This is a genomic window from Nesterenkonia sp., from assembly GCF_029265375.1.
Classification (GTDB): Bacteria; Actinomycetota; Actinomycetes; order Actinomycetales; family Micrococcaceae; genus Nesterenkonia.
Genome location: NZ_JAJUJJ010000018.1, coordinates 1 through 55,934, shown reverse-complemented (window position 1 = coordinate 55,934; position 55,934 = coordinate 1). Strand labels below are relative to the sequence as shown.

Sequence of the window (55,934 nt, the reverse complement as noted above, 5' to 3'; positions counted from 1 at the left end):
CCGGCAGCGGCGGGAAGGAGGTGGGCCTGCCGTCATCGTCCAGCGGGGTGCCCGAATAGGTCACCCCACCGACTCCGCGCTCCTGACGCAGCGCCAGGACCTCCTCGGTATGGGCAGTGATATCCCGGTCTCCCCGACGCATCCGCGCATACAGCGGAGCCTGGACGAAGATGGTGGCGATGGTGCCGACAATGATGCCGGTGAACAGCGCCAGCGCGATGTCCCGCAGAGTTCCGGCGCCCAGCAGCCAGGAGCCGATGAACAGAATCGCGCCCACCGGCAGAATGCCCACCACCGAGGTGTTCACCGAACGCACAAGCGTCTGGTTGATAGCCAGGTTCACCCGTTCGGTGAACGTCTGATCCTTCTGCTCCTGCAGGCGCTCGACATTCTCACGAATCTTGTCGAAGACCACCATCGTGTCGTAGAGCGCATAGGAGAGGATGGTCAGGAACCCGATGATCGCACTGGGCGTCACCTCGAAACCTGTGGCCGAGTAGATCCCCACGGTCACCACCACCACAAAGCCCAGTCCGGCGATGGCGGCCAGGGACATCTTCCAGGTGCGGAAGTAGAACGCCATATACAGCGTCACCAGCGCCAGGAAGATCGCCAGGCCCACCATCATCTGCTGCGAGACGTGCTCGCCCCAGACCGGGCCGATGAACTGGGAGGAGACCTGCTCAGCGGAGACCTCGTAGGCCTCCTGCAGCGCCTCGGCGACCTGCAGCGTCTGCTCGTCGTCGAGCTGACTGGTCTGCACCCGCATGGTCCCGGGGGCAATATTGGTGACCGTGGCCTCTTGGCCCGCCGTGTCCTGCACGGCCTCCTCCCCCAGGCTCACCTCAGTGTTCTCGGTCTGGGAGATGGTGAATTCGCTGCCGCCGGTGAACTCGATGCCCAGGTTGAAGCCGCCGCGGAAGAACGGAATGGCCACGGAGGCGATGATCAGCACAGCGGCCAGCGCGAACCACAGATTCGAGCGCTGGATGAAGGGATAGGAACGCTCACCGGTGTAGAGCTGATTGCCTGCCTGAGCGAATCCTGCGGCCATCAGCGATCACCCCCCGGAGTGGTGGAGGAGGGTTCGGCCGAGGCATCCTCGGTCTGCTCGCGGCGCGCGGTTGCGGCCTCGCGGGCTCGACGGCGCTCGGCAATGGTCATCTGGGCCCACTCCTCTTCTGGGATATCGGGGAGCTCCTCAGAGCGGTCGGCGGCCGCCGAGTCACGATCGGGCCGCGCGCCGTCCTCACCCTCGCGCGCCGAAACCATCCGACGGTGGGCGAAGCGTCCGGCACCGCGGTAGAGCACGTCCACGCCGAGCTCCCTGGCGCTGAGCCCGGAGAACGATTTTCCGGCGGCGAAGAATCTGCGGCGGGCCAGCAGCTGCATCAGCGGGTGGGTGAACAGGAAGACCAGAATCACATCGATCAGAGCGGTCAGGCCCAGGGTGAAGGCGAAGCCGCGCACATTGCCCACCGCCACCAGATACAGCACGACGGCGGCCAGCACGTTGACAGCCTTGGAGGCCAGAATGGTGCGCCGGGCGCGCGACCAGCCGGCTTCGACCGCCCCGGCCAGGCTCCGGCCTTCACGCAGCTCGTCCTTGACGCGTTCGAAGTAGACCACGAAGGAGTCTGCGGTCAGTCCGATGGAGAGGATGAGACCGGCGATGCCGGCCAGCGAGAGCCGGTAGCCGTCGCTCCAGCCCAGCAGCGAGATGGCCCACCAGGTGATCACTCCCACCACCACCAGGGAGGGGATGGTGACCGCCAGGGCCAGCGCACGGTATTGGAAGACGGCATAGCCGGCGGTCAGCAGCAGGCCGATGACTCCTGCCAGCAGACCCATGCGCAGCTGGTCGGCGCCGAGGGTGGCGGAGATCTGCTGCTCGGACTCGATGCTGAAGGAGATCGGCAGCGACCCGTAGCGCAGCTGCTCTGCCAGCTGCTCTGCCTCCTGCTCGGTGTAGCCGCCGGTGATGCGGGCATTGCCGTCAGTGATCGGGGAGCGCATATTCGGTGCGACGATCACATGACCGTCCAGAACGATTCCGAAGCGATTCTGGGCCTCGCCCTCCGGGTATCCGTAGAGACGGGTGGAGGACTCCCGGAACAGCTCGGTGCCGGTGGAGTCGAAGTGCACCACCACTTCATAGGCACCGGTGGGAGTACCGCCCGGCGACTGTTCGGAGCCCCAGCTGGCGTCCTCGATATGCTCACCGTCAACATCCACGGGTCCGAGCAGGAACTTCTCGCCGCGGGTCGGGTCACAGGTGATCAGCGGCTCGTCCGGGTCCTGCGCCTGGCGCTGCTCCATGGAGAGCTCGCTGCTGCACTCAAAGTTGGCGAACTCGGCTGCCAGCTCGGGGGTGATCCAGTTCAGGTCAGAGTTGTGCTCAGGCTCGCCCTCGGGCTCGGGGAAGTCCTCCGGCTCAGCCGGCTCCTCATCCTGCTGCTGGTCCTGCTCGCGCTGAGCCTCAAGCTCCTCCTCCAGCTGGGCGAACTCCTCCTCACTGAGCTCCTCCCGCTGGGCGTCGAGCATCATCTCATCCAGGTACTCGGGGTCGGTCTCGGCCCGCAGCACGGGGCGGAACTCCATATCCGCCGGTGCCTGGATCAGCTCACGGGTCTCCTGGTCGGGCACGCCCGGCAGGTTGACCACGATGTTCTCCGAGCCCTGTACGGCGATCTCGGCTTCCGCCACGCCGGTTCCGTCCACGCGCTGGCGAATGATCTCCACCGCCTGGTTGAGCTGTTCGTCGTCGATCTCCTCCCCCGGCTCGGCTTCGGGAGAGAGCACCATCTGGGTGCCGCCTTCGAGGTCCAGCGCCAGCAGTGGAGCCCATTGGGCGCGCCCCTGCTGCACACCGTAGGCCAGCACGCCGCCCATGGTGATCAGCAGCAGGACCAGGACCACCAGCGCGGCGCGGGCCTTGCGGACGGGAGGGGAAGCAGCCATGAATACCGGTCAGTCGTCCTCGTCGCTCTGCTGGCCGGCAGCCGGGGTCAGGACCTGCTGGACCGCGCCGAGCAGGAAGTCCACTCGGTCTCCGTTGGAGAACTCCAGGGTGACGCGCTGGCGCTCCTCATCGCGGGCCACCACAGTGCCCACCACGCCGCCGGCGGTGAGGACCTCGGCTCCGATCACCGCTGAGCTGTGCGCCTCCTGCTGGGCCTGGCGCATCTTGCGGTTGCGCCGGAAGGTCATGAATACCAGCAGGGCCAGCAGGGCAAACATCACCACCAGCAGCAGTCCGCCGCCAGCCGGTTCGCCCGCCGCGCCCCCGGCGAGAATCTGGGTCAGAAAGGTGTCAATCACAACCGGCAAGACTAGCAGGTAAGACCTGATGCTCACCGATCAGAGTGCTCACCGCAGCCGTCATTCGTCCCATAGCGTAGCGGTGCCGGCACTGTCCTCGGCGCGCTGCGGAGGTGTGAGACCCAGGTGCTCCCAGGCGGCTCCGGTGGCGATCCGGCCGCGGGGGGTGCGCGCCAGCAGGCCTTCGCGCACCAGATACGGCTCGGCCACGGTTTCGACGGTCTCAGTCTCCTCGCCCACCAGAACTGCCAGGGTGGACAGCCCCACCGGTCCCCCGCCGAATTTGGTGCACAGCGCCTGCAGCACTGCGCGGTCCAGCCGGTCCAGGCCCAGGGAGTCCACCTCATAGGTGTCCAGCGCCTTGGAGGCCGCCTGCTGGTCCACCTGGTCGACGCCGTGGACCAGGGCCCAGTCGCGCACTCGGCGCAGCAGACGGTTCGCGATCCGCGGTGTGCCGCGTGAGCGAGAGGCGATCTCGGCGAACCCGGCCTCGGTGACATCCATGTCCAGCATGCCCGCGGACCGGCGCAGCACCTGCTGCAGCTCCTCGGCGCTGTAGTACTCCAGATGCCCGGTGAAGCCGAAGCGGTCGCGCAGCGGTCCCGGCAGCAGACCTGCGCGCGTGGTGGCGCCCACCAGGGTGAAGGGCGGAAGCTCCAGCGGGATCGAGGTGGCGCCTGCGCCCTTGCCCACGATGATGTCCACCCGGAAGTCCTCCATGGCCATGTAGAGCATCTCCTCGGCCGGGCGGGACATGCGGTGGATCTCATCGATGAACAGCACCTCTCCCTCGGTGAGGGAGGAGAGGATGGCGGCGAGGTCTCCGGCGTGCTGGATGGCTGGGCCGGAGGTGATGCGCAGGGCTGCGTTCATCTCTGCGGCGATGATCATCGCCAGGGTGGTTTTGCCCAGGCCGGGGGGCCCGGAGAGCAGCACGTGGTCAGCTGCGGCGCCGCGCATCGTCGAGGACTGCAGCACCAGGGAGAGCTGAGCCCGCACTGTGGACTGACCCACAAAATCACCCAGCGCCTTCGGCCGCAGCGCCGCCTCCAGCGCCTTCTCCTCGGCGGCCGGCGCGCTGTTGACCAGCTGACGGTCCTCAGGCTGCTCTGCCGGTGTTGAGCTCATCGGCTGCCGCCTCCGGCGGCCCCAGCCGCCTTGGCCGACCCGAGGGAGCGCAGCGTGGTGCGCAGCACCGTGGCGGTGTCCGCCTCGGCCAGCTCAGGCGCCTGCTGCAGGGTGGCGTCCACTGCGGCGGCCGCGTCCTTCTCCGTCCAGCCCAGCGAGGTCAGCGCGGAGCGAACCTCGGCCACCGTGGAGGAAGCAGGCTCCGGACCGGCCGCTGCCCCGTTCTGGGTCTGCTCCGGCTCGATGACCAGCTTTCCGGCCAGCTCCAGCAGAATCCGCTGGGCGGTCTTCTTGCCGATGCCTGGGACCTTGGTGAAGGCTGCGGTGTCGGAGGTCTGGATGGCGCGCCGGACGTCGTCGGGGGTGTGCACGCTGAGCACTGCCAGGGCAAGCCGCGGCCCCACCCCGGAGATCCCCAGCAGGGTGGTGAAGATCTCCCGTTCGTCGGCGTCGGCGAAGCCGAACAGCAGCGGTGCCTCATCCTGGCGGGGCACAAAGCTGGTCTGCAGAAAAGCAGCTCCCCCGCTGCGCAGGGTGCCCAGCGTGGCTGGAGTGGCGAAGACGGTCAGCCCGAAGCCGGAGACCTCCACCACTGCATGGTCTAACCCCACGTGGAGCACATCGCCGCGAATACTGGAAATCATGGGTGTATCCCCTCACCGTCTGCTCACAGAACTAGAACGTATCTTCGACCACTGTAATCGGTGGCCGTGAGGTCTGCGGCGCATCTAGCGGCGTGCGGCGCGTCTTTCGGCCTCCTGCCACGCACGCTGGGCCGGCGTGAGTCCATCAGGCTGCGCGTCGGCGGCACGCTGCAGCGCAGTCCGCGCGCCCTGGTGGGTCTGCGTGCTGGCGGTCATGCTGAACGCTGCCCCCACCCCGGAGCGCCATCCGTGGCAGATCGCCACGGCGTAGGCATCGGTGGCGTCCACCGGCTTGGGGCGGCCGGGAAGGCCCAGGATGCGCTGGACCATCCGGGCCACTGCGTCCTTGTCGGCCCGGCCGTCGTCGGTCACCGCAGCCTTCACCTCGGAGGGCGTGTGCCAGGCTACGGGAATGCCGCGCGCCGCCGCGGCGGCGATGATCACCCCGGAGGCCTGGGCGGTGGCGATGGCGGTGGGCGCATTGTTCGCGGAGAAGACCCGCTCGACGGCGACCACATCGGGTGCGAAGCTGTCCAGCAGCTCCTCCGCGGCGCGCTGGATCGCCAGGATCCGTTCGGCCAGATCCTGATCGCTGCGGGTGCCTTTGACCTCCACATGCACCGAGCTTCCGGTGCGGTTGGGCAGCATCTCCACCACCGCGAATCCGCACCGGGTCAGTCCGGGGTCCACCCCCAGAATCCGCTGCGGAGCGGTCTGTGCGGCCCGGGAGGCCCCGGCAGAGCCGCCCAGCGCCGCAGCCGGCCGCGGGGTCATGGCGGCCTCAGCCCTCGGCGTTGAGCGCCGCCAGAGTTTCAGCGCTGAGGTCGGCGTTGGTGTGGATGCTCTGCACGTCGTCGAGGTCATCCAGAGCATCATGCAGGCGCAGGAACTTCTTGGCGTCGTCGAGCTCCAGGTCCACGGAGATGTCGGAGATGAACGCGACCTCGTCGGAGTCATAGCTGATCCCGGCCTCCTGGAGTCCGGTGACCACATCGCGGAGATCTCCGGGCTCCGAACGGATCTCGAAGTTCTCCTCGTTCTCGAAGACCTCCTCCACGCCGGCCTCCAGAACCGCTGCGAGCACATCGTCCTCGGTGACGCCGTCGGACTTGGGCACAGTCACCACGCCCTTGCGCTGGAACATATAGGCCACCGAGCCCGGATCCGCCACAGTGCCGCCGGCGCGGGTGACCGCAGTGCGCACCTCAGCGGCCGCGCGGTTGCGATTGTCGGTCAGGCACTCCACCAGCAGCGCCGATCCGGCCGGTCCGCGGACCTCATAGGTGATCTCCTCATAGTCCACGGCCTCGCCGGTGAGCCCCGCGCCGCGCTTGATGGCGCGGTCGATGTTGTCATTGGGCACCGACTCCTTCTTCGCCTTGGAGACCGCCAGGTCCAGCGCCGGATTGCCGGCGGGGTCAGGGCCGCCGTTGCGCGCCGCCACTTCGATCTGCTTGATGTAGCGAGCGTTGATCTTGGCGCGCTTGGCATCCACGGCCGCCTTGCGGTGCTTGGTATTGGCCCATTTGGAGTGGCCGGCCATATCTCTCCTCGTGATCGAAGGCGATACGTCGTTGCATCAGGCAACGACTCTGTAGTCTGTCTCCAGGCTACTAGCAGGAGGGAGCTCACCGTGGCATCAGCCCCGTGGACGCGCACTGTGGACTACGGATATCCGGATATGACCACCGTCGACGACGGCGCCTGGGGGCCGGCCCGGCAGGGCGCCATGGCGACCCAGCGGGAGGAGGTGGCCGCCATTGCTGAGTGCCCCGAGCCTGCCACGGTGGAGAATGTGCTGCACCCCCTGGCCCGCTCGGGGCGGGAGCTGGACAGGCTTATGCGGGCCTTCGGCGCGGTGACGGCCGCTGACGGCACTGCGGCCCGCCAGCAGGTGCGTGCCGAGGCGGCCCCGGAGATCGCCGCCCACACCGACTGGCTCACTCTGCACCCGGGCCTGTACGCACGTCTGGAGGAGCTGCAGGCGCGCATCGATGCCTCGGAGGTCGAAGCCACCGCCGAACAGCGCTGGTACCTGCGGCATCTGCTGCTCACCGCATCGGCCGCCGGAGCCGGGCTGGGCGATTCCGAGCAGTCCGCGCTCAAGCGGCTGAACCAGCAGCTGGCAGAGCTGGAGACCGCCTACTCCCGCCTTCAGGTGCGCGAGGCGGCTGAGGCCGCGGTGCTGGTGGACACTGCGGAGGAGCTGGCGGGCCTGAGTGAGGCACGAATCTCCTCGGCACGCGCCGCCGCGCAGGCCGCCGGCCATGACTGCGGGTATCTGCTGACGCTGACTATGCCGGTCCAGCAGGCGGTCCTGGCCTCCTTGGAGGACCGCGAGACCCGGCGCCGGGTCCATGCCGCCTCCGTGGGGCGCGGCACGCTGAAGGACGAGCAGGGGCGCACCACCCGGCAGATCGGCGCCCAGATCGCCCTGCTGCGGGCGGAGAAGGCCCAGCTGCTGGGATGTGCGAACTATCTGGAGTCTGTGCTGCCGCTGCGCACCGCTGAGAGCCGGGAGTCCGTGGAGTCGCTGCTGCGCCGCATCGCTGCCGGAGCCGCCGACCGCGCGCGGGAGGAATGCCGGCGTGTGGCCGATCACCTCGGCCTGGGCCAGGACATGCAGCCCTGGGACGTCAGCTACGGGCTGGCACGAGTCCGCAGCACACTGGACCGGTCTGAGGCCGGCGAGGACATCAGCGTCGAAGAGGGGCTGCGGCGCCTGGCCGAGGCCGCGCGCCGGGTCTACGGGATCACCATGGTGGAGCGCGATGACCTGCCCAGCTTCGTGCCCGGAGCCCGCAGCTTCGAAGTCTTCGACGGCGAGCCGGGAGCCCCCGGCGAGGGACTGGGCCTGTATCTGCTGGACCTCTACACGCGTGACACCAAGTCCGGCGGCGCCTGGATGAATGCATTCTCCGTGCCGTCGTCGTTGGCGGGTTCCCAGGCGGTGGTCACCAACAACCTCAACGTCGCTCCCCCAGCCGAAGGGCAGCAGCCGGTGCTCACCCCGGCGGAGCAGAAGACTCTGTTCCACGAATTCGGCCACGCACTGCACGCACTGCTGGCTCGCGCCGAGTTTCCGCAGCTCTCAGGCACTGCTCTGCCTCGGGACAATGTGGAGTTCCCCTCCCAGGTCAACGAGGTCTTCCAGGAGCTCTTCTCCTCCCCCGTGCGGCCCGGAGCCGAGCCGGCTGCTGACGAGCTCTGGGGCAAGGGGTGCTCCACCGCTGAGCATGTGGCCGCAGTGGTCATCGACCTCGGGTGGCACACCCTGAGCGTGGTACAGGCGCGGGAGGCCGCCGTCGACCCGGAAGGCTTCGAGCAGCAGGTGCTGGCAGCCTGGGGGCTGGACCTGCCCCTGGTGCCTCCGCGGTATCACGGCGGATTCTTCAAGCACATCTTCGCCAGCGCCGGCTATGCGGCCGGCTACTACTCCTATCTGTGGGCCGAGGTCCTGGCCAAGGATGCCAGCGAATGGTTCCGCGAGGTGATGCACGACGCCGAGGCGCTGGCCGCCCGCGGGGATCACTTCCGGGCCGAGCTGCTCTCCCGGGGCAATACTCGCCCGCCGCTGGAGTCCTTCCGCGCCGCCCTGGGCCGCGAGCCGGACCCAGCTCCGCTGCTGCGCAGCCTCGGACTCCAGGCGTAATCGCCAAGCACCCGGAGTCGGGCTGTCACACCCCGCAACCGGTCGCCCCTGTCCGCCATCAAACTCGAACAAACCTTCGCAAAATGCTTGATGCGCGTCACATTCGAAGATATAATCGAATCATGGATGACAGGTACGACGGCGGCGACTCCCCTTCCGGGGGAACCCCACCGGGCTCCGGCACTGACACCGGCGCAGTGCCCAGCGAACCCCCGGTGACGCTGATGGACGCGCAGACTCAGCCGCTGTGGCGCATCGAACGGGACCTCCGCCGTGCACGAGCCCGCCAAGTGCTCTGGATGCTGCGATTCCACGAGCGGACCCTCACCTCCGTGCGTGAGGGCTGGGCGGCAAAGTTTCAGGAGGCGCAGCGCTGCGGAGCCAGCCGGGAGCGCTTGGACAATATTGCCCGCACGGCGCAGCTGGCGGAGCAGGAGGCCGGTCGGGCCGCCGTGCTGCATATGGGCCAGGCACTGGGGCGCTCGGAATACTCCGTGGAGGCAGAGCTCAGCGCGGCCCGGCGGGCGGCGAAGCGACTTCCCGCAGTATGGGAAGGGTTCCTGGCCGGCCGGATCTGCGTGCTGCGGCTGAAGAAGATCGCCGCGGCCTGGGAGAATCTGCGCACCGACGAGGCTCTGGAGAAGCTGGATGAGCAGGCGCTTGACTTCGCGCAGACCCACCGGATCGGTCAGCTGGAGAGCTGGCTGAGGCGATTCGAGCACCGAGCCGAGCCGCAGGAAGCCGCGGAGCGCTTCGCCCGGGCAGCCCGAACCCGGCGGGTCACCGTGGTCGACCGTGAGGACGGGATGAGCATGCTCTCTGCCCTGCTGCCGACCTTCACCGCGCACGCCATTAAGCGCAGGTTGGACAGCGTGGCCCGGTCCGCGACGGCCGATATCCCGCATAACCCGTTCATCGCAGACCAGATCCGTCAGCTGGAGCGCCTGGAGCCGCAGCGGCGGGCTGAAGCCTGGCGCCAGGCGGCCGAGACCGCAGAAGCGGATCATCCCTGTCTGCCGCCTGAAGCCCTGCCGCCTGAAGCCCTGCCGCCTGAAGCCCTGCCGCCTGAAGCCGGTGAGGCATCCGATGAGAGCATTCCCGCCTCCTCGGACGAGACCTGGGGGCCCGATAGCGTAGGGCAGCAACCTCATGCGCAGCCGGCGGAGGACCAGGATCTGCCGCCCACTTCGCGCAGCGAGGGCGATCCGCGGAATCTGGACCAGCGCAGTGCCGATGCCTTCTGTGCCTGGCTGCTCAGCGCGCAGAGTCCGGAGGAGATCCAGGTGGACGCCCAGATCGGCGTCATCGTCTCCCAGGAGACGCTGCTCGGCGAGTCGGAGGAGCCCGGACGAACCCGCGATGGTCGGATGCCGCTGCCGGCACGGAACCTGCGGGATATGCTCGCCCGGCAGACCGAGCGTCTGGACTGGTACGAGCTCATTATGACCTCGGCGGCGAATGCGCAGCGACCATCGGAGCGTCAGAACCTGCTGGCCATCCGGGCCGCGGGACGGTACCCGCCCGCCCGGCTCCGCACCGCCCTGTGGTTCAGGGACTCCACCTGCGCCGCAGATGGATGCCGTGTGCCGGCTGAGTTCTGCGATATTGACCACATCGCACCCTGGCCAGAGGGTTCGACTGAGGCGGAGAATCTGCAGCCCCTCTGCCGGCGGCATCATCGCTTGAAATCCTGGAGCTTCGCGGTGAGGGCAGACCTCATTCAGGCTGCGTAGCGCATCTCAGCCGGCCTGTGCCTGCCGGATGACTGTGGTGATGCGTTGAATGACGGTCACCAGGGACGCTGCGGCCAGCAGCGTCAGGACCACCAGCAGCACTGCCGGGGGCAACCCCAGTCCGACGAAGCCGGTGAACACCAGAGCCAGGACCATGCGCTCAGGCCGTTCAGCGATGCCGGTGTTGGCGTCGTAGCCCTCGGATTCAGCGCGCGCGCGAATATATGAGACCAGCAGTCCCAGAATCATGCACAGCGCGGCTGCGACGCCGATCCAGTAGCTGTCCCCCTCGCCGAAGAACCACAGCATCAGGCCCAGGAACACTGCGCTGTCCTGGACCCTGTCGGAGACTGAGTCCAAGAAGCCGCCCAGCACACTGCGGCGGTCCCCCAGCCGCGCCATCAGACCGTCAATGAGGTCGCTGAAGACGAACAGGGTGATCACCACCGTGCCCCAGAACAGCTGGCCCAACGGGTAGAGGATCAGCGCCCCGAGGCTCACACCGAGGGTTCCGATGATGGTCACCGCATTCGGTGTCAGCCCAAGCCGCAGAAGCAGACGTGCCAGCGGAGTGAAGACGGCGGAGAAGAAGGCACGCGCGTGTTTGAGCATCAGCCGTGCTCCCGCAGATCGCCGGAGGGGCCCCCCAGCTCGTCCCAGGCCCGCGCGAGCAGCTGTTGGGACTCCCCCAGGGTGGCAGAGAGGTTCTTGGTCTGGGCGATGATTGGCATGAAATTCGTGTCCCCGCTCCAGCGCGGCACCACATGCTGATGCAGGTGCGCGGCGATGCCGGCACCGCCCACTTTGCCCTGGTTGATCCCCAGATTGAATCCAGCCGGACGAGCGACCTCGCGAAGCACCCGCATCGCCTGCTGCGTCATCGCCACGAACTCGGCGGCCTCGTCCTCGCTCAGGTCGGTCAGGTCCGGCACATGCCGATAGGGGCAGACCAGCACGTGCCCTGGATTGTAGGGATACAGGTTCAGCAGAGCGAAGCACAGCCTGCCGCGACGGACGATGAGGGCGTCCTCATCGCTGCGCGCCGGGCCCTGGCAGAAGGGGCAGTCCCCCTCGCCGGTCACCTGGTCCTGGCCCCGGGACTGGTAGGCAGCCCGGTGGGGGTTCCACAGCCGTTGGAAAGCATCAGGAACACCGGCCACCGGCACATCCTCGACACCTTCGCTCATGGTCAGGCCTCGCGGTTCTCGATGGCCGTCAGGATCCGCTGCACCGCCTGGTCCACCGGCACCTGGTTGTCCTGGCTGCCGTCGCGGAAGCGGAAGGACACGGCGCCGGCCTCGGCGTCGTCGCCGCCGGCGATCAGCACGAACGGGATCTTGTCTTTGCTGGCGGTGCGGATCTTCTTGGGGAACCGATCGGTGCCGTCGTCGAGCTCAGCGCGGACACCTGCTGCCTTCAGCCGCTCAATGATCTCTGCCAGATAGTCGTTGAACGGCTCGGCCACAGGGATGCCGCGGACCTGAACCGGTGCCAGCCAGGCCGGGAACGCGCCGGCGTAGTGCTCCAGCAGAATCGCGAAGAAGCGTTCGATGGATCCGAACAGCGCCCGGTGAATCATGATGGGCCGCTGACGGCTGCCGTCCTCGGCGGTGTACTCCAGATCGAAGCGCTCCGGCAGATTCGGGTCCACCTGCACGGTGGACAGCTGCCACTTCCGGCCGATGGCATCGGTGATCTTCAGGTCGATCTTGGGCCCGTAGAAAGCGGCCTCACCGGGAATCTCGGTCAGCTTCAGCCCTGAGTTGATCGCCACATTGCGCAGCGCTTGGGTGGCGGACTCCCAGTACTCATCGGAGCCGACCCACTTGTCCTTCTCCTCATCGCGCATGGACAGTTCCAGCTCGAATGTCTCCAGACCGAAGTCCTGCAGCAGTGAGACCACGAACTCGACCACATTGGAGACCTCGTCCTCCAGCTGGTCCTGCCGGACAAAGAGGTGAGCGTCGTCCTGGGTGAAGCCGCGCACCCGGGTAAGGCCGTGCAGCGCGCCGGAGCGCTCATTGCGGTAGACCGTGCCGTTCTCCGCCAACCGCATCGGCAGCTCCCGGTAGCTGCGCCCACGCTCCTTGTAGATCAGGATGTGCATGGGGCAGTTCATCGGCTTCAGGTAGTAGTCCTGGCCCTGTTTGGTGATGCGGCCGTGCTCGTCGCGCTCCTCATCCATGGAGATCGCAGGCCACATATCGTCCTTGTAGTTGGCCAGATGACCGGAGGTGGAGAACAGGTCCGCCTTGGAGATGTGCGGGGTGTAGACGTAGGTGTAGCCGGCCTCCAGATGACGGGTGCGGGCGTGCTGCTCCATCAGCCCGCGCACCAGCCCGCCCTTGGGGTGCCATACCGAGAGGCCCGATCCGATCTCCTCCGGGAAGCTGAACAGATCCAGTTCGCGTCCCAGCCGGCGGTGGTCGCGCCGCTCGGCCTCGGCCAGACGCTCCTTATACGCCTTCAGGTCCTCCTTGGTGGGCCAGGCCGTGCCGTAGAGGCGCTGCAGCTGCGGATTGGTCTCCTTGCCCCGCCAGTAGGCGCCGGCGGCGCGCATCACAGCGAAGGCGTTGGAGATCAGCTTGGTGCCGGGCAGGTGGGGACCGCGACAGAGATCGGACCAGACGCGCTGACCGGAGCGGTCCACATTGTGGTAGATGGTGATCTCGTCACCGCCGACCTCCACCCCGGCGCCTTCGGCGGCCTCAGCCCCTTCTCCCAGCAGCTCCAGCTTGTACGGCTCCTCGGCCATCTGCCGGCGAGCCTCGTCGAGGTCCACCACCTCGCGCTCGAACGTCTGGTTCTGATTGACGATCTTCTGCATCGCCTTCTCGATCTTCTTCAGATCCTCCGGGGTGAAGGGATTCTCCACATCGAAGTCGAAGTAGAAGCCGTCGGTGATATAGGGGCCGATGCCCAGCTTGGCGCCGGGGAAGAGCTGCTGCACCGCCTGAGCCATCACATGGGCGGTGGAGTGCCGCAGGACATTGAGGCCGTCCGGCTCGCTGATATCAACCCCGGCGACCGCTGCGCCGTCGGGAATCTCCCGGGAGAGATCCCACAGCTCCCCGTTGACGCGCATGACCACAATGGTCCTGGAGTCCTGGAAAACTGTGGTGCCGGTGGTGCCCGCCTCAAGGGTGGTCGGTTCGCCATTGAGGGTGATGCTGATCTGCTCGGACACGGGTCTTCGGCTCTCCTGGATTGGCTCACAATGCTGACCGTGCGATTCTACGCCACGACTCAGCGCTGCCCCTGTCGGTCCGCGCCCGCAACCAGGTCCTGCGCCAGGTCCTTCTTGCGGATCTTTCCGGCAGCTGATTTGGGCAGCTCCCCAGTGATATGGACCTCGCGCGGATACTTGTAGGCGGCCAGGGACCGGCGTGCATGCTCGATGATGTCCTCGGCCGTGGCGGAGGCGCCGTCTCGCAGGCTCACCACGGCCACCACCTCCTGGCCGAGCTGCGGATCCGGTGTGCCGACCACCGCGACTTCGACGACATCGGGATGGGTGGCGATGACCTCCTCGACCTCACGGGGGAAGACGTTGAAGCCGTTGCGGATGATCAGCTCCTTCTTCCGGTCCACCACAAAGAGGAAGCCGTCCTCGTCCATGTATCCCATGTCGCCGGTGTAGAGCCAGCCGTCCCGCAGGGACTCCTGAGTAGCTTCAGGGTTCTTGTGGTAGCCCTTCATGATGGTGGGGCCCTGGAACGTCAGCTCACCGACATTCTCTTTGCCGGGCGGCAGCACCTCTCCCGCTTCGCTGACGACCCGGCACTCCGATCCCCACAGGGGTTTGCCGATGGAGAGCGGCTTGCGCTCTTCCCGGGAGATATTGACCGCGACCGAACTGGTGGACTCTGAGAGGCCGTACCCCTCCAGCACTGTGGCCGAGGGGAAGGCCGCTTCAAAGCGACGCAGCGCCTCACCGGAGAGCGCCGAGCCGCCGGAGATCACCCGTTCCACGCTGGAGAGGTCCCGGCCCGAGGTGCCGGCGTCGACCATCCCGATCAGCATGGAGGGGACGGCCGAGAAGCGAACCACCCGGTGGGCCTCCACCAGATCCAGGGCCGCTGCGGGATCGAAGCGGGGAAGCAGAACCATCGTGACCCCGTTGTGCACGCAGACATTGAGGACACTCGTCAGGCCGTAGACATGGAAGAACGGCAGCATCGCCAGCGTCGTATCATCCGGGTTGAGCTCAATCCGTTCAGTGGACACGGTTGAGTTCATATAGATCCCGAAGTGGCTCAGCTCCGCGCCCTTCGGCGTGCCTGTGGTGCCGCTGGTGAAGACGATGACGGCCGTGTCATCAGCCTGGGTGCTGGCCATATCGGCAACGGGCCGGGGAGCCAGCAGCTCGGTGAAGCTGCGTGTTCCCTCCGGCCGCTCGGCGCTCCCAGTCTCCACCACGTAGACGGGGATATCACCGATCTGCTGGACAGCTTTCACAGCCTCCGCGGCCACTGCATCTGTGGTGATCAGAAGTTCACAGTCGGAGTTGCCGAGCATGAACGTCGTTTCCCGGGCAGTGAGCAGCGGATTGAGCGGGACCATCACATAGCCGGCCCGGGCCAGGCCGAAGTAGGCGGACAGGAACTGGGGAAGATTGGGCAGCTGCAGGCCGATCTTCGTGCCTGGGGCCAGCCCCACGGCCTGCAGGTTGGTGGAGACCAGATCGGCTGCCTGGTCCACCTCCTGGTACGTCCAGCTGCGCTGCCCCAGAACCACGCACTTCTTCTCCGGGTGCTCTGCGGCAGTTTCGCGGAGCATCACTGAGGCGTTGAAGGTCATCACGCATCCTTCCGGCCGTGAAGCAGCGAGACGATCTCAGCTGCGCAGGCGGGCTTGTCAGAACCTTCGATTTCAATGGTCACGCCCACGACGGCGCGAACCCCTTGGGAGGCCGGTTCACAGCTGATCAGCTCGGCTCCGGCCCGCACCCGGCTGCCCACCGGCACCACGGACGGGAACCGGACTTTATTGGACCCGTAGTTGATGCCCATGGCCAGTCCCTCGATCCGGTAGATCTCGCGCATCAGCGCAGGAATCAGCGACAGGGTCAGATAGCCGTGCGCCACGGGGCCCCCGAAGGGACCGGACCGAGCCTTGTCGGTATCGGTGTGGATCCACTGATGGTCGTCTGTGGCCTCGGAGAAGAGGTCCACCTGTTCCTGCGTGATGGTCCGCCAGTCGCTGTAGCCCAGATGCGTACCCGCTGCGGCGGCAAATTCCTCCAGTCCGGAGAATGTCTTCATGATCTGACTCCTCACCTCGTTATGCCTTAGGCCCGCCGGCCACGTAGAGCACCTGTCCGGAGACGAACCCGGCATCTTCGCGGACGAAGAAAGCGGCAGCAGCGGCGATGTCCTCCGGCTTGCCGGTTCGAGCCACCGGAATCTGCTGTGCCGCCTTCTCCACGAACGTTTCGTAGGGAATCCCCATGCGCTCAGCAGTTGCCCGGGTCATAGAGGTCTCGATCAGACCCGGGGCGATGGCGTTGACAGTGGTGCCGTACTTGCCCAACTCGATGGCCAGTGTCTTGGTGAACCCCTGGATCCCGGCCTTTGCTGCCGAGTAGTTCGCCTGGCCGCGATTTCCCAGAGCCGATGTGGAGGAGATGTTCACGATCCTGCCCCAGCCGGCGTCCCGCATATGGCCCTGCACTGCCCGGGACATCAGGAAGTGTCCGCGCAGGTGGACGTTCATCACCGTGTCCCAGTCATCGGTGCTCATCTTGAACAGCAGGTTGTCCCGGAGCACACCTGCGTTGTTGATCAGAACTGTGGGGGCGCCCAGATCCGAGGTCACGGCTTCCACGGCCTCAGCTACCGAGTCCTCATCGGCCACATCGGCCCCATAGGCCTTAGCTGTGCCTCCGGCGTCAGTGATGGAGGCGACGACGTCGTCGCAGGCGTCTGCGCTGAGGTCTATGGCGGCCACTGCCATTCCGTCGGCGGCCAGCCGCTCCGCCAGCGCCGCACCGATGCCGCGAGCTGCTCCGGTGACAATGGCTGTTCGCTTCTGCGTAGTCATACTCTCTTCTCCTTGAAGTCAATCGGGTCTGTGGGGACTGCCGGCAGCGCCTCAGAGATGCTCAAGAACCATGGCCATGCCCTGGCCGCCGCCGACGCACATAGTGGCCAGGCCGATCTGCTGATCTCTCTGCTGCAGGGCATTGAGCAGAGTCGTGGTGATCCGCGCCCCGCTCATTCCCCAGGGGTGGCCCAGGGCGATGGCGCCCCCGTTGACATTGAGCTTGTCCTCCGGGATGCCGAGATCCTCGGCCGATGGGATCACCTGAGCCGCGAAGGCCTCATTGATCTCCACCAGGTCGACGTCGCTGATGCTCATATCTGCCTGGGTCAATGCCCGCCGGCTGGCTTCTACCGGACCGAGCCCCATGATCTCCGGGGACAGCGCGGAGACTCCCGTGGAGACGATCCGCGCCAGCGGGGCCAGGCCCAGCTCCTTGGCGCGGATGTCGCTCATGATGACCAGGGCGGCCGCGCCGTCGTTCATCGGGCAGGAGTTGCCGGCGGTCACCGTTCCGTCGGGGCGGAACACCGGCTGCAGTTCAGCCACCCCCTCGGCAGTGGTGTTGGGGCGGGGGCTGTCGTCGTCGGTGACCACAGTCCCATCGGGCAGGGTCAGCGGAGCGATTTCGCGCTCCCAGAAGCCGGATGCCGCCGCCTCCTTAGTCCTCATCTGGGAACGGACTGCGTAACTGTCCTGGGCCTCACGGCTGACGCCGCGCACCTGCGCGACGTTCTCGGCAGTCTGCCCCATGGCGATATAGACGTCAGGCAGCTCCCCTGCCGTCCGGGGGTCGGTCCACGCCGGCGCCTGGCCGGCGGCCCGGGCCGCAGATCGCGTCCATGCCTGCTCAAAGCGCGGATTTCGGGTGTCCTCCTCCGAACGCCCCCGGGCCAGACGGCTGGTGGCCTCCACCCCGGCGGAGATGAACACATCCCCTTCCCCCGCCCGGATGGCGTGGAACGCCATGCGGGTGGTCTGCAGGCTGGAGGCGCAGAACCGGGTGACGGTAGTTCCCGGCGTGGCATCGAGGTCAGCGAGAACGGCCACAATCCGCGCCAGGTTGCGCCCGGCCTCCCCTTCCGGAACGCCGCAGCCGAGCAGGAGGTCCTCGACCTCGGCGGGGTCCAGCTGGGGCACCTTCTCCAGTGCGGCCCGGACCATCTGCGCGGCCATGTCATTGGCGCGCATCTCACGCAGTGAGCCCTTGCCCGCCCGGCCGATGGGAGAACGCACTGCCGATACGATCACTGCTTCTGGCACAGCAGTCACTTCCTTTCGTGGGGTCCGAATCAGACGAAGGCGGAGGCGCCGGTGATCGCACGGCCGACGATCAGGGACTGCATCGAATCAGTGCCCTCATAGGTGTAGACCACCTCCATATCGGTGAGGTGGCGAGCCACGTTGTTCTCCAGCAGCAGGCCGTTTCCGCCGAGAATGTCCCGGGCTGTGGAGACGACCCAGCGCGCCTTCTTTGCGGCGGCCATCTTGGCCATGGAGGCCATCGGGCTGGTCAGCTCATCCTGCTCGTGAAGGTCGACCAGCCGGAAGCACAGCTGCTTGATCGCGGTCACCTCAGCGAGCATGTTCGCCAGATTGTTCTGAACCAGCTGGTAGCTGCCGATGGGCTTGCCGAACTGCACGCGCTCGCCGGCGTAGCGCACCGCGTCTTCATAGGCGGCGATGGCATGGCCCAGCGACTCATAGGCCACCCCGCCCCGGGTGGCGGTCAGCACCTTGTTCACGTCCTTGAAGGAGTTGCAGTTCTGCAGCCGGTTGGGCTCCGGGATCTCCAGGTCCTCAATCACGATGTCTGACTGCAGGATCGCCCGTTTGCCGATCTTGCCCTGGATCACCCTGGGCTGAAAGCCCTCCGGAAAGTCCTCCTCCGGGGAGCGTTCCAGCACGAAGGCCTTGACCTGGCCGTCTGCGACATCGCGGGCATAGATGATCACATGGTGGGCATGGGAGGCGTTTCCGATCCACCGTTTGGCGCCGTTGAGAACCCAGGTGTCTCCCTCCCGGTGGGCGCTGGTCTCCAGAGCCACGGAGTCCGAGCCGTGCAGCGGCTCGGTCAGGGCGAAAGCCCCCACTCTCTCCAGCCGGGCCATGGCCGGCAACCAGCGCTGCTTCTGCTCCTCTGAGCCCATAATGTTGATCGAGCCCATCGCCAGACCGGAGTGCACCCCGAAGAAGGTGTTGAACGAGCCGTCTCCGCGGGCGAGCTCGGCCGAGACCAGGGCGCCGGCCATCCGGCTCATTCCTGGGCACCCGTACCCCTGGATCACCGTCCCCACCACATTGAGCTCCGCGAGTTTGGGCACCAGCTCGTAGGGGAACTCGGCTCGTTCCCAGTAGCCGTTGATCACTGGGAGCAGATCGGTCTCGACGAAGGCACGAACTTTGTCGCGGATGGCACGTTCCTCGTCGGTGAACCGGTCATCGAGCAGATAGATGTCGTGATCCGGCAGCACACCGGCTCGGGCGGTCTCGGTCATAGGTGGCTCCTGCTGAGACTAGGCGACTGGGTCCGCGGGCAGCTGTCCCGCACCTGATCAGCATGTGCCCCACATCACATCGGGAACAATGGGCGCGGCGCACAAACTCCCTTGTGCACCGAACTCAGCATGCTCGTGGAAGTCCTCGCAGCGGCCATGAGATCTTAGGACTATGAGCCGGCCCACACCACGCGATGAGGCAGTCGAAGCGAGTCCCCTGCTGCGCTCTGCGTGGAAGCAGATGCTGGAGCAGTCGCAGGAGATCGCCGACGAGATCACCGCCTCCATCCTGGACCGGGATGCGGGGACCAGCTGGTCCACGCCGAAGCTGAAGGCTGTGCTGCGGCAGAGCATGCGCGAACATGTGCGTCGAGGTCTGACGAGACTGGCCGGGGAGCCTGCCGAGGAGAAGGGCCAGCTGGTGGAGGTGCTTCGTGCCACCGGTATTGAAAGAGCACGCCAGGGTATCCCCCTGGAGGCTGTGCTGTCGGCCTACACCGCCGGCAATCTGCTGCTGTGGGAGGAACTGGCCGCGCGAGTGCGCACAGGTAGGCTCACCCTTCCGGCTGACGAGCTGGTCAGCGTCGGCCAGACCCTCTGGCACGATCTGGAGATCCAGAGCAAGCTGGTCAGCGAAGCGTACCGGCGCGAGATCGCCCGCCAGGACCTCCAGGACCGCCGCCGTCAGGAGAACTACCTGGCAGGCCTCCTTGAGGGGCGCGGTTCCGTCCCCGAATTCGCCGCCCGCTCCGAAGAGATCCTGGGAATCCATCCCGAAGAACCGGTGGTATGCGTGGTCGCCATCGTCGAAGACACCTACAACGATCCTCTCCACCACCCGGAGGACCGCATTGAACGCCTGGGAGGCACCTCGCGCTGGGGAATGCGCGAGGACGCCCTCTACGGGATCATCAGCTTCCAGGGATTGGACGAGGAGCGGCTGACCGAGGCGCTGCGCCCAGCGGTCAGAGGGCGGGTCGGACTGTCTCTGGCCCGGGATGGGATCGCGGGCACCGCGGCGGCTTTCAGGCTCGCCGGCCGCGTGGCTGCCACGCTGCCTGCGGATGAGCCCCGTCTGGTGTGGGCCGCTTCCCACCTTCCTGAGCTCCTGCTGGAGTCCAGCCCGGACCTGAGCGGCATGATTGTGGATCACGTGCTCGGCCCGGTGCTGAAGCTGCCTGTCCCCCAGCGCAGCACGCTGATGCAGACCCTGCGGGCGCTGCTGCGCCATGACGGCTCCCCCACCTACGCCGCGGAGGAGCTGTTCTGCCACCGGAACACCGTGATCTACCGCAGCAGACAGCTGACTGAGCTGACCGAACGTGATATGCAGCAGCCCCGGGACAGGCTGCTGCTGCAGCTGGCCCTCATCGCCCACGATCTTGCCGTCTCTGCCGGACGCAGCCCGGCATGAAGCACCCATCCGCAGTGCCAGTAGGATGGACCCGGATCCCGCTGTCTGCGACCTCCGAGAGGAACAACCCAAACGCCATGCGTGTCCACATCGCCACCGACCACGCCGGAATGGAACTGTCTGCCCACCTGGTGGATCACCTGCAGGAGCACGGCCACGACGTCGTCGACCACGGCCCGCAGAGCTATGACGCCGAAGACGACTACCCAGGCTTCTGCCTGCGTGCCGCAGAGGCGGTGGCCCTGGAGTGGTCCCGCGTGGACCCCGAGACCACCGAACCGCCCTGCCTGGGGATCGTGCTGGGCGGCTCGGGCAATGGCGAGCAGATCGCGGCCAATAAGGTCACCGGTATCCGGGCTGCCTTGGCCTGGAACGTGGAGACCGCTCGCCTGGCGCGGGAGCACAACAATGCCAATGTGGTCGGCATCGGCGGACGGCAGCACTCGGCGCAGCAGGCGGTGGAGATCGTGGAGGCGTTCCTCTCGGCGCAGTGGACCGCCGAAACACGCCACGCCCGGCGCATCGGCAAGATCGCGCACTACGAGTCCACCGGCGAGATTCTGGACTGAGGGTGCCTGAAGGCCACACACTGCACCGCCTGGCGCGCCAGGTTCAGGACCTATTCGTGGGCCGTCAGTGGCGGGTCAGCTCCCCGCAGGGGCGATTCGCCGCCGGTGCTGCCAGACTGACCGAGCGCGCCCCTGATTCTGCCCAGGCCTGGGGAAAGCAGCTGTTCATCCATCTCGGACCCGATATCTGGCAGGTGCACCTGGGACTCTACGGGGCCTTCAGCTTCCGCGGGGACAGCAGCTTCACCGGAGCCGAAACCCTCGGCGCACCGCGCAGCGCGGCCGCGCAGCTGGACCCCCAGTACGACGACGACGGCTGGATCGTGCCCGAGCCGCCCCGCGGAGAGGTGCGTGCCCGCGTCCATGTGCCCAATGGGTGGGCCGACCTGCGGGGACCGGCACGCTGTCAGGTGCTCAACCCCATGCAGTACGAGGCCGTCATCGCTCGGCTGGGACCGGACCCGCTGCGCCAGGCCTGCCCCCAGACCGATCCCGATATGCTCCAGCAGTTTGCGGTAGGCCTGCGGCGCCGCCGCATCAGCATTGCCGCGGCCCTGCTGGACCAGGCGGTGATCGCCGGGGTGGGGAACATCTACCGCGCCGAATCGCTGTTCCTGGAGCGCATCGACCCGCACACTCCGGCGGGCGAGCTCACCGATGCCCAGATTACTGACCTGTGGGACCGGCTCACCGAACTTCTGCGCCGGGGCGTGCGCGAAGGGATCATCCGCACGGTGGATCCTGAAGACCCTCACCTCGGTCTGCGCGGCGCCGACCTGACAGGTGCAGTGCGCCGGCACTGGGTGTACCAGCACCAAGGCACCCCGTGCCTGCGCTGCGGGGCCACGGTGCAGACCCAGCAGCTGCAGGGCCGCCGGCTGTACTGGTGCCCCGGCTGCCAGGACCGGTCAGCCCGGTCCTAGGTCCGTCAGCCCAGCCGCGGCAGACAGCGCTGAGCGGATGATTCGGCGCGGAGACTAAGAGTATCGTGGAGGACGTGATGCGACCCCATGACGACGACGCCCGCAGCCCGGAGTCTCCCAGCGACGAGGACCCCAGCGGCGGGACCTCCCGCCGGCCGCGCCTGCCGAAGCTCTCCCGCCGGCTCGGCGCGCCGATCGCCACGCTCAAGCCGGTGGGCAAGCCGCCCTCCCAGGTCACCGGTCGCCCCGGATCCGGTGACCGCAGCGCGCCCGAGGAGACGTCACCCACCGGGCGGATGCCGGGCCCGGACGGGCGCCCGCTTCAGGAGGATCCGAACCCGGAGGAGATCGACCCGAACAGCTTCTACGCCCAGGTCGGCGGACGGGAGACCTTCCAGAAGATCGTGGACGTCTTCTACGACCAGGTGGCCGAGGACCCAGAGTTCCGCGCCATGTATCCGGAGGAGGACCTGGAGCCGGCGAAGCAGCGACTGCTGATGTTCCTGGAGCAGTACTGGGGCGGTCCGCGCACCTATCAGCAGCAGCGTGGCCACCCGCGCCTGCGGATGCGGCACATGCCCTTCCGGGTCGACGCCGCGGCCCGGGACACCTGGCTGCGCTATATGCGCCGCGCGGTGGAGGCGGCGGAGCTCTCCCCCATGCACGAAGAAGTGCTGTGGGACTACCTTGAGCGTGCCGCACACTCCATGGTCAACAGCTGAGGCGCTAGACTAGGCTGCTGGACTTCCAGCAGTCCTGCCCGAGTAGCTCAGGGGATAGAGCAGCGGCCTTCTAATCCGCCGGTCGGGGGTTCGAATCCCTCCTCGGGCACACCTCATCGGAAGGAGAACGGCGCTTGCCAGTGCGTCACAAGGTCCAGCTGGGGCTGGTGATGGCGGCGTTCAGCATCCTCTCGCTGGTTCATTCGCTGCTGCGGTTCCGCAATTTCGAGGCCAAGGGCTACGATCTGGGAATCTTCGATCAGGCGGTGCGCCAGTATGCGCTGCTGAAGGCGCCGATCGTCCCGGTCAAGGGCGAGGACTTCCACCTGCTGGGCGACCACTTCCACCCGATCATTGCGCTGTTCGCCCCCCTGTACTGGATCTGGGACGACCCCCGGATGCTCAACATCGGGATGATCGCCCTGCTGGCCTCCTCCGCAGTCCCGGTCTACCTGGTGGTGCGCAGCTGGTTCAGCCACCTGCCCGCACTGCTCACTGCGGCCGGGCTGCTGCTGTGGTGGCCCTTCCAGGCCATCGTCAACTGGGACTTCCACGAGATCGCCTTCGGTGTCCCGCTGATCGCCTGGGTCATCTGGGCCATTGAACGGCGTCGCTTCTGGCTGGCCGCCGGCCTGGCGGCGGTGCTGCTGACGGTCCGCGAGGACATGGGCGCCACAGTGCTGGCCGTGGCCGCGGTGCTGGCCCTGCGCCGCGCCTGGGCGCCGGCCGCCGTCACCGCGATTCTCGGAGCGCTGGGACTCTGGTTCGCCGTCGGCGTCGTCATCCCCCACTTCTCCCCGGCCGGGGAGTTCCAGTACTGGGAGTACACCGCCCTGGGCGCCTCGGCCACCGCCGCGGTCATCACACTGGTGACCAGGCCGTGGGAAGCCGCCGTCGCGCTCTTCGACCATCCGCTGAAGGTGGGTCTGTGGCTGCTGCACCTGGTGCCGCTGTGGCTGGCGCCGCTGCTCTCGCCCCACATCCTGCTGACGCTGCCGATCCTGCTCTCACGGCTGTGGAACGATCGCCTCAATGTATGGTCCCCGGTGTATCAGTACGACTCCATCCTGGCCCCGGTGATGGTTTTGGCGGCGATGGACGTGATCCGCAGGCTGCATCACCGTGGGCGACTGATCCCCGGTATGCCGTCGCGCCCGCAGCCCCCGGGACGGGTGCGCCGGAGGCTTCCGGCGGCTCTTCCGGCCACTCTGCTGGCCGCCGGGATCATCGGCTCGCTGCTGGCACCGCAGGTCTTCCCCTATCAGCGCACCCTCACCGGTGCCAATTGGACGCTGAGCGAACGGGCTGAGGCCCACGCCCGGGCAGTGGAGATGATCCCCGACGGCGCCTGCGTGGAGGCTGCCGACACCGCAGTGCCGCATCTGGTGGACCGCACCTATGTGGGCCTCAACGGCACCACCGCCGAGGAGCACATCGAATGGCTGATCATCGATGACCGGGTCTCCGAGCTGGGAGGCAATGACCCGCTGACGCCGCAGCAGGCCTTCGCGCGGGCCGAACGGCTGGGCTTCAGCACCGTCAGCGCCGACGACCACGGCATCTGGGTGCTGCACCGAGATGTTCCCCAGGCGTCGAAGTGTGCGGAATACCTGCGCTGAGAGCCGCGCTGTAGCATGGGAACCACTGACCACCGGCACTCCGGAGAGACGATGTCCGAGGACTCCGCGGCCCATCGGCCCGAGGACCCGAAGCGGGTCGTCATGATGAGTCTGCACACCTCTCCCCTGGCCCAGGCCGGGCGCGGCGACGCCGGCGGGCTCAACGTCTACGTCAACGCTCTGTCCCGGGCGCTGGCCGCGCGCGGCACAGAGGTGGACATCGTCACCACCGATCTGGATTCGGAGTACGACGACGGCTCCTCTGGGGACAGCTGCCGCAGCCTCTCCGACGGGCGTCGGGTCCATGTGCTGCGGGTCTGTGACACCTGCCGCCGGGACAAGTCCCGGCTCATCGAGTGCCTCAACGATCTGGCCCACCGGGCACTGCAGAGCCTGCAGGCCGCGTCGGCTCGCCGGGTGGACGTGGTGCACTCCCACTACTGGATCTCCGGTCTGGCCGCCCTGACCGTCTCAAGCGCCCTGGATGCCGAACTGGTGCATACGATGCACACCATCGGGGCCGTCAAGCACGAGCGCGACCCCTGCGCCCAGGAGGACCCGCGGCGGCATGCCGCCGAGGAGCGGATCGTCTCCTCCGCCGCGCAGCTGACTGCGAACACCGCCGGCGAGGCGGCCGACCTGCAGCGCATCTTCGGTGTGCCCGAGCACCGGATCACTGTGGTGGCCCCCGGCGTGGATCTGAGCGTCTTCCGCCCCCCGGCCCGTCCCGATGCCCGGTGGGAGCAGCCGTGGGGGCCTCAGCGGCCTGTGCGGCTGACCTTCGCCGGCCGCCTGCAGCCGCATAAGGGGCCCCAGGTGGCGGTGGCCGCCGTCGGACATCTGCGGCAGCTGCTGCCGGAGGTGCCGGTCCAGCTCACCGTGGCCGGCAGGCAGAGCGGTGCAGACGCGGTGGAGATCACCGAGCTGGCGGCCGCGTGGGGGGTCTCCGACGCCGTGATGCTCACCGACCCGCTGCCGCACCCGCAGCTGGCCCAGCTCTTCCGCGGCTCCGATGCAGTCCTGGTGCCCTCCTACAGCGAATCCTTCGGCCTGGTGGCCCTGGAGGCGATGGCCTGCGGCACCCCTGTGCTGGCGCATCAGGTCGGCGGACTGGCCGAACTGGTGCGGCACCGGGAGACCGGGCTGCTCATCGACACCCTCGAACCCGCCGTGTGGGCGCAGCAGATCCGCTGGCTGACGTCCCAGACGCACCGGCCGCGGAGGATCAGCCAGTCGGCCGCGCAGCTGGCGCAGCACTATTCATGGGACTCCACCGCCGCCCGGGCGGTGAAGGCCTACCGCCAGGCGTCAGCCCATATAGCGCGAACGCCAAGCTGAGCTGTAGCGCTGATTGAGCTGCCTGCGGCTGCGCCCGATGCCGACAGCGCGGCGCTGAAAGGTCTCCTGGATCTTGGGACGCAGGCCCTGCGGCGGGCGAATCATCCCCTCCTGCGCCACGGTGGCCACCAAGTCTCCGCTCTGGGTGTAGATCGAACCGGTCCCCAGACCCCGTGCCCCCTGCGCACTGGGAGAGTCCTGAACGTAGAGAAGCCACTGATCCGCCCGGGCATGCCGGTGCCACCAGAAGGCATGGTCCAGCGACGCCACTTTCAGCCCCGGCTTGGCCCAGTAGTAGCCGTGCTGACGGAGCACCGGCTCCAGCAGGGTGTAGTCAGAGGCGTAGAGGATCGCCGCCCGGTGAATATTGGGATCATCCGGCAGCTCAGCCCGGGTCTTGAGCCACACCGCAGTGGTGGGCCGCCGGTCCCGGTCGGCCTCCAGGTAGATCGGACGGTCCACATGCCGGATCTCAAAGGGCCTGCCGCGTCCCCACTCCTGAACCACCGGGTGCTTCACGTGGCCCACCAGCTCATCCGGAGACGCCAACTCCTCCGGGGCAGGAAGGTTCTGCGGCATCGGCATCTGGTGGCTCAGCCCCGGCCCCGGCTTCTGGAAGCTGGAGATCATCGAGAGAATCGGCCGCCCGTCCTGATACGCCTGCGAACGTCGGGCGGAAAAGGAGCCGCCGTCGCGCAGCCGCTCTACGGCCACTTCAATCGGTTTGCTGGAGTCGCCGGCGCGCAGGAAGTAGCCGTGCACCGAATGGACCGTGCGCTCGGCATCGACGGTGCGCATCGCCGCAGTGATCGACTGGGCCAGCACCTGACCGCCGAAGACGCGCCAGAATGCCTGCGGGAAGGCAGGGGCCAGAAACCGAGTGCGTCCTTCGGAGTCCTCCGCCTCCAGCGGCTGCAGGTCCAGCATGGCCACCAGCTGAGCCACCGTCTCCTGCGGATCGGGGACGCGGTACTCGGACTCCGGCATCAGCACTCCTCACAGTCGGTCTCTGACACAATCATCCTATGACTGAACTGCTGCGCTTCGCCGAGGCCGCCGCCCTGCAGGACCTGGGAACCTTCATCGCCCGGGGACGGCGGGTCAACGAGCAGGGGGTGCGCCTGCAGGCAGTCGGCACTGTGGTGGCAGCATGGCTTCCGGTGATGACGCCCTCAACTCTGACCTCGCGCATCCCCGCCGTGCTGGGACTGCGCACTATGGCTCTGGCGGAACCCTCTGACGCCGACATCACCGTGGAGCTGGGAGCCATCAGCGAGCGGCTGGCCCGGCTGAACCCAGCCTCGACGGATCTTCCGCTGCCGCCGGGCCGGCTCAACGCCCCCTGGGCTGCGGTGACTCCCCCACGATCAGGGTGGGAGCCGCGCGGCCGCATCGCCGATGCCACGCTGGCTCAGGCCGCTGAGGCCGGGATCACTGAGGTGGCTGAGGCCATCCCGGAGACGGCCGGGGCCCATGTGGTGGAGCAGGTCCGGGAACGCGTCTGGGGCACTGCGGTGCAGCCGGGGCCGGGTGATGAGGTGCTGGCCGGTATGCCCATTCCCGCCGGCGCCGCTTTCGGCGCCCTCTCCCTGGGCTTCCTTCAGCCGGAGCGCCAGGCGGCCACGGAGGTGCACGCGGTCGGCCGGTGGATGCGGCTGACCTCAGCCGGTGGGTTCATCCTCTGCCGGTCCGCCGGCTGAGTTTTCCTCAGCTGCCCGCGGGCTCTGCTCCACACTCCGGCCGCTCCCCATCGGCGCGGCAGTGCGGTGAGGCGGCAGCTGCTGCGCCGGAGACTCATAGTGTGCGCTGCCGGGACTCACGCTCCGCAGCCGGCCCGCAGCGCAGAACTGGTCTGCGGCGCAGGAGCGAAGGAGCAGCATGAGTGACATCATCACCGTCCGCGGCTTCGCCGGGACGAACCCTGAGCTGAAGAACACCGATCCCGAGCATCGGCTCACCACGTTCCGGCTGGGATCCACACCGCGCTGGAAGGACTCGGTCACCGGGGAATGGTCTTCAGGGCCGACCAACTGGTACACCGTGGCGGCCTTCGGACGGCTCGCTGAGCACGTCGGCGCCTCAGTGCGCAAAGGCGAGCCCGTAGTGGTGGTGGGTCGGCTGAAGGTCCGGCGCTGGGAGAGCGACGACGGCGACCGCGGCACTGAAGTGGAGATCAATGCGCAGGCGGTCGGCCATGACCTCACCTATGGGATGGGGCGGTTCACCAAAGTCAGCAGCAGCAGTGAGGACGCCCCTCAGGCCTCCGCAGCCCAGAGCGCCCACACGCCTGAGGAAGCCGACTCCGGCTCCGCGCCGACGGCCGAGGAGACTGAGTCTGCCTCAGCAGCCGGCGCGGCCGCAGACTGGGACGCGCAGCCGGAGCTCAGCCGCGGGTGAGCTTGCGGTGAGTGACTCGGCTCGGACGGGCAGCCTCCGGGCCGAGGCGCTCCACCTTGTTCTTCTCGTAGGACTCGAAGTTCCCCTCGAACCAGTACCACTGGGCGGGGTTCTCCTCTGTGCCCTCCCACGCGAGGATGTGGGTGGCCACACGGTCTAGGAACCACCGGTCGTGGGAGATCACCACGGCACAGCCGGGGAACTCCAACAGGGCGTTCTCCAGTGAGCCGAGGGTCTCGACGTCGAGGTCGTTGGTGGGCTCGTCCAGCAGCAGCAGATTGCCGCCCTGCTTCAGGGTCAGCGCCAGGTTCAGCCGGTTGCGCTCACCGCCGGAGAGCACGCCGGCCTTCTTCTGCTGATCAGGGCCCTTGAATCCGAAGGCGGAGACATAGGCGCGCGAAGGCATCTCCACATTGCCGACATTGATGAAGTCCAAGCCGTCTGAGACCACCTCCCAGAGGGTCTTCTCCGGGTCGATGCCGGCTCGGGACTGGTCGACGTAGGAGATCTTCACGGATTCGCCGATGGTCAGCTCGCCGCCGTCGAGCTCCTCGAGCCCCACGATGGTCTTGAACAGGGTCGACTTGCCCACACCGTTGGGGCCGATGACGCCGACAATCCCGTTGCGCGGCAGGCTGAAGCTCAGCCCGTCGATGAGTCTGCGGTCCCCGAAGCCTTTGACCAGGTTCTCGGCTTCGATCACCTGGGTGCCCAGGCGCGGACCCGGCGGGATCTGGATCTCCTCGAAGTCGAGCTTCTTGGTGCGCTCGGCCTCGGCGGCCATCTCTTCGTACCGGGCCAGACGCGCCTTGGACTTGGCCTGCCGACCCTTGGTGTTGGAGCGGACCCACTCCAGCTCGTCCGCCAGGCGTTTGGCCAGCTTGGCGTCCTTCTTGCCCTGGATCTCCATACGGGAGCGCTTCTTCTCCAGGTAGGTGGAGTAGTTGCCTTCGTAGGGGTAGAGGCGACCGCGGTCGACCTCACAGATCCACTCGGCCACGTGGTCCAGGAAGTACCGGTCGTGGGTGACGGCCATGACCGCGCCCTCGTAGGAGGCCAGATGCTGCTCCAGCCACAGCACCGACTCGGCGTCGAGGTGGTTGGTGGGCTCGTCCAGCAGCAGCAGATCCGGCTTGGAGAGCAGCAGCTTGCACAGCGCCACGCGGCGGCGCTCACCCCCGGAGAGGTGGGTCACCGGTTCGTCGCCGGCCGGGCAGCGCAGAGCATCCATCGCCTGCTCCAGCTGGGAATCGATGTCCCATGCATTGGCGGCGTCGATCTCCTCCTGGAGCTTGCCCATCTCCTCCATCAGGGCTTCGAAATCGGCGTCCGGGTTGGCCATCTCGTCGCTGATCTCGTTGTAGCGGACCACCTTCTGGTAGATCTCGCCCACACCCTCCTGGACGTTGCCCAGAACCGTCTTCTCCTCGTTCAGCGGAGGCTCCTGCTGCAGGATGCCCACGGAGTATCCCGGGGAGAGCCGGGCTTCGCCGTTGGAGGGCTCGTCCAGGCCGGCCATGATCTTCAGGATGGTGGACTTGCCGGCTCCGTTCGGGCCGACGACGCCGATTTTGGCGCCCGGGAAGAAGGACATCGTGACATCGTCGAGGATGACCTTGTCGCCCACCTTCTTGCGGGCACGGACCATGGTGTAAATGAACTCTGCCATGGTCTTCAGCCTAGTCGCTTCAGGCGGTCTGAGGGTATTTGACCGGCTCCGACTGCGTCATGTGCTCCAGCACCCGCACCACCTGGGCTGAGTAGCCGTACTCGTTGTCGTACCAGACGTAGAGGATGGCCTGTCTGCCGTTGACGATGGTGGCCAGTCCGTCCACCACGCCGGCCGCGGCGGAGCCGACAAAGTCGGTGGAGACCACTTCGGCGGAGTCGATGTAGTCGATCTGGCTGTGCATCTCGCCTTCCAAAGACTCTCGGCGCAGGAAAGCGTTGAGCTCTTCCTTGGTGGTCTCCTTCTGCAGCTCCAGGTTGAGAATCGCCATCGAGACATCCGGGGTCGGAACCCGGATCGCATTGCCGGAGAGCTTGCCGGAGAGTTCGGGCAGCGCCTTGGCCACGGCCTTGGCGGCTCCGGTCTCGGTGAGCACCATGTTCAGCGCCGCCGACCGACCCCGCCGCTCCCCCTTGTGGTAGTTGTCGATCAGGTTCTGGTCATTGGTGTAGGCGTGCACCGTCTCCACGTGTCCGTGGTCGATCCCGTAGGTGTCATTCATCAGCTTGGCCACCGGGGTGATGGCATTGGTGGTGCAGCTGGCTGCCGAGAGGATGCGGTCCTCACCGGTGATGCTGTGGTGATTGACCCCGAAAACGATATTCTTCAGCTCACCCTTGCCGGGGGCGGTCAGCAACACCCGTTCAGCCCCGGGGGCCTGCAGATGCTTGCTCAGTCCCTCCTCATCCCGCCAGATGCCGGTGTTGTCCACGACCACCGCGTTGGTGATGCCGTAGTCGGTGTAGTCGACCTGATCGGGACTGTCCGCATAGATCACCTGGATGTAGGTGCCGTTGGCGATGATTGCCTGGTTCTCCTCATCCACCCGGATGGACCCGGCGAAGGGACCGTGGACAGAGTCGCGGCGCAGCAGCGACGCCCGCTTGGCCAGGTCATTGCCCTTAGCCCTGCGCACCACGATGGCGCGCAGCCGCAGGCCGGTGGCCGATGATGCGTGGCCGACGATGATGCGTGCCAGCAGGCGTCCGATTCGCCCGAAGCCGTAGAGCACCACGTCCTGGGGCTCAGCCCGGCCCTGACCCTTCTTACCGACCACATCGGCGAGTTCAGTGCGCAGGAACTGCTCCAGATCACCACCGCCGGAGGCCTTGAAGCGGCTGTTGAGCCGGGCGATGTCAATGCTGGCAGCCCCCAGGTCCAGGGTGGTCAGCGCCTGCACCAGAGGCAGGGTCTCAGAGATGGGGAGCTCGACCTCGTCGATCTGGCGGGCGAAGCGGTGGGCTTTGAGGATGTCGATGGCGGACTGGTTGACCAGCTGACGGCCGTAGATCCCGGTGACGACGTTGTTCTCCCGGTAGAGACGGCCGATCAGCGGGATCATCGCTTCCGCCTGGGCCTCACGATCGATCCATTCGTTGAGGTGCTCGCTCACGGGTGCAGACACGGGTGGTGTTCCTCCTGGATAGACGCCTTTGTCCTGAAAGGAGCTGTGCGGACAGAATCCTTCCTCGGTGAGTCTACGGGAGGCGGAGCCACCGGATGCCGCACCTGCGGGCGAAACCAGTCAGAGCGTGAGGCATCTCACGATTCAGGCGGGACGGGCCGGCCGGTAAGCCGGGTTCTGTCGTGGACCATCATCCATCTGGGCGCCGTGTTGCCACGGGCCTCAAGCGGTCAACCCGGATGCTCGGGCGGGCAGCCCTGATGACGCATCCTGTTCGACCTTGCTCCGGATGGGGTTTGCCGAGCCGCACCGGTCACCCGGCGCGCTGGTGGTCTCTTACACCACCGTTTCACCCTTACCCCAGCGTGCTGGGGCGGTCTGTTTTCTGTGGCACTGGCCTGCGGATTGCTCCGAGTGGGCGTTACCCACCATCCTGCCCTGCGGAGCCCGGACTTTCCTCGATGCCCACTAAGGGCACCGCGATGGTCTGGCCGACCCGTCCCTGGTACCCGAGTCTACTCCTGGTCGGGCACCGGGGCCCGTTCTGAGATCAGCCCGCGGTCACGCAGCTGCTCCCAGAACTCCGCGGGTATCTGCGCCGACATGCTCTCAGCATCCTCGCGCAGGTGCTCGGGCCGGCTGGATCCAGGGATCACCATGCTGACCGCCGGGTGCGCGGCGGAGAACTGAATGGCCGCATCCTTCAGGCTGACCGCATACTGCTCAGCCGTCTCGCGAAGCTGCTGGACCCGCTGCCGGATGGCCGGCGGCACCTCGGCGTAGTGGAAGTGATCTCCGCCCAGCAGTGCACCGGAGTCGAACGGGGACCCGACGATCAGCCGCAGGCCCTTCTGCTCGGCCAACGGCATCATGCGCTCCAGTGCCCGCTCATGCTGCAGCAGTGTGTACTGGGTGGCGGTCAGGCATACGCTGGGGGGCGTCTCCTCCAGCTCCATGGCCAGCTCGATCGGCTCGGTGGTGTTCACCCCTAAGCCCCAGCCGGAGATGACGCCCTCCTCCTGCATCCGGCTCAGGACGGTGAAAGCGCCCGTGCGGACCTGCTCAAAGGCAAGCGATCCAGTCGTCGCCGTGGAAGTCCCGGGAGACGTCGTGGACGAACACGTAGTCCAGGCGGTCGGTCTGCAGCCGCTGCAGGCTCTGCTCGATCGAGCGCTTGACGGAGTCCGTGCTGTAGTCGGTGATGATCTTCTTCTGCCGCCCATCGGCGAAGGGACCCTCCTTCGGCTCGTGCTCCTCAGAGATCACACGGCCGACTTTGGCGCCCAGGCGGTACTCATCGCGGTCGTATCGGGAGAGCACCTCCCCAGACGCAGCTCTGCCAGAGCCGCTCCGTAGAACGGCGCGGTGTCGAAGTACCGGATGCCGGCGTTCCAGGCGGCTGCGACGGTCGAACGGGCCTCGTCCTCACTGATATCGCGGAACATATTGCCCAGCGGCGCGCTGCCGAATCCTATGCGTGCGGCCATGTGTGCGCAGCCTCCTTTCGCGTATGACATGCAGCGGCAGTCCTCAAGGGACCTGCAGGGGGCCCAACACCTGTGGTGCTCACAGTGTTCCTGGCCGGCGGTGTCGGTGCCTGTTCGGGACGCCGGTGCCGGTTCGGCCCCACGGAATCGGGGCCGGCGTCGGATTGCTAGGGTATTGCGGTGCTTATTCTGCTGCCTCCTTCCGAAGGTAAGACCCCGCCGGCCGAGAAACGGGACGCGCGTCTGGACCTGAACTCGCTGGCCATGCCTGAGCTGGCGCCGCAGCGCAGGCAGGTGCTCACCGCCCTGAGCGAGGTCAGCGCCGGCGACGAGGCCCAAGAGGTTCTGAAGGTGGGCGCCAGAGTGATCCCGGAGGTCCGCCGCAATACCGAGCTGGACCAGGCACCGGCTGCCCCGGCCTGGCAGATCTACACCGGCGTGCTGTTCGAGGCCCTGAAGCCGGAGACGCTCACAGCCGCCCAACACCGCCGCGCCGCAGAGAGCGTGCGGATCTTCTCCGGGCTCTTCGGCGCGGTGGGATTCGCCGACCAGATTCCGGCCTACCGGCTTTCCATGGGTGTCTCGCTGCCGGGGATCGGCCGGCTGAGCACCTGGTGGAAACAGGCCCTCGCTGAGCCGATGGGCCGCCAGGCAGCCGATCAGCTGGTCATCGACTGTCGGTCCGCCACCTATGCGGCCGCCTACTCACCGCCGGCAGAACAGACCCTGGCGGTCAACAGCTTCACGGTGCGCAATGGTCAGCGGAAGGTGGTCACCCACTTCGCCAAGCATGCCCGGGGCGAACTGGCCGGAATGCTGCTGCGCAGCAGAAGACGGCCGACCAACGTGGACGAGGTCGCCGAGATCGCCTCAGCCCGCTGGGAGGTGGAGGTCCGCCCGGCCACCGGGCGCCGCGGGCACCAGCTGGACCTGATCAGTTCGGAATAGGCTGGATCCGGCTTGCAGTCGGATCCCATTCGGTGCCGGCGGCGGAGGCGTCCATGGCCTCATTGCTCAGCCGGTCGGCGTCGAGATTCTCCGCCCGCGGGACCCAGGTGTAGCGGACCTGCATCGGCGGCAGGATGCGGCTGGCCTCGTCGGCGAGCCGCTTCATATCGGCATGTTTGATCTTCCACCGGCCGCTCATCTGCTCCACCACAAGCTTGGAGTCCATGCGGACCTCCACCATCGCCTGGGAATCAATCTCACGGGCCAGTCGCAGCCCGGCAATCAGGCCGCTGTACTCGGCGACATTGTTGCTGGCTTTGCCCAGTGGGACGGCGACGGCGGCCAGGACCTGGCCCTGCTCATTGCGCACCAGCGCTCCAGCACCAGCGATACCAGGGTTGCCGCGGCTGCCGCCGTCGGCCTCTACGATCAGATCAGTCACAGGGGGAAACCCTACCCCGCTCAGCGCCCGGGTGTGAGGACGAAGTCCCACGGGTCTGTATTGATGCCGGAGACCGCGATCTCCACGTCGAAGCCGGCATCGGCAAGACGGCGGTCCAGGGTCTGGGCCGCCGCCGGCAGCCACAGCCATTCGCTGGCGAAGTGAGAGACATCGATCAGATAGGGCCGGTCCCCGCCCACGGCCTCGCGCGCCTCAGAGGCAGGGTGGTGCCGCAGGTCAGCGGTGAGGTACACATCGGCGTCGCTGGCCCGCACCGCGGCCAGCAGAGAGTCCCCAGCCCCGCCGCACAACGCGACCCGTTGAATGATGGCATCACGGTCACCGGCCACTCGCACACCACCGGCCACCGCGGGAAGAATCTCAAACACCGTGGCGGCGAAGTCCCCCAGCGTGGTGCTCTGCGGCAGCGTGCCGATCCGCCCCAGACCCTCTTCGGCCAGGCCGTCGGCTGCCGGCTGCAGCGGCTGAGCATCCTGCAGTCCCAGGATCTCGGCGAGCACATCATTGACTCCCCCGACCGCTGAGTCACCATTGGTGTGCGCGGTCAGCAGCGCGCAGCCGGACTCGATCAGTCGGTGGATCACCTCGCCCTTGAACGTGCCAGCCTCCACTGAGTGGACACCGCGCAGCAGCAGCGGGTGATGGGTGATCAGCAGATCGGCCCGCGCCTGGCAGGCCTCCTCCACCACCGCGGCGACCGGGTCCACGGCGAAATGGATCCTGCGGACCTCCGCCTCACGGCGTCCGGCCACCAGGCCCACTGCGTCCCAGTCCTCGGCCAGGGAGGCAGGCCACAGTTCGTCGACGACGTCGAGCACCTGCTGCAGTGTGGGGGTGACGGTCACTGTGAGCTCGCTTTCGGTCGGGAACATCTCCAGTTGAACCTATCGCCCCGCACGCCGCAGGGCCAGGAATGAACCGCTCACCGGCTCAGTTGGCATCGGTATGAGTGATCGGACAGTGGTACTGGCAGCCGGCTGCTTCTGGTGTCTGGACTCGGTGGCTCGCCGGCTGCGCGGGGTCCAGGCAGTGCGCAGCGTCTACACCGGCGGCTCGGCCGAGACCGCCCACTATGAGGCGGTCTGCAGCGGCGGCACCGATCACGCCGAGGCTGTGGAGATCCGCTTCGACCCCGACCAGCTGCCGGCCCAGGTGCTCTACGAGGTCTTCTTCTCCGTGCACGACCCCACTTCGCTGAACCGCCAGGGCTGCGACGTCGGCCCACAGTACCGCTCGGCCATGTTCTACCGGGACCAGGAGGAGCGTGAGGAGTTCGCTGCGGCGATCGCCGCCGCACAGCAGCACTTCGACCGGCCCATCGTCACCACCCTGGAACCGCTGGGCGAGGTTTACGAGGCCGAGGCGGAGCACCAGAACTTCCACCAGCGCCGGCCCGACGTCGGCTACTGCCATTTCATCATCGAGCCGAAGGTCGCTCTGCTGCGTAAGCATTGGTCACATTGGATGCGGCCGGAGATGCTCTCCTCGGTAGGCTGAGTCCAGGCGAAGCACAACTGAACAAGCACACGCGTCGAAAGGTCACACCACCATGGGCATGCTGAACAACATCACCGAGGCGGTAGGCAACACTCCCCTGGTCCGGCTGAACTCGCTGGACGCCGACCTCCCCGGAAACGTGGCGGTCAAGCTCGAGTTCTACTCCCCGGCCTCCTCCGTGAAGGACCGGATAGGCACTGCGATCATCGATGCCGCCGAGCAGGCCGGAGTTCTCAAGCCCGGAGGCACCATTGTGGAGGGCACATCCGGCAACACCGGCATCGCCCTGGCGATGGTGGGGGCCGCACGCGGCTACCGCGTGGTGCTGACCATGCCGGAGACCATGTCCACAGAGCGCCGGGTGATGCTGCGCGCCTACGGCGCAGAGATTGTGCTCACCCCCGGCGCCGACGGCATGCGCGGCGCGGTGGAGCGGGCCAAGGCGATCGTGGAGGAGACCGAGAACGCGATCTGGGCCCGCCAGTTCGCCAATGAGGCCAACCCCACCATCCACTACAACACCACCGGTGAAGAGATCTGGCGGGACACCGACGGCGCGGTGGACGTGCTGGTCTCCGGCATCGGCACTGGCGGCACCATCACCGGCGCCGGACGCCGGCTGCGCGAGCACAAGCCGGATCTGCACATCGTCGCAGTCGAGCCGGAGGACTCACCGATTCTCTCCGGCGGCCAGGCCGGCCCGCACAAGATCCAGGGCATCGGCCCCAACTTTGTGCCGGAGGTGCTGGACACCGACATCTACAACGAGGTGGTCACCGCCAACCTGGAGCGCTCCATCACCACCGCCCGCGAACTGGGCACCAAGGAAGGCATCCTGGGAGGAATCTCCACCGGCGCCATGGTGGCGGCCGCCCTGGAAGTCGCCTCCCGCGAGGAGATGCGTGACAAGCTGATCGTCACCCTGGCCGCCGACTTCGGTGAGCGCTACATCTCCACCCTGCTCTACGAAGACATCCGCGGCTAGGCCCTCCCGCCGGAGGCGCCGGCTCCCGTTCTACTGCGAAAGGAACACTGCCGTGGGCTTTCTGTCCCGATTGCGCGAGGACATCACCGCAGCGCGCGAGCATGACCCTGCTGCGCGCAGCAATGCCGAGATCGTGCTGGCCTACTCCGGGCTGCACGCCATCTGGGCCCACCGGGTGGCCCATAAGATGTGGCAGATCACGCCCCTGAAGACTCCCGCCCGGGTGCTCTCCCAGGTGGCGCGGAGCCTCACCGGCATCGAGATCCATCCCGGGGCGACCATCGGCCGCCGCTTCTTCATCGATCACGGGATGGGAGTGGTGATCGGAGAGACCACCGAGATCGGCGATGACTGCATGCTCTACCAGGGGGTGACCCTCGGCGGAACCTCCCTGGAGCAGACCAAGCGGCATCCCACGCTGCGCGACGGCGTGGTGGTCGGTGCTGGAGCCAAAGTGCTCGGCCCGGTGGAGATCGGCGAGCACTCAGCGGTCGGCGCCAATGCTGTGGTGGTCAAATCCGCGCCTGCGCACTCGGTGCTGATCGGGGTCCCGGCCAAGGATCGCAAGCGCCGCGAGGAGGAGCATAAGCCGCTGGTGGACCCGGCGGCCTACGCCCTGGACCCGGCGCTGTTCATCTGAACTGCGCTACACCTCGGCTTCGGTCCGGTCCTCTGACCAGCGGATGTGGAAGGTGCCGGGCTTGTCGACCCGCTGGTAGGTGTGGGCGCCGAAGTAGTCGCGCAGTCCCTGGGTCAGCGAGGCTGGCAGCCGCTCGGCGCGCAGCGAGTCGTAGTATGCCAGTGAGGAGGAGAACACCGGGGCCGGCACCCCGTAGGTGGCTGCTGCGGCGACCACTCGGCGCCAGGCCGGCAGGCATTCGTTGATGGCCTCGGTGAACTCCGGGGCCAGCAGCAGGTTCGCCGGCCGCTCATCAGCGTGCTGGTAGGCCTTCATGATGGTGTCGAGCAGATCAGCCCGGATGATGCACCCGGCCCGCCACAGGGAGGCGATAGTGCGCATATCCAGGTCCCAGCCGTACTCGGCGCCGGCGGCGGTGAGCATATCGAAGCCCTGGGCGTAGGAGACCAGCTTCGAGGCGTAGAGCGCTTTGCGGATATCCTCCACAAAGCTCTGCCGGGCCTCTCCGGATCCGTAGAGCTCATCGGCCGGTACCGGGCTTCCCACCCCGGCGGCAAAAGCATCCCGGGTGATCCGGCGCAGCTGCTGCTGCGAAGAGATCGAACGGGCAAAGACAGACTCAGCGATCGTAGTCACCGGGGAGCCGACCTCCAGACCGGAGATCGCCGTCCACCGTCCGGTGCCCTTCTGCCCGGCAGCGTCGACGATCACATCCACCAGCGGCCGGCCGGTGAGCTCATCCTCCTGCTCGAGCACCTCAGAGGTGATCTCAATCAGATACGAGGCCAGGTCGGTGGTGTTCCACTCCCGGAATACCGCCGCCTGCTCAGCCGGCTCCAGCCCGGCCAGCTGCCGCATCAGGTCATAGGCCTCACCGATGACCTGCATATCGGCGTACTCGATGCCGTTGTGCACCATCTTCACGTAGTGGCCGGCACCATCGGTACCCACCCAGGCGCAGCAGGGTTCGCCGTGATAGTCAGCAGCGATCTTCTCCAGCATCGGGCCCAAGGTCTCATAGGACTCACGCGAGCCACCGGGCATGATCGAGGGCCCGTGCAGAGCACCCTCCTCACCGCCGGAGACCCCCACACCCACAAAATGCAGGCCGTGTCCGCGCAGGGTCTCCTCCCGGCGCCGGGTCTCCTCAAAGAACGAGTTGCCGGCATCGATGACAATATCGCCCTCATCCAGCAGCGGCACCAGCTCATCAATCACCGCATCCACCGGGGCACCAGCCTTGACCATGATCAGCACCCGCCGCGGACGCTGCAGGGCGCCCACCAGCTCAGCCAGGCTTTCGGTGCGCACAAACTCCCCCTCAGAGGAGTAGGAGTTGATCAGCGCATCCGTCTTCGCCGCCGTCCGGTTGTGCAGGGCCACCGTATAGCCGTTGCGAGCCAGGTTTCGGGCGAGGTTGGCGCCCATCACAGCCAGTCCGGTCACTCCAATATCAGCGGCCATAGAATGCGTCTCCCTGCAGCGATCAGTCCTTCACGCGGTCAGTGCCTCCCCGATCCTACCCGTTCGCGACGCCGGTCAGTCGCCGACGGCGTTGCGGCCGCGCCGCACCAGCAGGGGGTCGGGCTCCCCGACGATCTCATGATCCTTTCCCTCATACTCGAACTGGGAGAGGAAATAGCGCATCGCATTGAGCCGGGCGCGCTTCTTGTCATTGGACTTGATCGTGATCCAAGGAGCGTGGTCGGTGTCGGTGCGCCGGAACATCTCCTCCTTGGCCTCGGTATAGGCCTCCCAGCGGTCCAGGGACTCAAGGTCCATCGGGGAGAGCTTCCACTGCCGCACCGGGTCGATCTGCCGAATGGCGAAGCGGGTCCGCTGCTCCTTGCGGGTGACGGAGAACCAGAACTTGGTCAGATGGATGCCCGCGTCGATGAGCATCTGCTCGAAGACCGGGGCCTGCTTCATGAACGTCTCATAGTCGTCGTCGGAGCAGAACCCCATGACGCGCTCCACCCCGGCCCGGTTGTACCAGGATCGGTCGAACAGGACCATCTCTCCGGCGGTGGGCATGTGGTAGATGTAGCGCTGGAAGTACCACTGCCCCTGCTCACGGTCGCTGGGCTTCGACAGCGCCACCACCCGGGCGGTGCGCGGATTCAGATGCTCGGTGAACCGCTTGATGGTGCCGCCCTTGCCTGCGGCGTCGCGGCCCTCGAAGACGATCACGTGCTTGAGCCCGTAATCCTCGGCCCAGTACTGGAACTTCAGCAGCTCCACCTGCAGGTGGTACTTCTCAATCTCGTAGAGGTCCCGGTCCAGCCGAGTCTCGTACGGATAGTTCTCTTGCCAGGTCTCCACCGCATTGCCCTGCGGGTCGATCAGATCAGGATCCGGAGTGTGCCCGTCACGGACGGTGTACCCGCCGGCGCGCAGCTGGTCGATGAACTCGCGAAGGTTCTGCCGGGGCTCGGACTCCAGTCCCTCCCACGCCTGCTGCTTCACCATAGGCAGTACACCCCTTTCCTCTGGCCGAATCGCCCGTCCATACCACCACCGCACCGTGAACGGACGGTGAACGGGGGATACTCCAGCCTACAGGGCCTGCTCACCCATCTGCCCGGCACGCGCCAAGGCTGTCAGACGGGACACCGCCCGGTGGTACTTCTTCATGTAGCCACCGCTCATCATCTCCTCGGTGAACAGCTGGTCGAAGGGCACGCCGGAGGCGATGAGGCGGACATCCTGGTCATAGAGCCGGTCCGCGAGCACCACGAACCGCAGAGCCAGCGACTGCGCGGTGATGGTCTCCACGTCTTTGAGCACCAGCACCTCCACCCCGGAGATGAGCTGGCGGTACCGGGAGGGGTGAACCTCGGAAAGATGCTCGCACAGGGCGGAGAAATCGTCGACGACGATCTGCTGATCGGCGAAGTGCTCCTCAGCGAAGCGCTCCAGCTCCCCGGTCTGCAGCGGGGGCGGGGCCTCAGGCAGTCCACGGTGCCGGTAGTCTTCGCCGTCGACCCGGATGACCCGGAACTGATCGGCCAGCACCTGGATCTCGCGCTTGAAGTCGGCGGCGGCGAACCGCCCCTCCCCCAGCGAGCCGGGCAGCGTATTCGACGTGGCGGCCAGCTTCACCCCCGCATCGGCCAGCTCCCGCAGCAGCCGCGACATCAGAGTGGTGTCGCCGGCGTCGTCGAGCTCGAACTCGTCAATGCACACCAGCTCATAGCCGCTCAGGACCTCCACCGTCCTGCGGAAGGACAGCGCACCCACCAGATTCGTGTACTCCACGAAGGTGCCGAAGGCCCGCTTGGTCTCCGGCACCCCCCTGCTGCCGGCGGCGTGGTAGAGCGAGGCCAGCAGGTGGGTCTTGCCCACCCCGAAGCCGCCGTCCAGATAGATGCCCGCAGGTGCAGTGCTGGCAGGACGCCGGCCGAACAGTCTGCCCAGCAGCCCCGAGGAGGTGGAGGCGCCCACGGTCTCGGAGAAGCCGCGGAGCGCCTCGACCGCCTCGGCCTGGGAGGGATGGGCCGGATCCGGAATGTAGGAGTCGAAGGAGACGTCCGCGAAGCGGAAGGAGGGCTGAAGTCCGGCCAGCAGGTCATCGACGGTGACCTGGGGGCGGCGCTCGGCAAGCGGCGCTGCGGGGCTGTGCTCAGCGGTGGAGGTCATGCCTCCACTGTACTGAAGGGCCCGGACCCCGCATCCGTCGGCTCTCATCCGGGGCCGCGTGCTGGCTGTGACGTCGTGTGACTGCCGGTGCCCGGCGGCCGGACTCGGGTACTAGGCTGAAGGTAAGCCGGCATCAGAGGAAAGGTGAGAGGCCATGGCTGAGAAGGACCTGACCCAGTACGCCAACCCGCAGGCGCTGGTGAGCACCGAATGGCTCGCCGAGCACCTGGATGACCCGAATGTGGTCGTGGTGGAGTCCAATGAGGACGTGCTGCTCTACGACACCGGCCATATCCCCGGGGCGGTGAAGATCGACTGGCACACCGACCTCAATGACCCGGTGACCCGGGACTTCCTGGATGAGAAAGCATTCGCCGCCTTCGCCTCCTCCAAGGGCATCTCCCCGGATTCCACGGTGATCTTCTACGGGGACCGCTCCAACTGGTGGGCCGCCTATGCGCTGTGGGTCTTCACCCTCTTCGGGCACCAGGACCTGCGCCTGCTCGACGGCGGCCGGGCCGCTTGGATCGCCGAGGGGCGGGAGCTGACCACCCAGGTCCCCCAGCCGACGCCGAGCGACTATCCGGTGCCCGCGGCCCGCGATGACCGGACCTTCCGCGCCTTCCGGGAGGACGTTCTGGAGCATCTGGGCAAACCCCTGGTGGATGTGCGCTCAGCCCCGGAGTACACCGGGGAGGTCACAGTGGCGGCCGGCTTCGAGGGCGAGGGGGCGCTGCGCGGAGGTCATATCCCCACGGCCGCGAATGTTCCCTGGGCGATGGCGGCCAATGAGGACGGCACCTTCAAGTCCCGCGAGGAGCTGGAGGAGATCTACACCCGCCGGGCCGGCATCGGAGAGGCCGATGAGGTGATCGCCTACTGCCGGATCGGTGAGCGCTCCTCACACACCTGGTTCGTGCTCAAGCACCTGCTGGGCTATCAGAATGTGCGCAACTACGACGGCTCGTGGACCGAATGGGGCAATGCCGTGAGGCTGCCCATCGCCGTGGGCGAGGAGCCCGGCGAAGCATCCTGAGCCGGCCACAGCCTGCGGCCGAGACGCGCCCCCGCCGCGAGGACTACCCTGGAGACTATGACCCCTACCGCTGATTTGCCGCAGCCCCTGGCGGAGATCGTCGAGGAATTCCACGCCGTCGGCGACCGTGAACGTCTGGAGCTGCTGCTGGAGCTCTCCCGGGAGCTGCCCGAGCTGCCCGAAGCCTACGGAGGCGACTACACCGAGCAGATGGAGCAGGTGGTGGAGTGCCAGACGCCGCTGTTTCTGGCCGTGGAGTACGACGACGACGCCTCCACCGCCGAGCTGATCTTCGCCGCGCCGGCCGAAGCGCCGACCACCCGGGGCTTCGCCTCGATCCTGCAGCAGGGGCTCTCCGGGCTGACCTATGAGCAGATCCTGGCCGTGCCCGATGACCTGCACCAGCGGCTCGGGCTGGCCCAGGCCATCACCCCGCTGCGGCTGCGCGGTATGAGTGCGATGCTCGGGCGCATCAAACGCAATGTGCGCGAGCACATCGCTGTCTAATCCCGGTCTGAGGCCAGGTCTGATCCCTCAGGACGCTGGCCCGGCTGAGGGCGGTCGAACAGGTCCTGCACCCAGCGGATCACGCTGCGCTCCCACCGCCGCGGATCATAGTTCCACTCTTTGACGTGCTTGGCGCGGTTGAAGGGCACAAAATGGACCAGTGAGTTCCGCTGGGCCAGCTCCCGGCTGGGACCGTAGGGGACGACGTCGTCGTCGATGCTGTGCAGGATCAGGGTGCGCACGTGCAGCTGATCGGCACGGTCGATCCAGTTCAGCACCTTCAGGTCCACCGGTGAGGCCAGGCCGGTGACCCTGCGACCTGCCCGGTTGGAGATGAACCACCGAGTCAGCCGGCCGATCGGATCGGGGATCTTCAGCGCCCTGGCCTGATAGGCCAGCACGTCGATCCAGTCGATCACCGGGCCGGTGAGCACCTGACCTGCGATATGGATGGCCAGCGGAGACCGATCGGCGACCTGCAGGCAGATGGCGCCACCCATGGACCATCCGAAGAGCACCACCTCCCGGGCTCCGTGCTCCAGGGCGTAGCGGATGGCGGCCTCGACGTCCTCCCATTCGGTCACGCCCAGCCCGTACTTGCCGTCCGGGGCGGCGGGGGCCTCACCGTCATTGCGGTAGGAGATCAGCAGCGAATCGATGCCCAGCTCCGCGGCAGCCGGAAGCGCCTTGATGCCCTCAGTGCGCAGCCCGCCGCGGCCGTGGACCATGATCGCCCAGATGCCGCGGCCGGCCAGTGGAGCCTGCGGGTCGGAGGCCGGCACGTACCAGGCCGGGGCCGGGCCGCCGGGCAGGTCCAGGATGACGTCGTCGTATTCGTATCCGGCCTCCTGCGGCGTCAGATACGGAACCGAGGACCACCAGCCGCGCACTGCGGTGCGCAGGTCTCCGCCGTGGACCGCCTCCACCCTGCGGGCCAGCGTGCCGTCCCGGGGCGTGAAGCTGGTGATGCTCCCGATCCGCGCAAACGACTTGCCGCCGTGGAAGTAGAGTCCGTAGACGCCGTCGACCACAGTCTCATCGGTGGCCGGCAGAATCACCTCGTCGCCGTCGGGCCCATGCACCACCGCCAGGATCTCCAGGTCCTCCACCCGCTCCTTCACCGGGGTGACCACCACCCGGGCGAAGTACCCGGCGATCGCCGAAGCCACCGCGGTCAGCGTCATCCCGGCGGCCAGTCCGGTGCCTGCTCCCAGGGTGACCGCCCGCACCCAGGGCGTGGGCTCCGGCTCCCGGCCGGCAGCCCGCAGCAGCGCCTTAGCCTGCCGCTCACCGCGCAGTCGGGCCCACTCAGCACCGGCGGCGGCCCGTTTCAGTCCGCCTCGCAGATCCCGGTTCATAGACCTCCCAGAATGCTCGCACCGTCACGATCCACCTTACGCCTCGGACGTAGGATGGAGGTATGAGCGACGATCCGTTCCGCAACAGACTCACCGACTTGGAATACCACGTGCTGCGCGAGGGCGGCACCGAACGCCCGTACACCGGGGAGTACTGGGACAATAAGGAGCCGGGCACCTATTTCTGCCGGGCCTGCGGAGCCGAACTGTTCGACTCCGAGACCAAATTCGACTCCCGCTGCGGCTGGCCGAGCTTCTACCAGCCGGCTGAAGGATCGAACGTGACCTATCTGAAGGACACATCCATGGGAATGCAGCGGATCGAGGTTCGCTGCGGCTCCTGCGATTCGCACCTGGGCCACGTCTTCGAGGGCGAGGGGTTCAATACGCCCACCGATCTGCGCTACTGCATCAATTCGGTCTCGATGACCTTCCAGCCCGCCGGCAGCGCGGAGCAGGACGGCTGATGGGCAAGCAGCGCAGCACCGCCGAGACCAGCCTGGATCCCTCCTTCGCCTCAGACAATACGGCCGGAGTCTGCCCGGAGATCCTCCAGGCGCTGACCACCGTCAACCACGGCCCCGCCCTGCCCTACGGTGCCGACGACGCCACAGCGCGGCTGCAGCAGTGGGCCCAGCGCGAGTTCGGACCGCAAGCGGAGATCTACCCGGTCTTCAACGGCACCGGAGCCAATGTGGTGGCCCTGCAGGCGCTGCTGCCCCGCTGGGGCGCGGCGATCTGCGCCCAGGGGGCGCATGTGAACAATGACGAGGGAGCCGCCCCGGAGCGGCTGGGCGCAGTGAAGCTGCTGCCCCGCCCCGGCGCCGAAGGCAAGCTCACCCCGCAGGACATCGGCGCGGAGGTCGGTGCGCTCGGCTTCGTCCACGCAGCCCAGCCGCTGGCCGTCTCGGTGACCCAGTCCACCGAGGTGGGCACGCTCTACAGCCTGGATGAGCTCTCTGCCCTGGCCGAGGCGGCCCATGCCCACGGCATGAGCCTGCACGTGGACGGTGCCCGGCTCTCCAATGCGGCCGCGGCCCTGGGGGTGAGTCTGGGCGAGGCGACCGCCGGCGCAGGCGCGGACATCGTCTCCTTGGGCGGAACCAAGAACGGGGCGCTGGCTGCCGAGGCGGTGGTGGTCATCAATCCCGACCGGGTGCGCGGCACCGACTACATCCGCAAGTTCTCCATGCAGCTGGCCAGCAAGCAGCGCTACATCTCCGCCCAGCTGCTGGAGCTGTTCAGCACTGATCTGTGGCGCCGCAACGCGGAGCACGCCAACCGGTGCGCCGCTGAGCTGGCAGCCCGGCTCAGCGCTCTTCAGGGAGTGCGGCTCTCCGGAGCCACCCCGGTCAACGCCGTCTTCCCGGAGGTGTCAGCTGAGATCGCATCCCGCATCCAGGCGCGCTACCTGGCTCATGTGTGGGGGACCGCACCCAGCGGCAATCCGGTGCTGCGTCTGATGTGCTCCTGGCAGACCCGGCAAGAGGACATTGACGCGCTGCTGGCCGTCGCCGCAGGAGAGTAGGCGAGCAGTCAAGGCCAGCGCGGCGCGCCTGACCGGCCCAGCACAGGCGGCTCCCTAGGCTGGAGGACGTGAGCGTATTCGGCCCGTTGGGCGACCCAGCCGCGCACACATCGCAGGCGGCCGCAGGCCGGGGACCGCAGATCCGCACCCCCGGCATTGAGGATGTGCCCGAATCATTCCGCGCTGCCCTGACCCAGCTGCGGCGGGCGCAGCCCCGGCAGGAGGCGGTAGTGGCTGAAGTGCCCGCTCCCCGGAGACTGGCTCCCTTCGCCGTCGCACTGCGAGCCGAGATCGCCTCGCCCGAGGCGAAGGTCTCCTCCGCCCATCCGGTAGCCCGCCTGCGGCCGACTGCCAATGAGGAGGAGATCCTGGCCACCGGGCGGATGATTCTGCTGCACGACCCCGCCGGCCAGCAGAGCTGGGGCGGGGACTTCCGGGTGGTGATCTATATCCGGGCGGAGCTGGAGCCTGAGATGGGCAATGACCCGCTGCTGGCCTCAGTGGCCTGGACCTGGCTGTGCGAGGCCCTGGAGGCTCACGGGGTGGCATACTCGCATGCCGGCGGCACTGCTACGCGCATCCTCTCGGAGTCCTTCGGATCGCTGCAGAACCGCCAGGCCAGCAATGACGTGGAGCTGCGCGCCTCGTGGACACCGGCGGACACCTCCTTCGGCACCCACCTGGAGGCCTGGGCGGATATGGCCTGCTCCTTCGCCGGGCTGCCCCCGGTGCCTGACGGCGTCGTCGCTCTTCCTCATATTCGGAGAAGCTAGTGACCCTCACTCCCCCGCCCGACCCCGACACGCTGCCGCTGCTCACCGAACCCGACGACGGCGTCCCCGCGGTCATTGAGACTGAGCGGGGGCTGCTGCGCGCCGCAGACGCCCTGGCCGCAGGAAGCGGGCCGGTGGCAGTGGACGCCGAACGTGCCTCGGGGTTCCGGTACGGGCAGCGCGCCTTCCTGGTCCAGCTCAAACGCGAGGGCTCAGGGATCTGGCTGATCGACCCCGAGCCCTTCGACACGCTGCTGCCGGCGCAGGAGGCGCTGGACGACGCCGAGTGGGTGCTGCACGCCGCCGGGCAGGACCTGCCGTGCCTGGCGGAGCTGGGTATGCATCCCCCCAGCCTCTTCGACACGGAGGTGGCCGCGCGGATGGCCGGTCTGCCACGGGTGGGCCTCGGCGCCGTCGTCGAGCACCTGCTGGGCCTGCGGCTGGCCAAGGAGCACTCCGCGGCCGACTGGTCCCGCCGGCCGCTGCCGGCCGAATGGCTGCGCTACGCCGCCCTGGATGTGGAGCTGCTCCTGGGGCTGCGTGAGAAGCTGCAGGAGCTGCTCGTCGCCCAGGGCAAGGCAGATTGGGCCGCCGAGGAGTTCGAGCACCTGCGCACGGCCCGTCCTGCCGCGGTGCCGCGCAGCGAGCGGTGGCGGAAGACCAGCGGCATCAACAAGCTGAAGTCCGTCCGCAGCCTGGCAGTGCTGCGTGAGCTCTGGAACGCCCGGGAGTCCCTGGCGGAGAAGAAGGACGTCGCCCCCGGACGTCTGCTGCCCGACTCAGCCCTGGTGGCCGCCGCCGAGGTCATGCCGCGCACCGTACCGCAGCTGCTCTCCGTGCCGGGGTTCCACGGACGGGCGGCGAAGCGAGAGGCCCCCCGGTGGCTGCGGGCGGTCCAGGCCGGCGTCGCCACTGAAGACCTCCCCGTCAGGCAGCGGCCCAGCGGCAGCCCCCCTCCCCCGCGGACCTGGAAGGACCGCAATCCGCTGGCCTACCGGCAGTACCGCACAGCCAAACTGCGCCTGGGCCGGCGGGCGGAGCAGCTGCGCATTATGCCGGACACCCTGCTGGCCCCCGCCGTGCTGAAGCAGCTCTGCTGGGAAGCGCCTGAGCCGGTGGACCTGAACACGGTCACTGAGGGTCTGCGCCGGTGCGGAGCCAGGGAATGGCAGATCGAGCAGACCGCAGCCATTATTGCGGTGGCGCTGCTGGAGCCGGAGCCGATGGAGAATCTCTGAGCCGAGCCGGTTCGGCAGTCCCGCATGAGAGATGCTGTGGCGGGGCGTATTACTCGTCGGTAGGATGTGATCTGCCACGCACGTACGTCACCACCCCAGGAGTCTGACTATGCCGCACAATCTGTCCCGCTACGCCGATCTGCCTCACCAGTTCGAAGGTGAGACTGTCACCCACAGCCGGCTGGAGGACATCCAGCTCCCCGAGGGTGCAGGAACCTTGGCGGTCATCCGGCTGGACAACGGTGCCGGCAAGCGGCCCAATACCCTGGGACCGGCATCTCTGATGGAGTTCGGAGAGGCTGTGGCCTCCCAGTACTCCCGAGCCGAGGCCGGAGAGATTGTGGGCCTGGCAGTCACCGGCACCCCCGGAAAATTTGCTGCCGGTGCCGACATCGTCTCCGCCCGCCAGCTGGGCAGCCCCGAACGCGCCGCAGGCATGGCCGAACTGGGGCATGAGGTCTACAACCTGCTGGATGACTTCCCCGCCCCGACCTTTGCCTTCATCTCCGGAGCAGCCCTGGGCGGCGGCCTGGAGATCGCGCTGCCGGCCGACTACCGGACCATCTCTGATCAGGTCCGAGCCGTCGGCCTGCCGGAGACCTTCCTGGGCCTGGTGCCCGGTTGGGGAGGCATCTACCGGCTTCCGCGGCTGATCGGTCCCGAGGCCGCGGCTGAGGTGATCTTCACCAATCCGCTGAACAACAACCGCTCGCTGAAGGCCAAGCAGGCCTATGAGCTCGGCATCGCCGACGCCCTGTTCACCGACGAGACCTTTGAAGCCGATTCTCTGGCCTTCGCCGCCGAGGTGCTGCGCGGTGGCGAGACGGCACAGAAGATCGCAGCTCGGCGGGAGGTCGATACCAGCGACGCCGCGTGGCAGCGGGCTGCTCAGCGGGCGAAGAAGACCATTGCCGCAAAGACCGGGGACACCGCGCCGGCCCCGCTGCGGGCCCTTGAGCTCTTCGAGCAGGTCCCCCACCGCAGCCGGGAGGAGGACCGGGCCGAAGAGGTCCGGGCCCTGGGAGACCTGCTGATCTCTGACGAGTTCCGCAACGTCGTCTACGCGTTCATGGAGCTGGTGCAGAAGCGGGCGAAGAAGCCTGCCGGGGTGCCGGCGGCGGCCCCGGCAGAGATCCGCACGGTGGGTGTGGTCGGTGCCGGGCTCATGGCCTCCCAGCTCGCCATGGTCTTCGCCCAGCATCTGCAGGTGCCCGTCGTGCTCACTGATCTGGACTCCGAGCGGGTGGACAAGGCACTGGAGTGGATCCGCCAGCAGGCGACCAAGCAGGCCGAGAAGGGCCGGATCTCTGCGGAGCAGGCCCAGGCTCTTGCCGGGCTGGTCACCGGATCCACCGACAAGTCCGTCTACGCCGATGCCGACTTGGTGATCGAGGCGGTCTTCGAGGAGATCGGGGTGAAGAAGCAGGTCTTCGCCGAGCTGGAGGAGATCGTGGACCCGGGGACCATCCTGGCCACCAATACCTCCTCCCTGTCGGTGACGGAGATGGCCGCTGATCTGAAGCACCCCGAACGTGTGATCGGATTCCACTTCTTCAACCCGGTGCCGGTGATGCCGCTGGTGGAGATCGCCCGGACTCCGAAGACCGCCGACGAGCCGATCGCCACCGCCTTCGACCTGGCCGCGAAGCTGCGCAAGACACCGGTGCTGACCAAGGACTCCACCGCATTCGTGGTCAATCGCATCCTGCTGCGGATGATGGCGGAGGTGCAGAAGGCCTTCGACGAGGGCACGGACCCGGACACCATCGATGAGGCGCTGAAGCCGCTGGCGCTGCCGATGAGTCCCTTCGACCTGTTGGCCATGGTTGGCATCCCGGTGGCTCAGCACGTCACCGAATCGCTGCACTCCAGCTTCGGGGACCGCTTCCACGTCTCGAAGAACCTGCAGGCGCTCATCGACCACGGAGTCACCGAGATCCGCAGCACCGATGAGGACGGACGGACATACATCAAGGACTCCACGCGGGCGCTGATGCAGATCGGCAGCAGTCCGAAGACCGCCGAGGAGGTCTTCGCCACCGTCACCGAAGCACTGGCCGAGGAGATCGATCTGATGCTGCAGGAGCAGGTCGTCGCCTCGGTGAAGGACATCGACCTGTGCCTGATCCTGGGGGCCGGCTGGCCCTTCCACCGCGGAGGCATCACGCCCTATCTGGACCAGCTGGGAGTCAGCACCCGGGTGACCGGACGCAGGTTCCACGGCTGAATGAACCCGGCAGCTGCGCGGCGGTAGCATGGGGGGCATGGCTTCCACCTGCTGCCGCCGCGAGTTTCTCGGCTACGGATGTCTGGGCGCCTCAGCACTGGCGCTGACCGCCTGCGGCGGTGAGGAGGAGCCTTCGGGCTGGACGGATCTGATTCGGCTGGACGAGGTTCCCTCCGGCTCTGCGGTGAAGGTCTCCGCCGGGGACAGGGAGCTGCTGGTCCACCGCTCCGCCGAGGACGAGGTGCAGGTGCTCTCGGCAGTGTGTCCGCATCAGGGATGCGCTGTGGAGGTGGACTCCCAGCGGTACGTCTGCCCGTGCCACGACTCCCAGTTCGAGCTCGACGGCGAACTGATCGCCGGCCCGGCCCAGCAGGGCCTGGAGACGGTGACCTCACGCGTGGAGGGCGGTATGGTGCGCGCGGAGCTCTGAGCGCTGCTCAGCCGCGGCCGCTGCGGAAAGCCGGAATCTCGCCGGTGGGCACATCCTCTCCCGGCAGCCGCCGGGCGAAGGGCACTTTGGTGCCCAGCACCTGGGCGACGGTGTCCTGGGCGATCTGCGCGGCGGTGAGCCCGACGCGCTGCAGCACGTCGTTGCGCGATCCGTGGCCCAGAAACTCCACCGGCAGTCCCACTTCGTTCAGCGCCGTGTCCACGCCTGCCTCGCGCATGGTCTGCCGGATGCGGGAGCCCACCCCGCCGGCGCGCACACCGTCCTCGATGCAGACCACAATCCGGTGACGCGCCGCCAGCGAGACCACTGAGTCGGGCACCGGCAGCACCCACCGCGGATCCACCACTGTGGAGGTGATGCCCTGGTCCTCCAGCCGGCGGGCCAGCTCCAGGGAGAGTTCCCCCATCGTGCCGACCGAGACGATCAGCACGTCATTGGACCAGGAGCCGTCGTCGTCGGCTTCGGTGCTGGTCGCCAGCAGGTCAGTGCCATCGGCCAGCCGCTGCAGAGCATCTATCTCATCATTGACCGACCCCTTGGAGAACCGCACCACCGTGGGCGCGTCCTCGACGGCGACGGCCTCACGCAGCTCCTCGCGCAGCCGCGTGGAGTCCCGGGGTGCGGCGATCTGCATTCCCGGCACCATCTGCAGCAGCGAAAGGTCCCACATACCGTGGTGGCTGGGCCCATCGGGTCCGGTCACCCCGGCCCTGTCCAGCACAAAGGTCACCCCGGCGCGGTGCAGCGCCACATCCATGAGCACCTGGTCGAAGGCGCGGTTGAGGAAAGTGGCGTAGACCGCCACCACTGGGTGCATGCCCGCGTAGGCCAGTCCCGCCGCGGAGGCGACCGCATGCTGCTCGGCTATCCCGACGTCGACCACCCGCTGCGGGTGCCGGGCCGCCATCGTGCGCAGCCCCACGGGGATGAGCATGGCGCCGGTGAGGGCCACGATGTCGTCGCGCTCATCGGCGATGGCGGCGATCTCCTCTTCGAACACTGAGGTCCAGGAGCGCGCGGAGCCGCGGCTGACGGCTTCACCGGTCTCCGGGTCGATGACGCCGACTGCGTGGAACTGGTCAGCCTCATCGGCGCGGGCAGGGGCGTAGCCGCGGCCCTTTTCGGTGATCGCATGAACGATCACCGGACCGCCGTAGCTGCGGGCATCGGCCAGCGCCTCCTCCAGGGCCTGCTGGTCGTGTCCGTCGACGGGGCCGATGTACTTCATGCCCAGGTCCTCGAAGAGCCCCTGGGGCGCCCAGAAGTCCTTGGCGCCCTTCTTGGCAGCATGCAGACTGCGGTAGACCATCTGGCTGACCGCTCCCCCACGCTGCAGCCGCTGCTTGGTGCCGTCCATCACGGTCTCGTAGACCGGGTGGGTGCGGACCTTGTCCAGCACGCCGCGGCGCAGTTTGGAGAGCTGATCGGCGATGCCTCCCACCGTGGGCGCGTAGCTGCGGCCATTGTCATTGACCACAATGACCACTCGCCGGTCCTTATCGGCGGCGATGTTGTTCAGCGCCTCCCAGGCCATCCCGCCGGTCAGGGCTCCGTCGCCGATGATGGGAACTACGTACCGGTCGCCTTCGCCGTTGAGCTTCCGGGCTCGGGAGATGCCGTCGGCCCAGGCCAATGAGCTGGAGGCGTGGGAGGACTCGACAATGTCGTGGACCGACTCGGAGCGGTCCGGGTAGCCGGAGAGCCCGCCGGCCTGCCGCAGCGTGGAGAAGTCTTGGCGTCCGGTCAGCAGCTTGTGGACATAGGACTGGTGGCCGGTGTCGAAGATGATGGAGTCCCGCGGGGAGTCGAAGATCCGGTGGACCGCCATGGTCAGCTCCACGACTCCCAGATTCGGGCCCAGGTGGCCGCCGGTGGCTGAGACGTTGCTGATCAGGAACTCGCGGATCTCCCCGGCGAGCCGCTCCAACTGCTCTCCGGTGAGCTTGGAGAGGTCCTGCGGTGTGCGGACCGTCTGCAGAATGCTCATCTGACCAGTCTACCCAGCCGCCGGCGGCACGTCAGAGGGACTGCGAGGCGAGGTCCTGAATATTCTGGGTGCCTTCCACCAGGGTTCGGTAGATCCGCTCGTAGCGTTCGGCCATCACCGGCAGGTCGAACTGCTGCTCGGCCCAGGAGCGGACCCGCCGGGGGTCGAGGGCCTCCGCCTTCTCCACCGCAGCCGGGAGATCCTCCAACCGGTCGACGATGATGCCGCTGATGCCGTCGGCGACCACCTCCGGCACGCTGCCGCGGCAGGTGGCCACCACCGGGGTGCCGCAGGCCATGGCTTCGGCCATCACCATGCCGAAGGGCTCCTCCCACTGAATCGGGAAGAGGAACGCCGATGCTTGAGAGAACAGCTCACGCTTCAGCACGGCATCGGCCTCCCCCACATATTCGGCATCCGTTCCCAGCAGCGGCTCCACCTCCGCGGCGAAATAGTCCTTCTCCAGGCTCTCGCTGAGCTTTCCGGCCAGGACGATGCGTCGCCCGGCGGCCCGTGCTGCCTCAATCGCCAGGTGTGCTCCCTTATCCGGACTGAAGCGCCCCAGCCAGAGCAGGAAGTCCTGCTTGTCCTGCCGGAAGGGAAAGCTGGCGACGTCGACTGCATTGTGCACAGTGCCGATCCAGTTCAGATCCGGCGCCAGACGCCTCTGAGCGTCGGAGATGGCTACAACGTCCACAGCGGTGCCCAGCCGGCGGAAGTACTCACCGTTGAGGCCGGCGACCGGCCCGTGCATGGTGGTCACAGTGGGAACCCGTCGGCCACGTGCCAGCAGTGGGCCCGCCAGCGAATGATCGTGGACGATGTCGCAGCCGACCGCGTCCAGGCTCTGAGCCGTCACCGTCGCGCTGATCGCCTCCGGCAGGGCGCTGGACCCCAGCAGCTCGCTGGGTGGGTGCTCGAAGACTCGGATGTGACGCTGGGCGCGGGTGCCGTTGGGTCCGGAGGAGATCAGCGTCACCTCGTGCCCGCGCAGCACCAGCTGGTCCACCAGCGCCGCCACCACAGCTTCAGTGCCGCCGTATCCGCTCGGCGGCAGCTGAAACCAGGGCGGGGCGACCATTCCGATGCGCAGCGGGAGTGTGGACTCCTCGATGCCGACAGTGTTCTCCGGGATCTCGGCAGCAATGGACATCGCGTGGAACGCCTCCATGAAGGGTCAGGACGGGAGATCGCATTACCTGCAACTTCACTGAGATGGAAGTTGCAACTGTAGTTGTAACGAATATGCTGTTGGTATGCAAGCGACTCGAAAGGAGAATCCTGCCGATGACCGCTGAGTCTCCCCCAGCGCACACCGATGAGGTGCGTCCCTCAGGCCTGCCTCAGGTGGCACTGCCGCAGCACCAGGTCACGCTGGTGGAGGGCTCGACCTTCTGCGTCTGCACCACCAGCGGAGAGATCCGCCCCGGACGCGCCGAGGGTCTCTTTGTGCGTGACACCCGGGTGATCTCGCAATGGGAGCTGCGTCTGGACGGCGAGCTGCTGGAGCCGCTGACCGTCATACCCGGTGAGCCGTTCGAGCAGCGCTTCATCTCCCGCGCACCCGCCCGCCAGGGCCGGGCAGAACCCACCCTGATTGTGGAGCGCCGGCGCCTGGTCGGGCAGGGCATGCGCGAAGACATCACGGTGCGCAACTATGCCTCAGAGGCAGCGGGGATCGACCTCACTCTGACAGTGGGCGCAGATTTTGCTGATCTGTTCCAGGTCAAGGAGCAGCGGGGGCTGCCGTCCGGGTCGGTCACCCACAGCCAGGCCGGCAGTGATCTGCTGTTCGTCTCTCACCGCGGGACTGAACGGCGCGGCGTGCGGATCACTGCGCCCGGAGCCGTGGCGTCCCCCTACACCCTGACCCACCGGGCGGTGGTGCCGCCCCTCGGGTCCTGGAGCACCACGGTGAGTGTTCACCCTTCGGCAAGCGGCCAGGAGATGGATGCCGTATTCCCCGCAGGCCAGGCTGTCGAAGCAACGCAGCCGGCTCGCCGGATGCACAGCTGGCGGGAGGCCACGCCGCGTATCAGCGTAGAGAACACGGTGGTGGCGCAGGCGCTGAGCATCAGCGAACAGGACTTGGGGGCGCTGCGGATCAGAGATCCGGAGCATCCAGACGACGAGGCGGTGGCAGCAGGTGCGCCCTGGTTCATGGCTCTCTTCGGCCGGGACTCCCTGCTGACCTCCTGGATGCTGCTGCCCTTTGCACCCGAGCTGGTGCTGGGCACCCTGACGATGCTCGCCAGGCTCCAGGGCGCAGAGGCGGATCCGATGACCGAGGAGGAGCCGGGCAAGATCCTCCATGAGGTGCGGCGCGGAGCGGACCTCTCCCTGGCCCTGGGTGGGCAGAGCGTCTATTACGGATCCATCGACTCCACACCGCTGTTCCTCATGCTCGCCGCCCGTGCTATGCGCTGGGGAGCGCCCGCCGAGGTGCTGCTGCGCCTGCAGCCTGCCGTGCGCGCGGCAGCTGAGTGGCTGGTTCGATTCGGCGACCGCGACGGTGATGGCTTCATCGAGTATCAGCGAAGCTCGGACCGGGGGCTGCTGAACCAGGGCTGGAAGGACAGCCATGACTCCATGATCAGCGAAGGCGGTGTGCCCGCCCAGCCACCGATCGCCTTGGCTGAGGTCCAGGGCTACAGCTATGCCGCCTATCTGGCCGTGGCGGAGTTGGAGGAGTTCTGGGGCCGCGCAGACGACGCCGCACGCTGGCGCCAGCGAGCCGCAGAGCTCAAGCAGCGCTTTCACGAGGCCTTCTGGATGCCCCGTCGCGGCTTCTACGCAATTGCGCTGGACGGGAACAAGCAGCAGGTGGACGCGGTGAGCTCCAATATCGGCCACTGTCTGTGGACAGGACTGATCGACCAGCAGCAGGCGCCCGCCGTCGTCGATCAGCTGGTGGGCGAGGACCTCTTCAGCGGCTTCGGCATCCGAACCCGCTCGGCCCGCTCATCCGCGTTCAATCCGGTCAGCTACCACAACGGCTCCGTCTGGCCCCATGACACAGTGCTGGCTGCTGCAGGGATGAAGCAGTATGGATTCCACGACGCCGCTGCGGCGGTCCTCAGCGGACTCACCGACGCCTTGGAGGCTTTCGGCGGACGGCTGCCGGAGCTCTTCTGCGGCTTTCAGCGTTCGGACATGCCGGTGCCGGTTCCCTACCCCACCTCCTGCTCACCCCAGGCCTGGGCGGCGGCAGTGCCGTTCGAGATGCTGCGCCTCTCCTTGGGCTTGGAGGTGGATGTGCGCCGGGGCCGGGTCAGCGCCCAGGCGCCTCCTGCGCTCTTCGGCACTGTGCGCATCACCGAGATTCCTCTCGGTGAGTCCGGCAGCTTCACCGTGCTCGCCGACCAGCGCGGTGTGGAGTTCCTCGACCTTCCCGAAGGGGTGCAGGCTGCCCAGCCCGCTACACTGTGAGGCTGAGATGACTGAGAAAGACGCTCCGCAGCGCCGAACAAACAGGGACGCACTGGTTGAGGACCGCACTGCGCCCTTCTACACCATAGGGCAGGTTGCCGACCTTCTGGGAGTCCAGCCGGCGGCCCTGCGACGGTTGGATGAGCAGCAGATCGTGTCCCCTGAGCGCTCCGATGGGGGCCAGCGCCGCTATTCGCAGCAGGAGGTCGAGCAGCTCAGAGAGGTCGTCGCCCTGACCGATGAGGGCGTGACCCTCCCCGGGGTCCGGAAAGTCCTGCAGCTGCAGCAGCAGGTGGAGGAGCTGAAAGAGGAAGTTGCCGAGCTGAAGAACCGGTGAACGCGTAGGGACCCCGGCAGCGCCGGGGTCCCTACGTGAGCTGACAGCCGGTGGCTAGTTCTGGCTCACCAGCTGGCGGAGGACGTACTGAGACATGCTTCGATGACCAAGCTTGCCGAAATTGGAATGCGGGGCTGATGCAGGAACAGGTGACATCTGATGTTTAGCACCGCTGGTGCTGGGCAGGAGAGGATGTCTCTATGGCAGGAAAGTACCCGGTGGAGTTCCGGGAGGATGTTGTCGCGGTCGCGAAGAACCGCGAGGCCGGTG

51 protein-coding genes, 1 tRNA gene, 1 other RNA gene and 1 pseudogene (1 of these 54 running past the window's edge) are annotated in these 55,934 nt (G+C 67.2%); 25 read left to right on the top strand and 29 right to left on the bottom strand.

What is annotated here, in order from left to right; translation table 11 throughout:
• The 7 genes from secF to Q1K09_RS08775 form a co-directional block, all read right to left on the bottom strand.
• Positions 1 to 1,054, bottom strand: partial view of a protein translocase subunit SecF gene (gene secF / locus Q1K09_RS08805; RefSeq protein WP_300344803.1) — the 5' portion only. It extends 98 nt beyond the left edge of the window; 1,054 of the gene's 1,152 nt are visible here — the first part of the coding sequence; it begins with the start codon at positions 1,052 to 1,054; its stop codon lies beyond the left edge, outside the window.
• Positions 1,054 to 2,961, bottom strand: a complete 1,908-nt coding sequence (secD, locus tag Q1K09_RS08800) for a protein translocase subunit SecD (protein ID WP_300344801.1) — start codon at positions 2,959 to 2,961, stop codon at positions 1,054 to 1,056. The genes secF and secD overlap by 1 nt, the downstream gene beginning before the upstream one ends.
• Before the next feature lie 9 nt (positions 2,962 to 2,970).
• Positions 2,971 to 3,321 (bottom strand): preprotein translocase subunit YajC, encoded by a 351-nt coding sequence (gene yajC / locus Q1K09_RS08795; RefSeq protein WP_300344799.1) that lies wholly within the window; start codon positions 3,319 to 3,321, stop codon positions 2,971 to 2,973.
• A gap of 60 nt (positions 3,322 to 3,381) precedes the next feature.
• Positions 3,382 to 4,449, bottom strand: a complete 1,068-nt coding sequence (gene ruvB, locus Q1K09_RS08790) for a Holliday junction branch migration DNA helicase RuvB (protein ID WP_300344797.1) — start codon at positions 4,447 to 4,449, stop codon at positions 3,382 to 3,384.
• A complete protein-coding gene (gene ruvA, locus Q1K09_RS08785) occupies positions 4,446 to 5,093 on the bottom strand; it encodes a Holliday junction branch migration protein RuvA (protein ID WP_300344795.1) in 648 nt (215 codons plus the stop codon). Before ruvA ends, ruvB begins: the two co-directional genes overlap by 4 nt.
• An 84-nt stretch (positions 5,094 to 5,177) precedes the next feature.
• Complete coding sequence (gene ruvC / locus Q1K09_RS08780; RefSeq protein WP_300344792.1) at positions 5,178 to 5,867, bottom strand: crossover junction endodeoxyribonuclease RuvC; 690 nt, start codon at positions 5,865 to 5,867, stop codon at positions 5,178 to 5,180.
• 7 nt (positions 5,868 to 5,874) lie between these two features.
• Positions 5,875 to 6,636 (bottom strand): YebC/PmpR family DNA-binding transcriptional regulator, encoded by a 762-nt coding sequence (locus Q1K09_RS08775; protein WP_300344789.1) that lies wholly within the window; start codon positions 6,634 to 6,636, stop codon positions 5,875 to 5,877.
• Positions 6,637 to 6,726: 90 nt separating this feature from the next.
• Here Q1K09_RS08775 and Q1K09_RS08770 point away from each other — a divergent pair, with 90 nt between their 5' ends.
• A complete protein-coding gene (locus Q1K09_RS08770) occupies positions 6,727 to 8,745 on the top strand; it encodes a M3 family metallopeptidase (protein ID WP_300344787.1) in 2,019 nt (672 codons plus the stop codon).
• Positions 8,746 to 8,867: 122 nt separating this feature from the next.
• Positions 8,868 to 10,478, top strand: a complete 1,611-nt coding sequence (locus Q1K09_RS08765; RefSeq protein ID WP_300344785.1) for a DUF222 domain-containing protein — start codon at positions 8,868 to 8,870, stop codon at positions 10,476 to 10,478.
• 6 nt (positions 10,479 to 10,484) lie between these two features.
• Here Q1K09_RS08765 and pgsA read toward each other — a convergent pair whose 3' ends face one another.
• The 8 genes from pgsA to Q1K09_RS08725 are packed head-to-tail and all read right to left on the bottom strand — an operon-like array spanning position 10,485 to position 19,018.
• Entirely contained in the window at positions 10,485 to 11,093 is a 609-nt protein-coding gene (gene pgsA / locus Q1K09_RS08760) for a phosphatidylinositol phosphate synthase (RefSeq protein ID WP_300344819.1), read from the bottom strand.
• Entirely contained in the window at positions 11,090 to 11,665 is a 576-nt protein-coding gene (locus Q1K09_RS08755) for an HIT domain-containing protein (protein ID WP_300344783.1), read from the bottom strand. The genes pgsA and Q1K09_RS08755 overlap by 4 nt, the downstream gene beginning before the upstream one ends.
• A 2-nt stretch (positions 11,666 to 11,667) precedes the next feature.
• Positions 11,668 to 13,665 carry a threonine--tRNA ligase gene (gene thrS / locus Q1K09_RS08750; RefSeq protein ID WP_300344780.1) on the bottom strand — a complete coding sequence of 666 codons (1,998 nt, stop codon included), beginning with the start codon at positions 13,663 to 13,665 and terminating at the stop codon, positions 11,668 to 11,670.
• Between the two features lie 59 nt (positions 13,666 to 13,724).
• Positions 13,725 to 15,278: a long-chain fatty acid--CoA ligase gene (locus Q1K09_RS08745; RefSeq protein ID WP_300344779.1), complete on the bottom strand. Its 1,554-nt coding sequence runs from the start codon at positions 15,276 to 15,278 to the stop codon at positions 13,725 to 13,727.
• On the bottom strand, positions 15,278 to 15,742 hold the full coding sequence (locus tag Q1K09_RS08740; protein ID WP_300344778.1) for a MaoC family dehydratase: 465 nt from the start codon (positions 15,740 to 15,742) through the stop codon (positions 15,278 to 15,280). Before Q1K09_RS08740 ends, Q1K09_RS08745 begins: the two co-directional genes overlap by 1 nt.
• Positions 15,743 to 15,761: 19 nt before the next feature.
• A complete protein-coding gene (locus Q1K09_RS08735) occupies positions 15,762 to 16,520 on the bottom strand; it encodes an SDR family oxidoreductase (RefSeq protein ID WP_300344776.1) in 759 nt (252 codons plus the stop codon).
• A gap of 51 nt (positions 16,521 to 16,571) precedes the next feature.
• Positions 16,572 to 17,783, bottom strand: a complete 1,212-nt coding sequence (locus Q1K09_RS08730) for an acetyl-CoA C-acetyltransferase (protein ID WP_300344775.1) — start codon at positions 17,781 to 17,783, stop codon at positions 16,572 to 16,574.
• Between the two features lie 29 nt (positions 17,784 to 17,812).
• Positions 17,813 to 19,018: an acyl-CoA dehydrogenase family protein gene (locus Q1K09_RS08725; RefSeq protein ID WP_300344773.1), complete on the bottom strand. Its 1,206-nt coding sequence runs from the start codon at positions 19,016 to 19,018 to the stop codon at positions 17,813 to 17,815.
• A gap of 172 nt (positions 19,019 to 19,190) precedes the next feature.
• On the opposite strand from Q1K09_RS08725, the gene Q1K09_RS08720 reads away from it, so the two are divergent.
• From Q1K09_RS08720 to Q1K09_RS08690, 7 genes are all read left to right on the top strand, one after another.
• A complete protein-coding gene (locus Q1K09_RS08720; protein WP_300344771.1) occupies positions 19,191 to 20,432 on the top strand; it encodes a CdaR family transcriptional regulator in 1,242 nt (413 codons plus the stop codon).
• A gap of 77 nt (positions 20,433 to 20,509) precedes the next feature.
• Positions 20,510 to 21,001 carry a ribose-5-phosphate isomerase gene (locus tag Q1K09_RS08715; RefSeq protein ID WP_300344769.1) on the top strand — a complete coding sequence of 164 codons (492 nt, stop codon included), beginning with the start codon at positions 20,510 to 20,512 and terminating at the stop codon, positions 20,999 to 21,001.
• 56 nt (positions 21,002 to 21,057) lie between these two features.
• Positions 21,058 to 21,924 carry an Fpg/Nei family DNA glycosylase gene (locus tag Q1K09_RS08710; protein WP_300344767.1) on the top strand — a complete coding sequence of 289 codons (867 nt, stop codon included), beginning with the start codon at positions 21,058 to 21,060 and terminating at the stop codon, positions 21,922 to 21,924.
• Between the two features lie 296 nt (positions 21,925 to 22,220).
• The gene (locus tag Q1K09_RS08705; RefSeq protein ID WP_300344817.1) at positions 22,221 to 22,646 is read left to right on the top strand and encodes a globin; all 426 of its coding nucleotides are present in this window, start codon (positions 22,221 to 22,223) and stop codon (positions 22,644 to 22,646) included.
• 36 nt (positions 22,647 to 22,682) lie between these two features.
• Positions 22,683 to 22,755: transfer RNA gene (locus Q1K09_RS08700), tRNA-Arg, on the top strand.
• 31 nt (positions 22,756 to 22,786) lie between these two features.
• Positions 22,787 to 24,265, top strand: a complete 1,479-nt coding sequence (locus tag Q1K09_RS08695) for a DUF2079 domain-containing protein (RefSeq protein ID WP_300344815.1) — start codon at positions 22,787 to 22,789, stop codon at positions 24,263 to 24,265.
• 15 nt (positions 24,266 to 24,280) lie between these two features.
• Positions 24,281 to 25,603, top strand: a complete 1,323-nt coding sequence (locus Q1K09_RS08690; RefSeq protein ID WP_300344765.1) for a glycosyltransferase — start codon at positions 24,281 to 24,283, stop codon at positions 25,601 to 25,603.
• Here the strand turns inward: Q1K09_RS08690 and Q1K09_RS08685 are convergent.
• Positions 25,574 to 26,590, bottom strand: coding sequence for an acyl-CoA thioesterase II (locus tag Q1K09_RS08685; protein ID WP_300344763.1), 1,017 nt, complete (start codon positions 26,588 to 26,590; stop codon positions 25,574 to 25,576). The two genes, Q1K09_RS08690 and Q1K09_RS08685, sit on opposite strands and share 30 nt — an antisense overlap.
• Before the next feature lie 38 nt (positions 26,591 to 26,628).
• Between Q1K09_RS08685 and Q1K09_RS08680 the strand changes: the two genes are divergently transcribed.
• Both Q1K09_RS08680 and Q1K09_RS08675 read left to right on the top strand, forming a co-directional pair.
• The gene (locus Q1K09_RS08680) at positions 26,629 to 27,303 is read left to right on the top strand and encodes a hypothetical protein (RefSeq protein ID WP_300344762.1); all 675 of its coding nucleotides are present in this window, start codon (positions 26,629 to 26,631) and stop codon (positions 27,301 to 27,303) included.
• A gap of 178 nt (positions 27,304 to 27,481) precedes the next feature.
• Positions 27,482 to 28,000, top strand: a complete 519-nt coding sequence (locus tag Q1K09_RS08675; protein WP_300344760.1) for a single-stranded DNA-binding protein — start codon at positions 27,482 to 27,484, stop codon at positions 27,998 to 28,000.
• Here the strand turns inward: Q1K09_RS08675 and ettA are convergent.
• The 5 genes and pseudogenes from ettA to Q1K09_RS08650 all read right to left on the bottom strand — a co-directional run bounded on the left by ettA (position 27,987) and on the right by Q1K09_RS08650 (position 32,579).
• On the bottom strand, positions 27,987 to 29,669 hold the full coding sequence (ettA, locus tag Q1K09_RS08670; protein ID WP_300344758.1) for an energy-dependent translational throttle protein EttA: 1,683 nt from the start codon (positions 29,667 to 29,669) through the stop codon (positions 27,987 to 27,989). The genes Q1K09_RS08675 and ettA overlap by 14 nt on opposite strands.
• Positions 29,670 to 29,688: 19 nt before the next feature.
• The gene (locus Q1K09_RS08665) at positions 29,689 to 31,134 is read right to left on the bottom strand and encodes a glyceraldehyde-3-phosphate dehydrogenase (RefSeq protein ID WP_300344756.1); all 1,446 of its coding nucleotides are present in this window, start codon (positions 31,132 to 31,134) and stop codon (positions 29,689 to 29,691) included.
• 150 nt (positions 31,135 to 31,284) lie between these two features.
• Positions 31,285 to 31,633: RNase P RNA component class A (gene rnpB / locus Q1K09_RS08660), an RNA gene on the bottom strand.
• A gap of 16 nt (positions 31,634 to 31,649) precedes the next feature.
• The gene (locus tag Q1K09_RS08655) at positions 31,650 to 32,168 is read right to left on the bottom strand and encodes an aldo/keto reductase (RefSeq protein ID WP_300344813.1); all 519 of its coding nucleotides are present in this window, start codon (positions 32,166 to 32,168) and stop codon (positions 31,650 to 31,652) included.
• 28 nt (positions 32,169 to 32,196) lie between these two features.
• A pseudogene (locus tag Q1K09_RS08650) lies at positions 32,197 to 32,579 on the bottom strand (aldo/keto reductase).
• A gap of 222 nt (positions 32,580 to 32,801) precedes the next feature.
• Between Q1K09_RS08650 and Q1K09_RS08645 the strand changes: the two are divergent.
• Positions 32,802 to 33,569, top strand: coding sequence for a peroxide stress protein YaaA (locus tag Q1K09_RS08645; protein ID WP_300344753.1), 768 nt, complete (start codon positions 32,802 to 32,804; stop codon positions 33,567 to 33,569).
• Here the strand turns inward: Q1K09_RS08645 and Q1K09_RS08640 are convergent.
• Positions 33,556 to 34,011, bottom strand: coding sequence for a reverse transcriptase-like protein (locus tag Q1K09_RS08640; RefSeq protein ID WP_366909234.1), 456 nt, complete (start codon positions 34,009 to 34,011; stop codon positions 33,556 to 33,558). The genes Q1K09_RS08645 and Q1K09_RS08640 overlap by 14 nt on opposite strands.
• Before the next feature lie 20 nt (positions 34,012 to 34,031).
• Positions 34,032 to 34,904: a Nif3-like dinuclear metal center hexameric protein gene (locus tag Q1K09_RS08635; RefSeq protein ID WP_300344750.1), complete on the bottom strand. Its 873-nt coding sequence runs from the start codon at positions 34,902 to 34,904 to the stop codon at positions 34,032 to 34,034.
• A gap of 73 nt (positions 34,905 to 34,977) precedes the next feature.
• Here Q1K09_RS08635 and msrA point away from each other — a divergent pair, with 73 nt between their 5' ends.
• Genes msrA through epsC form a run of 3 tightly spaced genes read left to right on the top strand, consistent with a single transcriptional unit; the run spans position 34,978 to position 37,154 of the window.
• Complete coding sequence (gene msrA, locus Q1K09_RS08630; protein ID WP_300344749.1) at positions 34,978 to 35,529, top strand: peptide-methionine (S)-S-oxide reductase MsrA; 552 nt, start codon at positions 34,978 to 34,980, stop codon at positions 35,527 to 35,529.
• A 52-nt stretch (positions 35,530 to 35,581) separates the two neighbouring features.
• The gene (gene cysK, locus Q1K09_RS08625) at positions 35,582 to 36,514 is read left to right on the top strand and encodes a cysteine synthase A (protein WP_300344747.1); all 933 of its coding nucleotides are present in this window, start codon (positions 35,582 to 35,584) and stop codon (positions 36,512 to 36,514) included.
• Between the two features lie 52 nt (positions 36,515 to 36,566).
• Positions 36,567 to 37,154, top strand: a complete 588-nt coding sequence (gene epsC, locus Q1K09_RS08620; RefSeq protein WP_300344744.1) for a serine O-acetyltransferase EpsC — start codon at positions 36,567 to 36,569, stop codon at positions 37,152 to 37,154.
• 6 nt (positions 37,155 to 37,160) lie between these two features.
• Here the strand turns inward: epsC and gndA are convergent, their stop codons facing one another.
• The 3 genes from gndA to zapE all read right to left on the bottom strand — a co-directional run bounded on the left by gndA (position 37,161) and on the right by zapE (position 40,793).
• Positions 37,161 to 38,618, bottom strand: a complete 1,458-nt coding sequence (gene gndA, locus Q1K09_RS08615) for an NADP-dependent phosphogluconate dehydrogenase (RefSeq protein ID WP_300344743.1) — start codon at positions 38,616 to 38,618, stop codon at positions 37,161 to 37,163.
• Positions 38,619 to 38,693: 75 nt separating this feature from the next.
• Complete coding sequence (gene ppk2 / locus Q1K09_RS08610) at positions 38,694 to 39,623, bottom strand: polyphosphate kinase 2 (protein ID WP_300344741.1); 930 nt, start codon at positions 39,621 to 39,623, stop codon at positions 38,694 to 38,696.
• Positions 39,624 to 39,710: 87 nt separating this feature from the next.
• Complete coding sequence (zapE, locus tag Q1K09_RS08605) at positions 39,711 to 40,793, bottom strand: cell division protein ZapE (protein ID WP_300344739.1); 1,083 nt, start codon at positions 40,791 to 40,793, stop codon at positions 39,711 to 39,713.
• Positions 40,794 to 40,947: 154 nt separating this feature from the next.
• Here zapE and Q1K09_RS08600 point away from each other — a divergent pair, with 154 nt between their 5' ends.
• Positions 40,948 to 41,829 (top strand): sulfurtransferase, encoded by an 882-nt coding sequence (locus Q1K09_RS08600; protein ID WP_300344736.1) that lies wholly within the window; start codon positions 40,948 to 40,950, stop codon positions 41,827 to 41,829.
• Positions 41,830 to 41,886: 57 nt separating this feature from the next.
• Positions 41,887 to 42,336 (top strand): SufE family protein, encoded by a 450-nt coding sequence (locus Q1K09_RS08595; RefSeq protein WP_300344733.1) that lies wholly within the window; start codon positions 41,887 to 41,889, stop codon positions 42,334 to 42,336.
• On the opposite strand, the gene Q1K09_RS08590 is transcribed toward Q1K09_RS08595, so the two are convergent.
• Positions 42,333 to 43,694: an alpha/beta fold hydrolase gene (locus Q1K09_RS08590; RefSeq protein WP_300344731.1), complete on the bottom strand. Its 1,362-nt coding sequence runs from the start codon at positions 43,692 to 43,694 to the stop codon at positions 42,333 to 42,335. The two genes, Q1K09_RS08595 and Q1K09_RS08590, sit on opposite strands and share 4 nt — an antisense overlap.
• 62 nt (positions 43,695 to 43,756) lie before the next feature.
• Here Q1K09_RS08590 and msrB point away from each other — a divergent pair, with 62 nt between their 5' ends.
• From msrB to Q1K09_RS08560, 6 genes are all read left to right on the top strand, one after another.
• On the top strand, positions 43,757 to 44,161 hold the full coding sequence (gene msrB, locus Q1K09_RS08585; RefSeq protein WP_300344729.1) for a peptide-methionine (R)-S-oxide reductase MsrB: 405 nt from the start codon (positions 43,757 to 43,759) through the stop codon (positions 44,159 to 44,161).
• Positions 44,161 to 45,222, top strand: coding sequence for a beta-eliminating lyase-related protein (locus Q1K09_RS08580; protein ID WP_300344726.1), 1,062 nt, complete (start codon positions 44,161 to 44,163; stop codon positions 45,220 to 45,222). Before msrB ends, Q1K09_RS08580 begins: the two co-directional genes overlap by 1 nt.
• Positions 45,223 to 45,290: 68 nt before the next feature.
• Positions 45,291 to 45,995 (top strand): DUF3000 domain-containing protein, encoded by a 705-nt coding sequence (locus Q1K09_RS08575; RefSeq protein WP_366909229.1) that lies wholly within the window; start codon positions 45,291 to 45,293, stop codon positions 45,993 to 45,995.
• Complete coding sequence (locus Q1K09_RS08570) at positions 45,995 to 47,233, top strand: HRDC domain-containing protein (protein ID WP_300344723.1); 1,239 nt, start codon at positions 45,995 to 45,997, stop codon at positions 47,231 to 47,233. The genes Q1K09_RS08575 and Q1K09_RS08570 overlap by 1 nt, the downstream gene beginning before the upstream one ends.
• 109 nt (positions 47,234 to 47,342) lie before the next feature.
• Positions 47,343 to 49,460, top strand: coding sequence for a 3-hydroxyacyl-CoA dehydrogenase NAD-binding domain-containing protein (locus Q1K09_RS08565; RefSeq protein ID WP_300344721.1), 2,118 nt, complete (start codon positions 47,343 to 47,345; stop codon positions 49,458 to 49,460).
• Between the two features lie 37 nt (positions 49,461 to 49,497).
• The gene (locus Q1K09_RS08560) at positions 49,498 to 49,890 is read left to right on the top strand and encodes a Rieske (2Fe-2S) protein (RefSeq protein WP_300344718.1); all 393 of its coding nucleotides are present in this window, start codon (positions 49,498 to 49,500) and stop codon (positions 49,888 to 49,890) included.
• A 7-nt stretch (positions 49,891 to 49,897) separates the two neighbouring features.
• Here Q1K09_RS08560 and dxs read toward each other — a convergent pair whose 3' ends face one another.
• Positions 49,898 to 51,898, bottom strand: coding sequence for a 1-deoxy-D-xylulose-5-phosphate synthase (gene dxs / locus Q1K09_RS08555; RefSeq protein ID WP_300344716.1), 2,001 nt, complete (start codon positions 51,896 to 51,898; stop codon positions 49,898 to 49,900).
• A gap of 31 nt (positions 51,899 to 51,929) precedes the next feature.
• Positions 51,930 to 53,051 carry a glycosyltransferase family 4 protein gene (locus tag Q1K09_RS08550; protein WP_300344714.1) on the bottom strand — a complete coding sequence of 374 codons (1,122 nt, stop codon included), beginning with the start codon at positions 53,049 to 53,051 and terminating at the stop codon, positions 51,930 to 51,932.
• 134 nt (positions 53,052 to 53,185) lie between these two features.
• Here Q1K09_RS08550 and Q1K09_RS08545 point away from each other — a divergent pair, with 134 nt between their 5' ends.
• Entirely contained in the window at positions 53,186 to 55,327 is a 2,142-nt protein-coding gene (locus tag Q1K09_RS08545) for a glycogen debranching N-terminal domain-containing protein (protein ID WP_300344711.1), read from the top strand.
• Positions 55,328 to 55,334: 7 nt separating this feature from the next.
• Entirely contained in the window at positions 55,335 to 55,664 is a 330-nt protein-coding gene (locus Q1K09_RS08540; protein ID WP_300344709.1) for a MerR family transcriptional regulator, read from the top strand.
• Positions 55,665 to 55,934 lie beyond the last annotated feature (270 nt).

What these genes read in the sequence shown, in the direction of transcription:
- zapE (WP_300344739.1), bottom strand. Translation starts at nt 40,793, where the DNA reads ATGACCTCCACCGCTGAGCACAGCCCCGCAGCGCCGCTTGCCGAGCGC.
- Q1K09_RS08715 (WP_300344769.1), top strand. Translation starts at nt 20,510, where the DNA reads ATGCGTGTCCACATCGCCACCGACCACGCCGGAATGGAACTGTCTGCC.
- Q1K09_RS08595 (WP_300344733.1), top strand. Translation starts at nt 41,887, where the DNA reads ATGACCCCTACCGCTGATTTGCCGCAGCCCCTGGCGGAGATCGTCGAG.
- Q1K09_RS08565 (WP_300344721.1), top strand. Translation starts at nt 47,343, where the DNA reads ATGCCGCACAATCTGTCCCGCTACGCCGATCTGCCTCACCAGTTCGAA.
- ettA (WP_300344758.1), bottom strand. Translation starts at nt 29,669, where the DNA reads ATGGCAGAGTTCATTTACACCATGGTCCGTGCCCGCAAGAAGGTGGGC.
- secD (WP_300344801.1), bottom strand. Translation starts at nt 2,961, where the DNA reads ATGGCTGCTTCCCCTCCCGTCCGCAAGGCCCGCGCCGCGCTGGTGGTC.
- dxs (WP_300344716.1), bottom strand. Translation starts at nt 51,898, where the DNA reads ATGAGCATTCTGCAGACGGTCCGCACACCGCAGGACCTCTCCAAGCTC.
- Q1K09_RS08675 (WP_300344760.1), top strand. Translation starts at nt 27,482, where the DNA reads ATGAGTGACATCATCACCGTCCGCGGCTTCGCCGGGACGAACCCTGAG.
- Q1K09_RS08545 (WP_300344711.1), top strand. Translation starts at nt 53,186, where the DNA reads ATGACCGCTGAGTCTCCCCCAGCGCACACCGATGAGGTGCGTCCCTCA.
- Q1K09_RS08775 (WP_300344789.1), bottom strand. Translation starts at nt 6,636, where the DNA reads ATGGCCGGCCACTCCAAATGGGCCAATACCAAGCACCGCAAGGCGGCC.
- Q1K09_RS08550 (WP_300344714.1), bottom strand. Translation starts at nt 53,051, where the DNA reads ATGTCCATTGCTGCCGAGATCCCGGAGAACACTGTCGGCATCGAGGAG.
- msrB (WP_300344729.1), top strand. Translation starts at nt 43,757, where the DNA reads ATGAGCGACGATCCGTTCCGCAACAGACTCACCGACTTGGAATACCAC.
- Q1K09_RS08705 (WP_300344817.1), top strand. Translation starts at nt 22,221, where the DNA reads ATGCCGGGCCCGGACGGGCGCCCGCTTCAGGAGGATCCGAACCCGGAG.
- Q1K09_RS08755 (WP_300344783.1), bottom strand. Translation starts at nt 11,665, where the DNA reads ATGAGCGAAGGTGTCGAGGATGTGCCGGTGGCCGGTGTTCCTGATGCT.
- gndA (WP_300344743.1), bottom strand. Translation starts at nt 38,618, where the DNA reads ATGGCCGCTGATATTGGAGTGACCGGACTGGCTGTGATGGGCGCCAAC.
- Q1K09_RS08635 (WP_300344750.1), bottom strand. Translation starts at nt 34,904, where the DNA reads ATGTTCCCGACCGAAAGCGAGCTCACAGTGACCGTCACCCCCACACTG.
- Q1K09_RS08600 (WP_300344736.1), top strand. Translation starts at nt 40,948, where the DNA reads ATGGCTGAGAAGGACCTGACCCAGTACGCCAACCCGCAGGCGCTGGTG.
- Q1K09_RS08560 (WP_300344718.1), top strand. Translation starts at nt 49,498, where the DNA reads ATGGCTTCCACCTGCTGCCGCCGCGAGTTTCTCGGCTACGGATGTCTG.
- ruvB (WP_300344797.1), bottom strand. Translation starts at nt 4,449, where the DNA reads ATGAGCTCAACACCGGCAGAGCAGCCTGAGGACCGTCAGCTGGTCAAC.
- Q1K09_RS08725 (WP_300344773.1), bottom strand. Translation starts at nt 19,018, where the DNA reads ATGACCGAGACCGCCCGAGCCGGTGTGCTGCCGGATCACGACATCTAT.
- msrA (WP_300344749.1), top strand. Translation starts at nt 34,978, where the DNA reads ATGAGTGATCGGACAGTGGTACTGGCAGCCGGCTGCTTCTGGTGTCTG.
- Q1K09_RS08690 (WP_300344765.1), top strand. Translation starts at nt 24,281, where the DNA reads ATGGGAACCACTGACCACCGGCACTCCGGAGAGACGATGTCCGAGGAC.
- Q1K09_RS08765 (WP_300344785.1), top strand. Translation starts at nt 8,868, where the DNA reads ATGGATGACAGGTACGACGGCGGCGACTCCCCTTCCGGGGGAACCCCA.
- ruvA (WP_300344795.1), bottom strand. Translation starts at nt 5,093, where the DNA reads ATGATTTCCAGTATTCGCGGCGATGTGCTCCACGTGGGGTTAGACCAT.
- Q1K09_RS08590 (WP_300344731.1), bottom strand. Translation starts at nt 43,694, where the DNA reads ATGAACCGGGATCTGCGAGGCGGACTGAAACGGGCCGCCGCCGGTGCT.
- ruvC (WP_300344792.1), bottom strand. Translation starts at nt 5,867, where the DNA reads ATGACCCCGCGGCCGGCTGCGGCGCTGGGCGGCTCTGCCGGGGCCTCC.
- Q1K09_RS08735 (WP_300344776.1), bottom strand. Translation starts at nt 16,520, where the DNA reads ATGACTACGCAGAAGCGAACAGCCATTGTCACCGGAGCAGCTCGCGGC.
- Q1K09_RS08745 (WP_300344779.1), bottom strand. Translation starts at nt 15,278, where the DNA reads ATGACCTTCAACGCCTCAGTGATGCTCCGCGAAACTGCCGCAGAGCAC.
- Q1K09_RS08540 (WP_300344709.1), top strand. Translation starts at nt 55,335, where the DNA reads ATGACTGAGAAAGACGCTCCGCAGCGCCGAACAAACAGGGACGCACTG.
- Q1K09_RS08580 (WP_300344726.1), top strand. Translation starts at nt 44,161, where the DNA reads ATGGGCAAGCAGCGCAGCACCGCCGAGACCAGCCTGGATCCCTCCTTC.
- Q1K09_RS08680 (WP_300344762.1), top strand. Translation starts at nt 26,629, where the DNA reads ATGACTGAACTGCTGCGCTTCGCCGAGGCCGCCGCCCTGCAGGACCTG.
- Q1K09_RS08685 (WP_300344763.1), bottom strand. Translation starts at nt 26,590, where the DNA reads ATGCCGGAGTCCGAGTACCGCGTCCCCGATCCGCAGGAGACGGTGGCT.
- Q1K09_RS08740 (WP_300344778.1), bottom strand. Translation starts at nt 15,742, where the DNA reads ATGAAGACATTCTCCGGACTGGAGGAATTTGCCGCCGCAGCGGGTACG.
- ppk2 (WP_300344741.1), bottom strand. Translation starts at nt 39,623, where the DNA reads ATGGTGAAGCAGCAGGCGTGGGAGGGACTGGAGTCCGAGCCCCGGCAG.
- cysK (WP_300344747.1), top strand. Translation starts at nt 35,582, where the DNA reads ATGGGCATGCTGAACAACATCACCGAGGCGGTAGGCAACACTCCCCTG.
- Q1K09_RS08720 (WP_300344771.1), top strand. Translation starts at nt 19,191, where the DNA reads ATGAGCCGGCCCACACCACGCGATGAGGCAGTCGAAGCGAGTCCCCTG.